Source organism: Vitiosangium sp. GDMCC 1.1324 (genome assembly GCF_003044305.1).
Classification (GTDB): domain Bacteria; phylum Myxococcota; class Myxococcia; order Myxococcales; family Myxococcaceae; genus Archangium.
In genome coordinates, this window is sequence record NZ_PZOX01000010.1 from 286,534 (window position 1) to 344,204 (window position 57,671).

Annotated in this window: 44 protein-coding genes (2 of these 44 only partly in view); 22 read left to right on the forward strand and 22 right to left on the reverse strand. The window is 69.1% G+C overall.

Annotated elements, in window-relative coordinates; all coding sequences use genetic code 11:
• The 7 genes from DAT35_RS28525 to DAT35_RS28555 all read right to left on the reverse strand — a co-directional run.
• On the reverse strand, window positions 1-2,724 hold the 5' portion of the coding sequence (locus tag DAT35_RS28525) for a tubulin-like doman-containing protein (RefSeq protein WP_108070763.1). 501 nt of this gene lie to the left of the window's left edge; only the first 2,724 of its 3,225 coding nucleotides appear in the window; its start codon is at window positions 2,722-2,724; its stop codon lies beyond the left edge, outside the window.
• Between the two features lie 328 nt (window positions 2,725-3,052).
• A complete protein-coding gene (locus DAT35_RS28530; protein WP_108070765.1) occupies window positions 3,053-3,442 on the reverse strand; it encodes a hypothetical protein in 390 nt (129 codons plus the stop codon).
• Between the two features lie 12 nt (window positions 3,443-3,454).
• The gene (locus tag DAT35_RS28535; protein ID WP_108070767.1) at window positions 3,455-3,901 is read right to left on the reverse strand and encodes a hypothetical protein; all 447 of its coding nucleotides are present in this window, start codon (window positions 3,899-3,901) and stop codon (window positions 3,455-3,457) included.
• A gap of 164 nt (window positions 3,902-4,065) precedes the next feature.
• Window positions 4,066-6,144, reverse strand: a complete 2,079-nt coding sequence (locus tag DAT35_RS28540) for a vWA domain-containing protein (RefSeq protein ID WP_108070769.1) — start codon at window positions 6,142-6,144, stop codon at window positions 4,066-4,068.
• An 82-nt stretch (window positions 6,145-6,226) separates the two neighbouring features.
• A complete protein-coding gene (locus tag DAT35_RS28545) occupies window positions 6,227-7,450 on the reverse strand; it encodes a PP2C family serine/threonine-protein phosphatase (RefSeq protein WP_108070771.1) in 1,224 nt (407 codons plus the stop codon).
• Complete coding sequence (locus DAT35_RS28550; protein WP_158501909.1) at window positions 7,447-9,483, reverse strand: FHA domain-containing protein; 2,037 nt, start codon at window positions 9,481-9,483, stop codon at window positions 7,447-7,449. The genes DAT35_RS28545 and DAT35_RS28550 overlap by 4 nt, the downstream gene beginning before the upstream one ends.
• A gap of 23 nt (window positions 9,484-9,506) precedes the next feature.
• Entirely contained in the window at window positions 9,507-10,262 is a 756-nt protein-coding gene (locus DAT35_RS28555; RefSeq protein WP_146209913.1) for an FHA domain-containing protein, read from the reverse strand.
• Window positions 10,263-10,468: 206 nt separating this feature from the next.
• Here DAT35_RS28555 and DAT35_RS28560 point away from each other — a divergent pair, with 206 nt between their 5' ends.
• On the forward strand, window positions 10,469-11,164 hold the full coding sequence (locus DAT35_RS28560; protein WP_108070777.1) for a pirin family protein: 696 nt from the start codon (window positions 10,469-10,471) through the stop codon (window positions 11,162-11,164).
• 126 nt (window positions 11,165-11,290) lie between these two features.
• Window positions 11,291-12,043 carry a M17 family peptidase N-terminal domain-containing protein gene (locus DAT35_RS28565; RefSeq protein WP_108070779.1) on the forward strand — a complete coding sequence of 251 codons (753 nt, stop codon included), beginning with the start codon at window positions 11,291-11,293 and terminating at the stop codon, window positions 12,041-12,043.
• Window positions 12,044-12,094: 51 nt separating this feature from the next.
• Here the strand turns inward: DAT35_RS28565 and uvrA are convergent, their stop codons facing one another.
• The gene (uvrA, locus tag DAT35_RS28570; protein ID WP_108070781.1) at window positions 12,095-17,398 is read right to left on the reverse strand and encodes an excinuclease ABC subunit UvrA; all 5,304 of its coding nucleotides are present in this window, start codon (window positions 17,396-17,398) and stop codon (window positions 12,095-12,097) included.
• Between the two features lie 197 nt (window positions 17,399-17,595).
• On the opposite strand from uvrA, the gene DAT35_RS28575 reads away from it, so the two are divergent.
• The 6 genes from DAT35_RS28575 (at window position 17,596) to DAT35_RS28600 (ending at window position 25,185) form a co-directional block, all read left to right on the forward strand.
• Window positions 17,596-18,777, forward strand: a complete 1,182-nt coding sequence (locus DAT35_RS28575) for a cytochrome P450 (RefSeq protein WP_233261761.1) — start codon at window positions 17,596-17,598, stop codon at window positions 18,775-18,777.
• Between the two features lie 40 nt (window positions 18,778-18,817).
• The gene (locus DAT35_RS28580) at window positions 18,818-20,011 is read left to right on the forward strand and encodes a cytochrome P450 (protein WP_108070785.1); all 1,194 of its coding nucleotides are present in this window, start codon (window positions 18,818-18,820) and stop codon (window positions 20,009-20,011) included.
• A 94-nt stretch (window positions 20,012-20,105) separates the two neighbouring features.
• Window positions 20,106-21,299: a cytochrome P450 gene (locus DAT35_RS28585; protein WP_108070787.1), complete on the forward strand. Its 1,194-nt coding sequence runs from the start codon at window positions 20,106-20,108 to the stop codon at window positions 21,297-21,299.
• A 111-nt stretch (window positions 21,300-21,410) separates the two neighbouring features.
• On the forward strand, window positions 21,411-22,403 hold the full coding sequence (locus DAT35_RS28590; protein ID WP_108070789.1) for a serine protease: 993 nt from the start codon (window positions 21,411-21,413) through the stop codon (window positions 22,401-22,403).
• Window positions 22,404-22,583: 180 nt separating this feature from the next.
• On the forward strand, window positions 22,584-24,506 hold the full coding sequence (locus tag DAT35_RS28595; protein ID WP_108070791.1) for an ATP-binding protein: 1,923 nt from the start codon (window positions 22,584-22,586) through the stop codon (window positions 24,504-24,506).
• A gap of 187 nt (window positions 24,507-24,693) precedes the next feature.
• A complete protein-coding gene (locus DAT35_RS28600; protein WP_146209914.1) occupies window positions 24,694-25,185 on the forward strand; it encodes a hypothetical protein in 492 nt (163 codons plus the stop codon).
• Window positions 25,186-25,190: 5 nt separating this feature from the next.
• Here the strand turns inward: DAT35_RS28600 and DAT35_RS28605 are convergent, their stop codons facing one another.
• Both DAT35_RS28605 and DAT35_RS28610 read right to left on the reverse strand, forming a co-directional pair.
• Complete coding sequence (locus DAT35_RS28605) at window positions 25,191-26,420, reverse strand: cyclic nucleotide-binding domain-containing protein (protein WP_108070796.1); 1,230 nt, start codon at window positions 26,418-26,420, stop codon at window positions 25,191-25,193.
• A 137-nt stretch (window positions 26,421-26,557) separates the two neighbouring features.
• Window positions 26,558-28,183: an adenylate/guanylate cyclase domain-containing protein gene (locus tag DAT35_RS28610; protein WP_369946126.1), complete on the reverse strand. Its 1,626-nt coding sequence runs from the start codon at window positions 28,181-28,183 to the stop codon at window positions 26,558-26,560.
• Window positions 28,184-28,303: 120 nt separating this feature from the next.
• Here DAT35_RS28610 and DAT35_RS28615 point away from each other — a divergent pair, with 120 nt between their 5' ends.
• The gene (locus DAT35_RS28615) at window positions 28,304-28,984 is read left to right on the forward strand and encodes a Crp/Fnr family transcriptional regulator (protein WP_108070800.1); all 681 of its coding nucleotides are present in this window, start codon (window positions 28,304-28,306) and stop codon (window positions 28,982-28,984) included.
• 39 nt (window positions 28,985-29,023) lie between these two features.
• Here DAT35_RS28615 and DAT35_RS28620 read toward each other — a convergent pair whose 3' ends face one another.
• The 6 genes from DAT35_RS28620 to DAT35_RS28650 form a co-directional block, all read right to left on the reverse strand.
• Window positions 29,024-30,337, reverse strand: coding sequence for a M18 family aminopeptidase (locus DAT35_RS28620; protein ID WP_108070802.1), 1,314 nt, complete (start codon window positions 30,335-30,337; stop codon window positions 29,024-29,026).
• 66 nt (window positions 30,338-30,403) lie between these two features.
• Window positions 30,404-31,813 carry a hypothetical protein gene (locus DAT35_RS28625; RefSeq protein ID WP_108070804.1) on the reverse strand — a complete coding sequence of 470 codons (1,410 nt, stop codon included), beginning with the start codon at window positions 31,811-31,813 and terminating at the stop codon, window positions 30,404-30,406.
• Window positions 31,814-31,873: 60 nt separating this feature from the next.
• Window positions 31,874-33,337 carry a hypothetical protein gene (locus DAT35_RS28630; RefSeq protein WP_108070807.1) on the reverse strand — a complete coding sequence of 488 codons (1,464 nt, stop codon included), beginning with the start codon at window positions 33,335-33,337 and terminating at the stop codon, window positions 31,874-31,876.
• Window positions 33,338-33,434: 97 nt separating this feature from the next.
• Window positions 33,435-35,495, reverse strand: a complete 2,061-nt coding sequence (locus DAT35_RS28635) for a S46 family peptidase (protein ID WP_108070809.1) — start codon at window positions 35,493-35,495, stop codon at window positions 33,435-33,437.
• An 885-nt stretch (window positions 35,496-36,380) separates the two neighbouring features.
• Window positions 36,381-37,481, reverse strand: coding sequence for a citrate synthase (locus DAT35_RS28645; RefSeq protein WP_108070813.1), 1,101 nt, complete (start codon window positions 37,479-37,481; stop codon window positions 36,381-36,383).
• Window positions 37,482-37,587: 106 nt separating this feature from the next.
• Complete coding sequence (locus DAT35_RS28650; RefSeq protein WP_108070815.1) at window positions 37,588-38,844, reverse strand: hypothetical protein; 1,257 nt, start codon at window positions 38,842-38,844, stop codon at window positions 37,588-37,590.
• Between the two features lie 194 nt (window positions 38,845-39,038).
• Between DAT35_RS28650 and DAT35_RS28655 the strand changes: the two genes are divergently transcribed.
• Both DAT35_RS28655 and DAT35_RS28660 read left to right on the forward strand, forming a co-directional pair.
• Window positions 39,039-39,587 carry a TlpA disulfide reductase family protein gene (locus tag DAT35_RS28655; RefSeq protein WP_108070817.1) on the forward strand — a complete coding sequence of 183 codons (549 nt, stop codon included), beginning with the start codon at window positions 39,039-39,041 and terminating at the stop codon, window positions 39,585-39,587.
• A 154-nt stretch (window positions 39,588-39,741) separates the two neighbouring features.
• Complete coding sequence (locus DAT35_RS28660) at window positions 39,742-40,305, forward strand: bacterioferritin (RefSeq protein WP_108070818.1); 564 nt, start codon at window positions 39,742-39,744, stop codon at window positions 40,303-40,305.
• Between the two features lie 15 nt (window positions 40,306-40,320).
• On the opposite strand, the gene DAT35_RS28665 is transcribed toward DAT35_RS28660, so the two are convergent.
• Genes DAT35_RS28665 through DAT35_RS28675 form a run of 3 tightly spaced genes read right to left on the reverse strand, consistent with a single transcriptional unit; the run spans window position 40,321 to window position 41,867 of the window.
• Window positions 40,321-40,617, reverse strand: a complete 297-nt coding sequence (locus tag DAT35_RS28665; RefSeq protein ID WP_108070820.1) for a hypothetical protein — start codon at window positions 40,615-40,617, stop codon at window positions 40,321-40,323.
• Window positions 40,614-41,165 carry an RNA polymerase sigma factor gene (locus tag DAT35_RS28670; RefSeq protein ID WP_108070822.1) on the reverse strand — a complete coding sequence of 184 codons (552 nt, stop codon included), beginning with the start codon at window positions 41,163-41,165 and terminating at the stop codon, window positions 40,614-40,616. Before DAT35_RS28670 ends, DAT35_RS28665 begins: the two co-directional genes overlap by 4 nt.
• A gap of 12 nt (window positions 41,166-41,177) precedes the next feature.
• Entirely contained in the window at window positions 41,178-41,867 is a 690-nt protein-coding gene (locus DAT35_RS28675) for a DUF6249 domain-containing protein (RefSeq protein ID WP_108070824.1), read from the reverse strand.
• Between the two features lie 206 nt (window positions 41,868-42,073).
• Between DAT35_RS28675 and DAT35_RS28680 the strand changes: the two genes are divergently transcribed.
• The 6 genes from DAT35_RS28680 (at window position 42,074) to cysK (ending at window position 48,638) form a co-directional block, all read left to right on the forward strand.
• Window positions 42,074-43,351, forward strand: a complete 1,278-nt coding sequence (locus DAT35_RS28680; protein WP_158501910.1) for a hypothetical protein — start codon at window positions 42,074-42,076, stop codon at window positions 43,349-43,351.
• Window positions 43,352-43,430: 79 nt separating this feature from the next.
• The gene (locus DAT35_RS28685; RefSeq protein ID WP_108070827.1) at window positions 43,431-43,973 is read left to right on the forward strand and encodes a hypothetical protein; all 543 of its coding nucleotides are present in this window, start codon (window positions 43,431-43,433) and stop codon (window positions 43,971-43,973) included.
• A 277-nt stretch (window positions 43,974-44,250) separates the two neighbouring features.
• A complete protein-coding gene (locus DAT35_RS28690) occupies window positions 44,251-46,005 on the forward strand; it encodes a M4 family metallopeptidase (protein WP_108070829.1) in 1,755 nt (584 codons plus the stop codon).
• Between the two features lie 82 nt (window positions 46,006-46,087).
• A complete protein-coding gene (locus DAT35_RS28695; protein ID WP_108070831.1) occupies window positions 46,088-46,795 on the forward strand; it encodes a hypothetical protein in 708 nt (235 codons plus the stop codon).
• Window positions 46,796-46,814: 19 nt separating this feature from the next.
• Window positions 46,815-47,660, forward strand: coding sequence for a serine O-acetyltransferase EpsC (gene epsC / locus DAT35_RS28700; RefSeq protein ID WP_108070833.1), 846 nt, complete (start codon window positions 46,815-46,817; stop codon window positions 47,658-47,660).
• Window positions 47,661-47,717: 57 nt separating this feature from the next.
• Window positions 47,718-48,638 (forward strand): cysteine synthase A, encoded by a 921-nt coding sequence (cysK, locus tag DAT35_RS28705; RefSeq protein ID WP_108070835.1) that lies wholly within the window; start codon window positions 47,718-47,720, stop codon window positions 48,636-48,638.
• Window positions 48,639-48,695: 57 nt separating this feature from the next.
• On the opposite strand, the gene DAT35_RS28710 is transcribed toward cysK, so the two are convergent.
• The 3 genes from DAT35_RS28710 to DAT35_RS28720 all read right to left on the reverse strand — a co-directional run bounded on the left by DAT35_RS28710 (window position 48,696) and on the right by DAT35_RS28720 (window position 52,858).
• Window positions 48,696-49,841, reverse strand: coding sequence for an aminotransferase class V-fold PLP-dependent enzyme (locus tag DAT35_RS28710; protein WP_108070837.1), 1,146 nt, complete (start codon window positions 49,839-49,841; stop codon window positions 48,696-48,698).
• Between the two features lie 66 nt (window positions 49,842-49,907).
• Window positions 49,908-51,989, reverse strand: coding sequence for a S9 family peptidase (locus DAT35_RS28715; RefSeq protein WP_108070839.1), 2,082 nt, complete (start codon window positions 51,987-51,989; stop codon window positions 49,908-49,910).
• A gap of 182 nt (window positions 51,990-52,171) precedes the next feature.
• On the reverse strand, window positions 52,172-52,858 hold the full coding sequence (locus DAT35_RS28720; protein WP_108070842.1) for an SET domain-containing protein: 687 nt from the start codon (window positions 52,856-52,858) through the stop codon (window positions 52,172-52,174).
• A 77-nt stretch (window positions 52,859-52,935) separates the two neighbouring features.
• Between DAT35_RS28720 and DAT35_RS28725 the strand changes: the two genes are divergently transcribed.
• From DAT35_RS28725 to DAT35_RS28745, 5 genes are all read left to right on the forward strand, one after another.
• The gene (locus tag DAT35_RS28725) at window positions 52,936-53,307 is read left to right on the forward strand and encodes a DUF423 domain-containing protein (RefSeq protein WP_108070844.1); all 372 of its coding nucleotides are present in this window, start codon (window positions 52,936-52,938) and stop codon (window positions 53,305-53,307) included.
• A 159-nt stretch (window positions 53,308-53,466) separates the two neighbouring features.
• Window positions 53,467-53,931 (forward strand): DUF2267 domain-containing protein, encoded by a 465-nt coding sequence (locus tag DAT35_RS28730; protein ID WP_108070846.1) that lies wholly within the window; start codon window positions 53,467-53,469, stop codon window positions 53,929-53,931.
• Between the two features lie 87 nt (window positions 53,932-54,018).
• The gene (locus DAT35_RS28735) at window positions 54,019-54,402 is read left to right on the forward strand and encodes a helix-turn-helix transcriptional regulator (RefSeq protein ID WP_108070848.1); all 384 of its coding nucleotides are present in this window, start codon (window positions 54,019-54,021) and stop codon (window positions 54,400-54,402) included.
• 181 nt (window positions 54,403-54,583) lie between these two features.
• Window positions 54,584-56,824 (forward strand): response regulator, encoded by a 2,241-nt coding sequence (locus tag DAT35_RS28740; protein ID WP_146209915.1) that lies wholly within the window; start codon window positions 54,584-54,586, stop codon window positions 56,822-56,824.
• Window positions 56,825-56,911: 87 nt separating this feature from the next.
• A protein-coding gene (locus DAT35_RS28745) for a HAMP domain-containing protein (RefSeq protein ID WP_199243019.1) crosses the window boundary here: on the forward strand, window positions 56,912-57,671 show its 5' end (the start). Its footprint extends 6,203 nt past the window's final position; 760 of the gene's 6,963 nt are visible here — the first part of the coding sequence; the start codon lies at window positions 56,912-56,914; its stop codon lies beyond the right edge, outside the window.

Below are 57,671 nucleotides of genomic sequence, written 5' to 3' on the forward strand. Positions count from 1 at the left end.
GGTGCGGTTCTTGTCGTCGCGCACGCGCTTGTAGCCGGAGTACAGGTCCGACTGGACGTTCTTGAACCAGTACACGGGGACGCCGAGCAGCGCGCGGTAGAGCACCAGCGAGTCGCGCTCCTCCCAGCCCGCCACGCGGTTCGTGCCGGACACCACGCCCTTGAGGACGCTCCAGAGCGAGCCCTCCTCGTCGCTGGCGTACTTGTCGTGCAGGCCGGCGTAGAAGACATCGGCGGGCGTCACCGTGGGATCATCACGGCGCGTGGCATCGACATGGGCCAGCAGCACGCACTCGTCGGACAGGCGCTTGAGCCGGTCCTCGATGCCCCGGCGCACCTCGGTGGCGGACACGGCGCGCAGCTCGTCCTCCAACTTGCCCTTGCGTCGCAACTCCTCCAGGTCCTTCCCGGCCTTCTGCAGGGCGATGTAGCGCTGCTCGAGGTCCAGGCCCGTGCCCAGATCGAGCCCCATCTCCTCCATCACCCGGCTGTAGACCTGGAGCGCCTGGGCCTCCAACCTGCCGCGCACGTGCGTGACGATCTCATTGGCGTCGCGGGCGCGGAGCTGACCGCTGGGGTCTCGCACTGGCGTGAAGGCCTCGGTGACGGCGTCGAAGATGTCGGCCACGCGGAAGTTCGCGTCGCTGTCGAGCTTGTGGGCGTAGAACTCCTTCCACAACCGCTCGCGGCGCCGGTCGTCGCGGAGCACCTCGGCGTCCAGGTAGAACTGCGCCACGTCGGACGCGGGGTCCACCGCGGCCGGATCCTTGCGGAAACGCTCGGCCTGGGACTCGGCGTCACGGGCGCGCTCGTCGGCCACCTGGGCCACCTTGCGGAAGGACTCCAGCCGCGCCTCCGCGTCCTTGCGCAGCTCGCTCTCGAAGGACTTCCAGAAGAAGCGCTTGATCTCGTCGCGGAACTCGTTGGCCCAGCCCTCCACCTTGGCCACGGCACGCAGCTTCGCGGTGGCGAAGGCCTTGTTGTCCCGGTCCGTGAGGCTCTGGAAGAAGCCGGGCTGCGCCTGCTTCGTCATCTCCGAGTCGAGCCGCGCAACCTCCTGCCGCAGCTCCGGGCTGTCCAGGTCGGGCGGAGTGCCATCGGCCTTGAGGTAGGCGCCCTCCTCCGGGTCCTTGAACGGGACGATGAAGGACTGCTCCAGCAGGCGCACGAGGAAGAGCCGCTGGGCGATGGGGTTGACCTCGTACTCCTTGAAGAAGGACTCGAAGAAGCGGCCGGTGCGCACGTCACCGCGCTGGGCCTCGAGGTACTCGCCACACACGCGGGCGCGCGACTCGTCCTTGGCACGCCGCAGCACCGCGATGGCGCGGCTCAGCGAGGGGTTGCCCGGGTTGATGGACTGCTTCTCCACGTCTGGAATGTCGATCTGCTCGTCCAGCCTCCCGAAGATGGCCTCGAGCTTCTCGCGGAAGGCCTCGGCCAGGTTCTTCCCACCCTTCCCGATCTGCTGCTGGATTCCGTAGAACTGGCCCTTCTCATCGCGGCGCTCCTCCTCGGAGGCGCGGAAGGCGACGTAGCCCTTGAACTTCTCGTCGATGCGGCGGTTCTTCTCGTTGGGCTCCAGCCGCTGGAAGGCCGGGTCGCCATAGGGCACCTGGAAGTCCGGATGGTCCGCGCCGAAGCAGAGGAACTGCCGGAAGGCGCTCGCCACGTAGCGCAGGCCCGCGTACTTGAGGATGTCCCGCCGAGGGAGCTGCAACAGCGCGGTGCCGAACGAGCCGTAGTGCACGGAGAAGTGGCCCAGGGCGAGCTTCTTCTGGTGCTTCTCGTAGTTGTCGTACTCACCGACCTGCGCGCCGAGCAGCGGCGAGAAGATCTGCAGGTAGCAGGCGTCGGCCACCGCGTTCTCGTACTTCTCGATGGAGAGCTGGTCCGGCCGGTCGATGAGGTAGGTGAGCGTGAAGGGGCGCTCGGCGACGACCTGGCGGTCGCGGTCCTGGCTGCCGGGGTCGTAGTGGAACTCGAGCTCCCCCGAGCCGCCCGCGTAATCGAGCTGCCGGTTGAGGTACTCCAGCTCCTTCAGGGCGGAGTAGCCGTTGGCGAGGATGTCCGGGTGGAGCTGGGGCTTCACCTTGTCGAGGAAGGCGGTGGGCAGGGTGAGCACGCCCGTGACGTTGGGCCGGCCCCAGCCCGCGTCGAGCACCATGCGGCGCAGCAGGTACGCCATGGGCAAGAAGCCGCCCGAGCCGGTGCCACCGGCCACGGAGCCGTAGAGCATGACGCGGACGACGCGGTTCTCGTTGTCGCGCCAGGGGTTCTCGCGGCGGGTGGACTCGTCGAGCAACTTCTGGAGGGCCTTGCGGATGCCGCGCCGGTCCTCCTCGAGGTTGTAGTAGAGGCGCAGGCGGCTCTCCATGCGGATCTGCCCGGCGCCGGCGCCCTGGGTGGAGCGGAACTGGTAGGTGGAGGGGACCCACTGGGTGACGAGCTTGTCCTCCTGGAGCTCGCGCTGACCGCGCTTGCGCTCGATGTAGGCGCGAGCGTCGAAGGCGGAGATGAGGAAGCGGTTCTCGACCGGGACGTCCTTGAGCTTGTCGAGGTCGTCCTTGTTGGTGTCGATGGCCACGAAGTGGGTCATCGACTTGATGCGCTCCCAGTTGGGATGGCGGCGCAACCGGCCGGCGAGCAACTGGACGATCTTCCCGCCGTTACCGCCGAGACCCACGAACAAGGTCGGGTTGAACTTCTCCGTCGTGAGCAGCCCCAAGGCTTCCCCCTTCGATCAGCTCCACTGCAGGTAGAGAGTACCTGGGTGGTATACCATGTGCCGCCCGAGCCCGAGGGCCCTTGCTTGCTGGCCGAGGAGGCTGCACCGGGAGTCACATTCCGAGCCAATACGAAGAGGGCCGGTTCCGATTGCATGAACCGGAACCGGGGGTCGGTACCGCGAATGCAGGCCCCGCCCTATTCACTTCGGAGGCGACAGCAGCCCCGCCAGCTCGTCGAGAACGCCCCATTCGTCGTACAGTCGGGAAAGCCCCAGGGGGCAGGGGCTCTTCCATGGCGACGCACGGGGCTTCGTGGCATCAGAGCACCTACTTCGGATCTGCCTTCGTTTCCGGGGGTTGAAGTTCGTGCGGCAGGGGCGCCGGAGCGAACTTTAGAACCTTTGGCAGACCATAAACGACAAAACCCTGGCCAGCGATTTCAACAAGATCAAATTCCTTGGCATTTCCACTGGCGAGCCACTTGTCCGCATCCTCTCTCGTCGCGAACGATTGAGAAACAATGATGGGCTTACCGGTGACGAACTCCTGGAAATATTTGCGGTACTCCTCCAGCTTCTGGATGTCACGGACATAGAGCAACGACACCGCAGCAATCCGGAGTGCCTCGTCTTCTGGCGAGCCCTCCGAGTATTTATCGCTGATGGTACCGAGCACCTTCATCACCGCATCAACATCAAAGTCTGGATTATAGATCATTGGCACACCGGATCAGAGGGCGAGAGGGGCCAGAATCAGCGCGCCAGAACCGCCTGTCGTGATGACAAAGGCAACGCCAGCGATAACGACGACCGTGCCAAGAGCCACCTGGGCCTTGTGGCTTCTGATCCACTCAATCGCCTCGTCAACACGCGAGAATTTCAATTCCTTCACTTTCTTTTCATTTGCCTTTTCGCATTCCATATACACCTTGAGACACTCACTGGTGCAGTATTGGTAGAACGCTCCGTCACGCTTTTCATGAGGGTATGGCAGAGGCTCGGTCTTCCAACAATCATCAAAACACTCATTCTGCTCCTTATCGCAATTACGGAAGCCAGAGCCCCCCGTTCCGAGAGCAGTGCCAACCCCCTGCGCATCGTCGGAAATGACGTAGATACGTCGCTCTGGCTGTTGCGCGTGAGCGCACCCGGTGATGGCCACCGCGACGGACATCATGAGAGCGATCCATCTCACAGCTCCTCCCTGGACTCGAGGGCCCCATTGCGCTGGCGCGCTTCGCCCCCACGTTTCCACCACCGCGCAAGAGGGAGCAAGCACAGCGGGGACGCAGCAGTCGGGCAACAAACACCCGGACGCCGAGGCGCATGACCGAGCCGGGATCAACTCCATTTCATGTGGAGATTGCCAATCCGATACACCGTGTTGGGCGTGTATCCGAGGGCCAGTTCCTCGGCTGGTACGGGCTCCCATTTTCCGGTGCGCTGCACCTTGCGCTCCAGGCCCGCGGCGGTGACGAAGCGTGTGGAGCCCCCAGGCCCCGCTTCGAGCACCAGCACGGCCGCTCGTGGAGAGCGCACGAAGTCTCCACCTGCGTTCAAACACATACGGGCGTTGCGGTAGAAGCCTCGCGTCCCTCCGGGAGTCTCTCGCAGCGTGAGCGCCGAGGCGCGCTTGAGTCCCATCTCCGAGCCCGCCCCGTAGACACACGCGGATGGATCGAAGTCGCTCGGCCGGACGAATCCCGCGACAACCCAGCCAAAGCCAAGCATCCCTCCCAGCAATGCCAGCCATGGCCACCAGCAACGCAGCCACCCCGTCTCGGATACCTGCACGAGTGTCGGGACCGTCACAGCGGCGGCCTCGTAGTGCGGGTGGGTCGCGGCGAAATGGACTCCGATGCCCGGTGGTTTGATGTTTCCGCAGCACCCCTGGGCGGTGAAGCAGACCTCATACTTGAGCGGCTGTCCCTTGCGGCCTCCCCCCAGGTCCGCCTCCGAGCCCGCCACGGGAGCACAGCTCAACACGCCTCCCTCCACGGTCCCCTGAGCCGTGCACTGGATGGGAATGCGATCCGCGTTCGTGGAGCGCGACAGGTCCACCACCGAGCACCGGCGCGTCTCGTTTCGCTCACCCCGCCACGCGCCGAAGTCGAGCGAGGCCGGGTTCGGCACCAGGGCGAAGTCGAGGAAGCCCTCCACCTGCATGGACCGGCGAGCGCTCTGCTCCATCCACGCGTTGCGGAAGGTCACCTGCACGGGCATGGATGCGCCATCCCGCGACGGCTCCGTGGGTGTCCAGTCCGCCACGAAGCGCCCTCCTCCCTCGTGACGCAGGGGCACCTCCGTCCCGTCAACCGTGGCCACCGCCGTGAAGCCGTCCGCCTGGAAGAAGGTCTCGTCGTCGAACGTCTTCCCTCGGAAGAGCAGCCGCGCGTCGAGCCGCACCGACTCCCCCACTCGCGCGGTGGCTGGCACGGCCAGCGAGGCCTCGAGGTCGTAACGGAGGATGAGGCCGTAATCGATGGCACCCGCCCCCTTCGGCAGTGACAGCGTCCAGCGGCTGCGCTGGTCCGGTGAGTTCGGCGCCCGGAAGACCTGGTAGTGGCGGTGCGGCGGCCGGCACAGCTTCGGTGCTCCCGCGTAACGGATACCCGGCGGGCACCCGTTGTCTCCCGATGCCTGGGACGGAACATCCCCCTCGGGGCCCTCCAGCTTCGCCGTGTACTCGGGCCCGGGCGACGCCGACGCGGTCGCCACCAGCACCTCCACCACGTACTTGCCCACCTCGAAGGTCTTCGCCTCCCCCGGCGACAGCGAGCCCGTCTCCGGCCTCGAGCCGAGCACGTGCGCATAGCCTCTCGTGAAGGCGCCAATCACCTCGCGCGGCGTCTGCACGAAGATGAGATCCTTCTGCGGGTCTCTCGCCAGCGGCCGGAGGAACTGCTCGCCCGTCTGGCGGACCTCGTCGCTCCCGAAGAGGCCGATGACCAGTGTCTCGAACTCGGCGGACTCGGAGAGCCCCAGCGCTCTGGGCCCCTCGGCGGGGTCTCTCAGGTCCTCGGGGATACCGTCGGTGAAGAAGAGGAACAGCCGCTTCTGGAGCGCCGAGCCTCGCAGCCGGTTGCCCGCCTCCTCCAGCGGGCGGCGGAAGAAGGTGCCGTTGGAGTAGGGCAGCGCGCGGATGTCGTCCGCGCTCCGGGCCGGCCGTGGCGGAGCCTCCTTGCCATCACCGAAGGCCAGCACGTTGACCCGGTCGGCCGAGCCTCGCGCCAGTCCCTCGACGACGAGCGTGCCGAGCACCGCGGCGCGCTCGGGATCATTGGGCGGAACGCGGCGGCCCCTGTCATCCCGGGCCTCCACGCCCATGGAGCACGAGTTGTCGAGGATGAGGACGATCTCATTGCCCCCACCGGCCGCGCCGGACAGGAGCAGGGGCAGGACGAGCTGCGCGAGCGTCATCTAGAGTTCCACCTTGAAGAAGAAACGTGTCCCCGGGCCAGGGGCCACACGGCGGTGAGCAGCGCCGGAAGCGCGCGGGCCATCACTTCCCTCCGGCTTCCGAGACGCGCGAGCCACCCGAGCGAACCGGTGCGGGAGTGTGTGGCGTCTCCATTCCGGCGGGAGGTCCGGCTCGCACGACGCCCGCGTCCTGCGGCCCCGGGTTGCCCTGGGACCCGGGAGGCGAGGGCCTCGGTGCCGGTGAGGGAGCCGGCGCATCCGCCGAGGAGGAAGTGCCATGGCTCGCGGCCCGCAGTCCCAGGGCGAGGCCCAGTCCCAGGGCCACGATGCCCGTCGCGAGCAGCCACCACAGGGGAACATTGCGTCCGGCGATCTCCGTGGGCACGGGCGCGTCCTTCATCCGAGGCTCGGGAGCAGGAGGAGTCCGCATCACCGGCGCGCTTGGAGTCACGGGGGTGGCCTGCTCCGAGGACACGGGCACGAGCGAGAGCATCGGCATGCCATCCGGGAGCGTCTCCCTCCGGGCCTGCGCGGTACCCTTCGCCGTCCGCGGCACCTCGGGCTGCCCCGCCACGAGCAGGATGACCGTGATGTTGTCCGCTCCGCCCCGCTCGTTGGCCGTCTGGATGAGCCGCGTCACCGCATCCTGGTAGTCCTGGCCCTCGATGAGCGGATACAGCTCGTGGTCCTCGATGAAGTCGTAGAGCCCGTCGCTGCACAGCAGCACCACGTCGCCGGACCGCAACTCCAGGGGCTCCGTCCACACCTCGGGCTTGAAGCTCTTCTGGACGCCCGGGCTCCCTCCCAGCGCCTGCACGAGCACGTGCGCATCGGGGTGGTTCCGCGCCTCCTCGGGCTTGAGGATGCCGTGGCTCACCATCTGGGCGACGCGCGTGTGGTCTCGCGTACGGTCGATGGGGGCGCCCGCCCGGAACTGGTAGAGGCGGCTGTCACCCACCCAGCCCACATAGCAGCGCGAGCCGCTCACCCAGGCGACGACGCCCGTGGTCCCCATGCCCTCGGCGCCTCGAGTGCGTGAGGCATCGAGCACGGCCTGGTTGGCCTCGATGAACGCCTGGTAGATGGCGCGGGGCGCGTTGTCGGGCGAGCTCGCGGCGAGCATCTCCACGATGCGATCGCTGGCCACCTGGCTGGCCACCTCACCGGCCTCGTGACCGCCCATGCCGTCGCACACGATGAGCAACCGGGAGCCGTCCGGCTGGGCGGCGATGCGGTAGGAGTCCTCGTTCTGAGCGCGCTGACGGCCGACGTCGGTACTCCCGTGGATGTAGAGCGGGAGGCTCATTCGTCATCTCCCCTCGCGGGTGCATACAGGGTCCGGGCCTTCGCTCGAGGTGCCTCGGAGGGCGGCTGGGCAGCGGCGGGGGCCACGGGAGGCGCCGCGACGAGGGGCACATCGGCCGAGGGAGACTCGGCAGCGGGCTGGAGCCCGGGCTGCACCAGGGTGAGCTCCAGCTGCTGTGACAGGCGGATGCTCTGACCTGGCTTCACCTGGACGCGCTCGCCCGGGTTCAGTCGGCGCCCGTCCACGAACGTGCCGTTGGTGGAGTGCTCGTCCTTGACGAAGACGTTGCCCATCTTGAAGAGCTGCACGGTCACATGGTGGCCGCTGAGCTGCGGCAGTTCCACGGTGAGATCCATCTCGCCCGGCCGAGCCCCGATGGTGAACGTGGACTTCGTCACCCGGTAGAACGGCTCGAGCCCGGCGGGCCCCTTGGTCACCACCAGCCGCGTCTCCGGCAGGGTGGCGAAGGGATCCTTCCACACCGCGGGAGCGGCCGGAGGGGGCTCGGGCTGCGCGGGAGGAGGCTCGGCGGCGGGCGGCGGCACCACGGGCGTCGATACCTGGGGAGCCGGAGCGGGCTCCGAGCGGCGCCGGGAGAGCAGCACGATGAGCACCAGCAGCAGGAGCAGCCCCAGGCCAGCGAGCAGGGCGAGCAGCCACCAGGGAAGCCCTCGCGAAACCGACTCGGAGACAGGACTCCCCATCGAGCCACCGGGTTGCATCGCCGACCCGGGAGTCCCCGAGGGAGCTGAGGTGCCAGGGCTTCCCGCTGGAGAGCCCGACTGCGCGGACGAACCGGAAGTGCCCGCGGTGCTCCCGCTCGAGCCCGCCCCGGGAGTCCCCTTCGCGGCCCCGGGCTGCGAGGAGCCCGTGTTGCCCGTCGCCTTCCCGGGCCGGGTCGCGGAGCCGGCGCTTCCCGGGGTGGAGCCGGGCTGTGTAGAGGTTCCGGAGTTGGCCGTCCCCTTCCCCGGTGGAGTGACCGTTCCGGAGGCGCCCGTCTTCGAGCCCGTCCCCGTCCGAGCCGGAGAAGGGCCCAGTGCGACGGTGCCGGGGCATGCGGCCGTCGCCCCGCCCTCGGCCCTCTGCCGGAAGGAGATGGAGTCGCTCCACGCGGTGGCGGCACGGCCCGAGAGTCCCTCGACGGAGAGCCGATCCGCGGTCTGCCCGGGCTTCACGCCACAGAAGGCCACGTCCAGCCAGTAGATGTTCTCCAACGCGCCCACGAGCCCCGTGAGTGCCTGCTGCGCATCGACGTCCCCCACCTGGATGTAGCGGCCGCCGGAGCCCTCGGCGAGCTGGGACATGTCATCGAGCCGCTGGGCGATGCCCCTGCCCGCGCCCTGTCCACTGAAGGCGACCACGTGGATGCGCACACCCTTGTCTCGCGCCTCGCGGGCAACGTCCTTCACATTGAGCGCCTTCGACTCCTCACCGGCGTCGGTGAAGACGATGACCTCGCGCGAGCCGCCTCGCGACAGCGGCTGCTTGCCAGCGGCGTCACGCACTGCCTGCTGGATGTAGAACTTGAGCCGGGTGACGAGCTGCCGCGTGCCGGACTGCTCGACCTTGTCCAGACACGTCTCGAGCCCGGCGGCGGTGGTCTCCTCGCAGGGCGTGTCCTTGCTCTTCCCGAAGGTCATCACCGCCACGGTGTGGTTCCGGGACCTGGCGCCGAGCTCGTCCGCGTAAGCCCTCGCGAGCCCGAATGCCTCGGACCAGTACGGAGAGAACGAGCCGGACTGATCGAAGGCGAGCACCGTGTAGCGGCCCTCCGAGGAGTCAGCCATCCGGCGCACCGTGGACACCTGCGCGCCAGCCTGTTCCACGGCGACCCGGAAGCGGTCCTTCAAGGCGCCTCCCGACCGGAGCTCCTTCTGGAGCGTGGGGTCGGTGACCTCAACCTGAAGCCGCGTCTGCCCGTTGGCCGCGGGCGGCACCGCGAGCACGGTGAGCCCATTGTCCGCGGCGGTGGCGGGAGCTCCCCCGAGAAGCGCGGCGAGCAGGCCCGCCAGCGTGATGACAGCGCGAGTCATGTGCATCCCCCCTCGGGAGCTGCTCATTGGGAGCGGCGGGACAGCAGCTGCTCGGGGACGATGACGAGCACCAGCGTCGTCCCGCCCAGGGTAATCACCGCCTGGTTCTGCAGGACGACCTGCTCGCCATGGACGACGGAGCCATTGACGACGGAGCCGTTGCTGGAGACATCGATGAACGAGGCGTCCTCGGCGCGGATGAACAGGAAGGCGTGCTGGCCGCTCACGCGCCCGTCATCGACCACCACGTCGCACCCGGAATCGCGGCCGAGCACGTTGCGCCCGGCACGCAGCGGGTGGACGCGGCCGGGATCGGTGGGACCGCGGTACTCGAAGAGGGCGCCGCGAACGAGCCCCGCGGCTGAGCCCTCGTTGGCGGTCTCCACGATGGTGCGGGCCTTGGGGCGCGGAGCGGCGGCGGGCGGAGGGGCGGGGGCGGGAGCCGGCGGCGGGACAGCGGGAGGCGGAGCCGGTGCAGCCGGACGGGAAGGGGGAAGGGACGCGGCGGCGAAGGGATCGCGCGGGTCGAAGGTAGGCCGGGGTGGAGGCGGATTGGCGAAGAAGTCCGCGCCCCGCTGAGGAGGCGGAGGAGGCGCAGCCGGATCCGGCTCGAAGATGGTGTGACGCTTCTGATGCGGGTTGGCCGGCTGCTGGGGAGGCCGGGGGGCGGGAGCGCTCCCGGCGGCCGGAGCCGGGCTGGGAGACGCCAGATCCATGCCGCACATGTCGCACCAGGCGGCGCCCGCATCATTCTCGTTCTGACAGGAAGGACAGCGCATGAGGAGCGTGTGGGACTCTAGGGCACACCCTGGAGGAAACTCCAGCCAGACGGGTTGTCCCAAGCCGTACGCACGAGGGCGGCGGAGATTGCAGGCGTCGGGGGCTTTGTCCCATGGATGGAACAGTCCTTCCAGGATTCACGTCTGGCGGAGCACCAATCTCACGGTCATCTTGGAGGGGTCCAAATCGAGAAAAGGAGCACACCATGATGATCGTTCGACCCTCTGAAGCACGCGGACATGCGAACCACGGCTGGCTGGACTCCCACCATACGTTCTCGTTCGCGAGCTACTACGACCCGGAGTTCATGGGCTTCCGAGCCCTGCGCGTCATCAACGAGGACCGCGTCACGGCGGGCGAGGGCTTCGACACGCACCCGCACCGGGACATGGAAATCATCACCTATCCGCTCAGCGGCGCCATCGCGCACCGGGACAGCACCGGCGGCCAGGGACTGCTGCGCACAGGCGAGGTGCAGCGCATGACGGCGGGAACCGGCGTCCTGCACAGCGAGATGAACGGCGCCAACGAGGATCTGCACTTCCTGCAGATCTGGATCCTCCCCAACCAGCGCGCACTGAAGCCCGGCTATGAGCAGAAGGCCTTCCCCGAATCCGAGCGCAAGGGCCACTGGCGCGTCATCGTGAGCCCGGACGCCCGCGACGGCAGCCTCACCGTGCACCAGGACGTGGTGCTGCACAGCACGCTGCTGGGCAAGGGCGAGCAGGCCGAGTACACGCTGGCTCCGGATCGCCACGCCTGGGTTCAGCTGGCACGGGGCAAGGGCACGCTCAACGGCGTGGAGCTGAAGGCCGGAGACGGCGTGGCCGTGTCCCAGGAGTCGCGGCTGGTGCTCACGGCCTCCGAGCCGGTCGAGGCGCTGCTCTTCGACCTCGCCTGAGCGACCTGGAAGGGGCGAGCATCTCCTCCCTCATGTGAGGGATGACAGTGCCGCCTTTCTCCAACATCGTGATTGGGAATTCGGCGGGGCGCCACATCGCGCCCCGCCGACCTTCAGGAGAAAGACATGCGCCTCACACTGAAGCACGAGCTGCTCGCCCTGGGTCTTGTCCTCACACTCGGCGCGTCGTGGCCAGCACTCGCCGAGAACGCGAAGCCGCCGCCCGAGAAGAAATTCGAGACGCCGGTAGGGATTGCATTGAGCATCAAGCAAATCGGCCCGGTCACCCAGACCACCGACCTGCAGATCATCTGCGTATTGAAGCACGACCCCGCCGGGGACCAGTACATCGAGGCGATGCAGGACTTCAATGACAAGCAGGGGGGACTGCTCTCGGCGCTGCGCGAGCGGGGCGAGTTCGTAGGCGAGCTGGGGGAGACGCTGCTCTACACGCCGCCGCCGCACTCCATCACGCCGAAGCGGGTGCTATTGATTGGCATTGGGGATGCCAAGGAGTTGTCGCTGGACAGGCTGCGGTTGACGGGACGGATTGCCGTGCGCGAGGCCGTGCGCCTGGGAGTGAAGCACGTGTCGTTCGCGCCCACGCTGCGCGATCAGGGAAGCTCGGTCATCGATGTGGGCGAGGGAGACGCGGCCGTGGTGGAGCAGCTGCTGCTGGCCTTCGACACGGAGAAGCGGCTGCAGCAACAGGGCCTGGCGCCCAGAATCCAGCTCGCGTCGTGGGTCATCGAGGCGGGTCCGAAGTACTTCGATGGCGTCGTCACCCACGTGGGCGAGACGCTCCAGACCGTCGGCAAGACGCTCGAGCAGCGCGAGAAGAAGCCGTACGTGAACGCGGCCCCGGCCCCCGCGAAGTAGCCGAAAGGGCCTCCGTCCTGGTTGCACACCTCCAGGCCGGAGGCCCCGCTCTCACCGCCCCCGCGCCACCTTCCGGGCCGGCTCCTCCGCGGCGAACACCGACTTGAGCACCCGGCCCGTGGCCGTCTTCAGCCGAGCCACCTCCTGCGGCGTCCCCACCGCCACGATGCTCCCGCCGGCCTCGCCGCCCTCGGGCCCCAGCTCCACCACGTGGTCCGCCGAGGCGATGACGCTCGGGTGGTGCTCGATGACCACCAGCGTGTCCCCCCGGTCCACCAGCCGGCGCAGGAAGGCGATCAGCTTCGATACGTCTCCCAGGTGCAGGCCCGTGGTGGGCTCGTCGAGCACGTACAGCGTGGGCTCGTGGCGCGTGGAGGCGGTGAGCTCCGCGGCCAGCTTCAACCGCTGCGCCTCGCCGCCGGACAGCGTGTTCGAGCCCTGACCCAGTTGCAGGTAGCCCACGCCCAGGTCCGACAGGCACGACAGCGGCGCGGCCACCTTGGGCAGCGCATGGAAGACGTCCTTGGCCTCGTCCGCGGACAGGCGCAGCACATCTCCAATCGTCAGCCCGTGGTAGCGAACCTCGAGCGTGGCCGCGTCGAAGCGGGCCCCGCCGCAGACCTCGCAGGGGGTGACCACATCCGGAAGGAAGGACATCTCGTGCGAGATGGCCCCCTGCCCTTCGCATGCCGTGCACCGGCCACCGGACGCGGTGTTGAACGAGAACCGCGCGGGGCTGAAGCCTCGCAGCTTCGCCTCGGGAGTGGCGGCGAACGCGCGGCGCAGCTCGTCCCAGAGGCCCAGGAAGGTGGCCGGCACCGAGCGCGGCGTGCGTCCGATGGGCGACTGGTCCACGGCCAGCACGCGGCGGATGGCCTCCACGCCCGACAGGGACTTGAAGGGCCCCGGGCGCGTCGTCACCAGCCCGAGCTTCTCGCGCAGGGCCGGGTACAGCACCTGGCGCACCAGGGTGCTCTTCCCCGAGCCCGATACCCCCGACACCACCGTGAGCCGGCCCACGGGGATACGCAGGTCCGCACTCTTGAGGTTGTTGGCGCGGGCGCCCTTCAGCTCAATCCACTTCTCCGGCTCGCCCCGGTTCGTGGCGGCCAGCACCGCGGGCTCGCGGAGTGCCCGCGCCGTGGGAGCGTCCTCGCTCTGCAGCACCTGCTCGGGAGGGCCCTCGGCGAGGATGCGTCCGCCTCCCCGGCCTCCCGTGGGGCCCAGCTCGATGAGGTGGTCCGCCGCGCGGATGGTGTCCGTGTCGTGCTCCACCACCAGCACGGTGGAGCCGGTGTGCACCAGCGCGCGCAGGTTGGACAGCAGCCGGTGCGTGTCGCGCGGGTGCAGGCCGATGGTGGGCTCATCCAGCACGTACATCGCGCCGGTGAGGCCCGCACCGAGCTGCGCGGACAGCCGCAACCGCTGCATCTCCCCGCCCGACAGCGTGGACGCGTTCCGGTCCAGCGACAGGTAGCCCAGCCCCACCCGGTCCAGGAACTCCATGCGCCGCAGCAGCTCCTGGCGCGAGGGCTCGCCGAGCAGCTCCCGGTCTCCACGGAACTTCCACCCGCGCACCTGCTCCAGCGCGGCGGTGACGGACTGCTGCACCACCTCGTGGTAGCGCAGACCCTCGAGCTTCACGGCGCGCGGCACCGGCTCCAGGCGCGAGCCCTCGCAGGTGGGGCACGGCTCGGAATGGCCCTCGGCCAGCGCCTCGGCGCCGCCCTCCACGCCCGTGCCCTCGCAGTCCACGCACCGGCCCTGCTTCGTGTTGAAGGAGAACCAGCGCGGATCCAACTCCGGCACCGAGAAACCGCAGACGGGGCAGGTGCGCTCGCTGGACAGGAGCGTCTCCTTGTTGCCACCGCTGCGCACCTTCAGCGCGCCCTTGCCCCACGTGAGGGCCTTGTCGAACACCTCGCGCGGCAGCTTCGCCAGCTTGCCCTGGTACATGACGAGGTCGATGTCGTGCTCGCGCGACTTCACGAGCTGCGGCGGCTGATCCGTGGAGACCACTTTCCCGTCAGCGATGGCCGTCTCGATGCCCGCGCGAGCGGCGGCGGTGAAGACGTCCAGATACGTGCCCTTGCGAGCGCGCACCGCGGGAGCCAGCACCGTCCCATCCCCCTTCATCGCGGTGAGCTGGGCGTACAGGGCCTCGGCGGTGGTGGCGGCGATGGGCTCACCGTCGTTCGGGCAGTGGGGCTGGCCCAGCTTGGCGAAGAGCAGGCGCAGGTAGTGGGCCACCTCGGTGACGGTGGCCACGGTGCTGGTGGCGCCCGCTCGCGAGGTGCGCTGCTCCAGCGCCACGGAGGGCGGAATGCTGCTGATGCGCTCCACGTCCGGGCGCGGCATGGTGGGGAGGAACTGGCGCGCGTACGGCGTCAGCGTCTCCAGGAAGCGCCGCTGGCCCTCGGCGAACACCACGTCGAAGACGAGCGAGCTCTTCCCCGAGCCGCTCGGCCCCGTCACCACCGTCATCTTCCCGAGCGGAATCCGGCAGGACACCTCCTGCAGGTTGTGCTCGCGCGCATGCTCCACCTCGATGGCCGGAGGCACCTCCGCCCCGCCCTTCCCGCGCCTGCCCGGCACCACCGGCTCGCCCAACGTCCCGCGCAGCGCCGCCGCCGTGAGTCCCTCGCCCCGGGTGACGAGCTGCTCCGGCGTGCCCTCGGCCACCAGGCGTCCACCGTTGCGGCCACCTCCGGGCCCGAGGTCGATGATCCAATCCGCGCCCCGCATCACGACGAGGTCATGGTCCACCACGACGACGCTCGCGCCGTGCTCCACCAGCTCGTGCAGCGCGGCGAGCACCTGCCGCACATCCGCGTCGTGCAGACCGGCGCTCGGCTCGTCGATGAGGAAGAGCGAGCCCTTCGCCTCACTGGCCAGCGCACGCGCCAGCTTGAGGCGCTGGGCCTCGCCACCGGACAGGGTGGACAGGGGCTGGCCGAGCGGCAGGTACCCCAGGCCCAGCCGGGACACGGGCCCCAGCGCGCGCGCCAGCGGCTTGTCGCCAGCGAAGCGCTCCAGCACCTCGTCCACGGTCAGCTCCAGCACGTCCGCCACGGAGAGGCCATGGTGCCGGACGGCGAGCACCTCCTCCTTGAAGCGCCGGCCCCGGCACACCGGGCACAGCAGGGAGACGTCCGCGAGGAACTGCATCTCCACCGTCTCGTAGCCCTCGCCCGAGCAGGCCTCGCAGCGGCCCTTGTCCACGTTGAAGGAGAAGTGCGCCGAGGTCAGCCCTCGCACCTCGGCCTCAGGCTCGGAGGCGAAACGCTCGCGCAGCCGGTCCCACGCCTTGGTGTACGTGGCCGCGTTGCCCCGCGAGGTGCGCCCCAGCGGCGACTGGTCCACGAAGGTGACGCGCTCCACGGCCTCGAGCCCGTCCACCCCATCCGCCTCGCCAGGCACCTCGACGTCCTTCTCGCCCAGGGCGCGCCCGAGGTGGCGATACAGCACCTCGTCCATCAACGTGCTCTTGCCCGAGCCGCTCGGCCCGGTGATGGCGCACAACACGCCCAGCGGCACGCTCACGGAGACGCCCTCAAGGTTGTGGGCCCGGGCGTTGCGAATCACCAGCTCCCCGGTGCGCGTGCGGGGCGTGCGCTTCACGTCCTCGGTGCCCGACAGGAGCCGGCCGGTGGGCAGCTCCAGGCGCTTCGCCAGCGCCTGCGGAGTGCCGTCGAAGCACAGCTTCCCTCCGTGCTTGCCAGCTCCGGGTCCCAGCTCCAGCACGCGGTGCGCGGAGCGGATGACGAGCGGATCATGCTCGATGACCAGGGCGATGTTGCCCCGGGTGGCCAGCTCGGCCATGGCGCCGGTGAGGGGCCCCACGTCGGAGGGGTGCAGGCCCACGGTGGGCTCGTCCAGGACGAAGAGCGCTCCCGTCAGCGACGTGCCGAGCGCCGCGGTGAGGGACACGCGCTGCGCCTCACCGCCGGACAGCGTGCGCGCGGGCCGATCCAACGTGAGGTAGCCCAGGCCCACGCGCTCCAGGTAGCCGAGGCGACTCGCCAGCTCGCGGCGCACCAGCTCACCCTGGCCTGTGTGGGTGCGCAGGGCCTCCAGGCGAGCACGGGCATCGGACAGCTCCAGCCCGTGCCACGCGGCCAGGTCCAGCCCGCCCACGCGCCAGGCCCGCGCGGACTCGTTGAGGCGCGCACCCCCGCAGCTCTCGCACAGCGTATAGGCCCGGTAGCGCGAGAGCAGCACGCGCACGTGCATCTTGTACGTGCGGCTCTCCATCCAGCGGAACCACGCGCGCACACCCGGGTAGACGCGGCCGCCGTCGTAGTCCCCCTCGCCCTCCAGCACCTGCTCGCGCTGCGCCGGGGTGAGCTCCCCCCACGGCTTGTCCAGGGGAATGCCTTGCTCCCGCGCGTAGCGGAACAGCATCTTCCGCTCCCACTCGGACGTCTTGCCCGACCACGGGCGGATGGCGCCCTTCTCCAGGCTGAGCGCCGGGTTGGGCACCACCTTCGCCCAGTCGATGCCGATGGTGCGCCCGAAGCCCCGGCACGTGGGGCAGGCGCCGGTGGGCGACTGGTAGCTGAAGAGTCCGGGCCGGGCCTGCTCGAACTCGCGCGAGCACTTCGGACACACGAGGCCGCGGCGGATGCGCCGGGTACCCGCGGGGGTGAAGGCCACCGCCTCGCCGTTGCCCATCGCCCACGCCGACTCCAGCGCCGCCGTCACCCGGCCGAGCTGTCCCTGAGCCAGCTTCAGCCGATCCACCACCACGTGCGCCACACCCGCCGAGTCGGTGGCCTCGCTCGGCCGCAGCGACTCCAACTCCCGCACCTCGCCCTGCACCACCAGCCGGTGGAAGCCCTCCTTCAACAGCCGGGCGCGCACGTCGAGGAACTCGGCGGTGTCCGCGATGCGCAGCGGGAAGGCCAGCACGGCGAGCGCGTCGGGCTCCGCGGCGATCGTCGCCGAGGCCGCCACGCGAGCATCCGTGCGCACCGCCTCCACTCCGCACGCCGGGCACACCGGCATCGCCTCGCGCGTGAAGAGCGCGGACAGGTACGCCTCCACGTCGGCCAGGGTGGCGACCGTGGAGCGCGAGCTCTTCACGGGCGCGCGGCGATCCACCGCCACGCCCGCGGCCACGGGCTCCAGCGTGTCCATTGGGGGCCGCTCCAGCCGCTCGAGGAACTGGCGTGCGTACGGGCTGAAACTTTCGACAAAGCGGCGCTGTCCCTCGGCGTAGAGGGTGTCCAGGGCCAGGCTGGACTTGCCGGAGCCGGACACACCGGTGAGGCACACCAGCTCTCCCTCGGCGAGGTCCACGGAGAGGGACTGGAGGTTGTGGGTCCGGGCTCCTACGAGGTGCGTCTTATGCATGGGGGGTTGTGGTTTAACGCTGGAAGTCAGGCGCGCCAACGGAATCTGGGACGTGGGGTGCAACGGGTTGGCTGGCTGCTTCATCTCACCTGTTGACGTTGCTTCGCCCACCAAGCAATTCCCCAACCCGGAGGCGGGATCGAGCTACCCTGGAGGCCCCCGCTTCTCAACGCGCGAGAATCTCTATGAGCTGCAGAGTGAATCTGCTCGCACCTGACGTGCGGGCGAATCCCTACCCCCTCTATGCCGAGCTGCGCCGCCATACCCCGGTGTGCCGGGTGGACCCGGGCGGGCTGTGGGCCGTCTCGCGCTACGACGACGTGGTGACCGTGCTGAAGCATCCCCAGCCCTTCTCCTCGGAGGGCATCCGGCGGACCTACCGCCCGGAGTGGATTCCCGACTACCCCATGGCGGACTCCATGCTGGTGATGGATCCGCCGTGTCACACCCGACTGCGGGCGCTCGTCAACCGCGCCTTCGGAACCTCCGTGCTGCACCGATTGGAGGAGCGCGTGCGCGAGCTGGCCCACCAGGTCGTCACCGCGCTGCCCGCCGGCCGTCCCGTGGACTTCGTGGATGGCTTCTCCAGCCGCGTGCCCATCTGCGTGCTGGGAGAGCTGGTGGGCATCCCGCCTTCACTCCACGCACAGCTCAAGCAGTGGGCGGAGGTGATGACCCGCTTCACCAGCGTGGGTCCGGACGACCTGGAGCTCCAGGAGCAGATCCGCGCCGCGCTGGCCGAGGCCCGGCGACACTTCGAGCAGGTGCTGGAGGAGCGCCGCCATGAGCCGCGGGACGATCTGATCAGCGACCTGCTGCAGGCGCGCGTGGACGGCGAGGCGCTCACGGACACGGAGCTGATGGGCTTCATGTTCCTGCTCCTCATCGGTGGCCTGGAGACGACGGTGCACCTGCTGAGCAGCTGCGTCCTGAAGTTCCAGGAGGACCCGGCCCTGATGACGCGGCTGCGCGAGGAGCCCGCCCTCATTCCCCGCTTCCTCGACGAGATGCTGCGCCACAGCGGGCCGGTGCATGGGATCGTGCGGATGGTGACCGATGACGTGGAGCTCGGGGGCGTGCAGGTGCCCCGAGGCGAGCGGCTGCTGCTGCTGCTGGCTTCGGCCAACCGCGACGAGGCACAGTTCCCCGATCCGGACCGCTTCGACATGGAGCGCCCCGGCCCGCAGAACCTGCCCTTCGGCCATGGCGCCCACTTCTGCCTGGGTGCCCAGCTGGCGCGGATGGAGGCCCGGCTGGCCCTGGAGGCGCTGCTGGCCCGGTTCGCGCGGCTGACGCTCGGAAACGAGCCCGCGCGGTGGAACATCTCGCTGGTGATACGGGGCCCCACCTGGCTGCCACTCGCGGGGCACCTGGACTGAGCGCTAGCATGCGCGGACTCCTTCCCTGAGAGGCAGACCCATGAGCAGCCGCGTCAACCTCCTGGCCCCCGAGGTCCGAGCCAATCCCTACCCTGTCTTCGCCGAGCTGCGCCGACACGCGCCCGTGAGCCAGGTGGATCCGGGTGGGCTGTGGGCCGTATCGCGCTTCGCGGACGTGTCGCACGTGCTGAAGAACCCGCAGCGCTTCGCCTCCGAGGGCTTCAAGCAGGCCTACCGTCAGCCGTGGATCTCCGACTACCCGCTGGCGAGCTCCATGCTGGTGATGGATCCACCGCACCACACCCGGCTGCGGGCGCTCGTCAACCGCGCCTTCGGTCCGGCGGTCCTCTCCCGGCTGGAGCCACGCATCCGCCAGCTCGGCGAGCAGATCGCCGCTGAGCTGCCCGCGGGCCGTCCGGTGGACTTCGTGGAGGCCTTCTCGGTGCGGATGCCCCTGGCAGTCATCGCGGATCTGCTGGGCCTGAGTCCCTCCATCCATCCGAAGCTCAAGCGCTGGGCGGACATCTTCGGCTCGTTCACCGGCATCCTCCCCCACGACACCGAACGGCAGCAGCAGATGCGTGAAACCGTGGCCGAGGCCCGGCAACACTTCGAGCACGTGCTGGAGGAGCGCCGCCGCGAGCCGCGCGAGGACCTGGTGAGCGACCTGCTGCGAGCGCGCGTGGACGGCGAGGCGCTCACGGACACGGAGCTGATGGGCTTCATGTTCCTGCTCCTCGTGGCCGGGCTGGAGACGACGGTGCACCTGCTGAGCCACTCCGCCCACCTGCTCCACCTGCAGCCGGAGCTGATGGAGCGGTTGCGCGCGGCCCCCTCGCTCGTCCCCCGCTTCGTCGAGGAGATGCTGCGCTACGAGCCTCCCGTGCACGGCGTCTTCCGGATGACCACCGAGGAGGTGGAGCTCGGCGGCGTGCACCTGCCCAAGGGGGCTCGGCTGCTGCTGTTGCTGTGCTCGGCCAACCGCGACGAGGCGCAGTTCCCCGACCCGGATCGCTTCGACCTGGAGCGTGGCGGGACGCAGAACCTGCCCTTCGGCCACGGCATCCACTTCTGCCTCGGCGCCCAGCTCGCGCGGCTCGAGGGGCGGCTCGCCCTGGAGGCCCTCGTCTCCCGGTTCTCGCGACTCACACCCGGAGACGCACCGGTGCGGTGGAATGCCTCACTCGTAGTGCGAGGCCCCTCGGCCCTGCCGCTCGTGGCACATCCTGCCTGAGTCATCCGGTGAACCGCCCTGCTCCACCGCGGGCAGGGCCCACCTCGGGCTGCGCTACCATTGGCGTTGCAACCGTCACGCCCGAGGTACGCCCATGAGCAGCCGAGTGAACCTGCTGGCCCCCGAGGTCCGCGCCAACCCCTATCCTGTCTACGCCGAGCTGCGCCGCCACGCGCCCGTGAGCCAGGTGGATCCAATGGGGTTGTGGGCCGTCTCTCGCCACGATGACGTGGTGCACGTGCTGAAGAACCCGCAGCTCTTCACCTCCGAGGGCTTCCGGCAGGCCTACCGCCCGCCGTGGATCTCCAACTACCCGCTGGCGGACTCGGCACTCGTCATGGATCCGCCGCGCCACACGCGGCTGCGCTCGCTCATCAGCCGCGCCTTCGGGGCCTCCGTCATCACGCGCATCGAGCCCTTCGTGCGCCAGCTCGCGGCACGGATCGCCGCCGACATCCCCGAGGGGCGCCCGGTGGACTTCGTGGAGGCCTTCGCCACGCCCATGCCCATGGGCGTCATCGGCGAGCTGCTGGGGCTCTCCCCGGAAGTGCACCCGTTGCTCATGCGCTGGGCGGAGCACCTGGCGCGCTTCACCAGCATCGGCCCCCACGAGACGGAGCGGCAGGAGGAGATGCGCGCCACGGTGAACGAGGCCCGCCAACACTTCGAGCAGGTGCTGGAGGAGCGCCGCCGCGACCCGGGCGACAACCTGGTGAGCGACCTGCTGCGGGCGCGCGTGGACGGCGAGGCGCTCACGGACACGGAGCTGCTGGGCTTCATGTTCCTGCTCCTCATCGGCGGCCTGGAGACGACGCTGCACCTGCTGAGCCACTCGGCCCACCGGCTCCACCTGCAACCGGAGGTGATGACGCTGCTGCGCGAGCAGCCCGCGCTCGTCCCGCGCTTCATCGACGAGGTGCTGCGCCACGAGCCGCCCGTGCACGGCATGATGCGGCAGGCCGCCGAGGAGGTGGAGCTCGGCGGCGTGCGCGTGCCCAAGGGCGCGCGGGTGCTGATCCTCATGGGCTCGGCCAACCGCGACGAGGCCCACTTCCCGAATCCGGACCTCTTCAACCTGGACCGGCCCGGCCCGCAGAACCTGCCCTTCGGCCACGGCATCCACTTCTGCCTGGGCTCCCAGCTCGCGCGCCTGGAGGCACGGCTGGCCGTGGAGGCACTGCTCGGCCGCTTCACCCGGCTCACCGCGGGAGGCGAACCGGTGCGGTGGAACGCCTCGCTGATCGTCCGGGGCCCCGCGAAGCTGCCCCTCGTCGCGCACACGGACTGAGAGGGCGGAGAGTCCGCCCGGCTGCCCTGCCTCCATCGAGCCACTCGGGAGCAGCCATCTGCCCGGCTCCATCGGCATGCCCATGCTGTAGGGGAGGAGGAGTCCTCCCCCATGTTGACCGTCGACACCGATCTCTCCACCGCTCGAGCGGTCGCCGCCCGGGCAGCCCCCGCCCTCGCCATCCTGGAGATGCCGGGCCGGCAGGGGGTGGGCTTCGTGGCCTCGCCTCAGGGCCAGCTCGTCACCAACCTGCACGTGGTGGCGGGCGCCGAGGAGATCCACGTCGTCCTCGCCGACGATCAATTCCTGCGGGTGGAGCAGGTGGTGGCGCTCGACGAGAAGCGGGACCTGGCCGTGCTGCAGCTTCCCACGCAGGGCATGGAGGCACTGCGGCTCGATGACGCGGCGCACCCGGGCGAGGGCGATGCGCTCTACATCCTCCTGCCCGCGGGAGGCGGCATGCTGGGACTGCTGGAGACGCGAGTCCATGCCGTGCAGCGGCTCGACGAGTTCCTCACCTTCCTCGAGCTGGAGGCGTCCCTGCCGGAAGACGCCTCGGGCAGCCCGGTGCTGGATGCCGCGGGCGCGCTGGTGGGCGTGGCCACGTGCGCCTTCGCGGACGGACGTCCCGTCACCATCGTCATCCCCTCGCGCTATGTAGTGCCTCTGCTGGAGCAGCCCGACACGAAGCCGCTCTCCGCGCTCGCGCTCGCGAAGCCCTCGGCCTCCCGGCAGCGCCAGGTGCCCACACACCCGCTCTCACTGCTGGAGGGGTGCGTCACGGATGGCATCGAGGAGGTCGCCCTCGCCATCGTGCAGGCCATCCAACAGGGAGCCCCCGCCTACAATCGCGGAGACCCCGAGGCCTGCTACCGCCTCTATGAACGCACGGCCGAGCGGCTCGTCCAGGAGCGCACGGACTGCCCCGGCGCCCAGCTCGCCCTGCGCGAGGGGCTCCAGCGGTGCGCCCAGCTCGAGGACGCGGACTCGTGCGCGTGGGCCCTGCGCGACACCTTCGACGGCCTGCTCCAGGTCATCGACCGCTGGCTCCAGGCCCAGGCCGCCTTCGCCCGCATGTCGGCCCCCAAGTCCTACCTCCAGTGACGGCCTTTGCGGACCTGACGCCATGGGGTACCAGCCATCCCGGGAATTCGTTCGTTCCCTGACGGCCGAGGCGACCTCGGGACAGCAAAGTATCGGCGGGGACCCCGCCCCGTCGGAGGCCCGGGCCCACCCGTAGTAAAACACGGGATCAACTCGGCAACCCCCCTCGACGAGGAGCACATGCGGGCCCTGCTCGTTCCATCCGGGAACATCGATCTCTCGCCCGTGGAGCCGCTGCTCCGACAGCTCGGAATGACGCTGACGCGAGCCAGGGACGACGAGGCGGCCATCACCGCCTTCCGCCTGTCCCCCTATCCGCTCGTGCTGCTGGGGATGGATGACGCGGGAGACCAGGTCGTGCTCGTGCGCGCACTCCGGGCCAGTCCGCGCGGGCTCGAGACCGCCATTCTCCTGGTGACCCGCCCCGACCAATTGGAGCGGATGAGCCCCCTGCTGGACGCGGGCGTGGATGACTTCCTGTTGCTGCCGCTGGACGAGGCCTCGGCCATGCTGCGGCTGCGGCTCGCCGAGCGCCGGTGGTCCGAGCGGCCGAAGCCACTCCCGGAGGCCTTCGCGCTGGACGGGCTGTACGCGGTGCTGCTGCGCGACAGCCCGGTGCCCACCGCCATCACCACGCGCGAGGGTGGCGCCTTCGTGGAGGTGAACGACGCGTGCGCGCAGCTGTTCGGCTACACCCGCGAGGAGATGCTCTGGCGCACCGCGAGGGACCTGGACCTGTGGGACAACCCCATCGAGCCCGACCGGCTGGCGGCGATCTTCCGGGAGCATGGCGAGGTGCGCGGGGTGGAGTGCCGCGTGCGCACGAAGAGCGGGGAGTGCCGGCACGTGCTCGTCTTCACGGGCATCGCCGAGTACGCGGGCACTCCGCACATCGTGTCCATGTTCCCGGACGTCACCGAGCGCAAGCAGATGGAGGCGCGGCTGTTGCTGGCGGATCGGATGGCCTCGGTGGGCACGCTGGCGGCGGGCGTGGCGCATGAGATCAACAACCCGCTGGCCTACGTCACGGCGAACCTCGGCTACGCGCACGAGGAGCTGCTCCGCCAGTTGGAGCGCTGGCCCGCGGAGGGCCTTCCTTCAGCAGGCCCGCTGAAGTCGGTGTGCGTCGCGCTCGGCGAGGCCCTGCAGGGAGCGGATCGGGTGCGGACGATCGTCGGGGATCTCAAGACATTCTCCCGCGAGACGCAGGAGTCCCTCGGGACGGTGGACGTGAAGAAGGTGCTGGACTCCACGCTGAACCTGGCGGCCGGGGAGATCCGCCACCGTGCGAGGCTGGTGAAGGAGTACGGGAAGGGAGTGCCCCCGGTGCGCGGCAACGACTCGCGCCTGGGCCAGGTGTTCCTCAACCTGGTGGTGAACGCCGCCCAGGCCATCCCGTCCGACGGAGACGCGGACCACCATGAGATTCGCGTCACCACGCGCCTGACGGAGCGCGGGTGGGTGGCGGTGGAGGTATCGGACACGGGGGCGGGCATCGCCCCGGAGCTGTTGGGCCGCATCTTCGATCCCTTCTTCACCACCAAGCCGCCGGGAGTGGGCACCGGGCTGGGACTGTCCATCTGCCACAACCTGATCACCGCGATGGGCGGGGAGCTGCATGTGCAGAGCGACCTGGGGCGGGGCACGACCTTCCAGGTGCTGCTGCCGTCGGCCACCACGTCCCTGGAGCCGTCCGCGCCGGGGTCCGAGGTGACGGTCACCGGAGGGCCGAGGGGCCGCGTGCTGGTCATCGACGACGAGCCGCTGCTGTGCTCGGCGGTGGAGCGGATCCTGCGGCCCCACCATGACGTGGTGTTCACCACGCTGGCGGCCGAGGTGCTCCCGAGGCTGGAGGCGGGAGAGCACTTCGATCTCATCCTGTGCGATCTGATGATGCCGAGGATGAACGGGATGGACTTCCACGCGGCACTGCACCGGCTGAGGCCGGATCTGACGGGCCGGGTCATCTTCCTGACAGGCGGAGCCTTCACACCGCAGGCGAAGACCTTCCTGGAGCGAGTGCCCAACCGCCGGGTGGAGAAGCCGTTCAACGCGCGAGCCCTGCTGGCGGTGACGAGCGAAGTGCTCGCCGCCCGCGGCTGAGACGGGGTTCAAGGGAGGTCGCCACGACCAGTGAAGGCCCCCAGCCAGGCCAGCTCGTTGCGAGCCCGGGAGGATTCCAGGTCCTCCAGGAGAGAGGGCAGAGGCCAGCGCTCGATGCTGGCGCGGGCGTGTGCATACGGCAGAAGGGAAGCAACCCCAACAAGCGCTGGGATGGGAGACCCTGTCAGTGAGGAAATTGTCGAAGGCCTCCGAACGCCGTTCCAAGGAAGTGGCACGGGCTTTCGACCAGCTCATCGTGGCAACCAGCGACGACTCCTTCGAGATCCTCGAAGGTAAGTACAAGGAGCTGGAGCGGCACCTGCTGCGCTCGTTGCTCAAGACAGCCTTCGAACGCAAGGAGGCCCAGCGACGGATCGCAGAGAGGCTCTTCACCGAGGCCTTCGCACACAACTGCCCCTGGCCGGTTTTCGGGCGCTTGCTGCGGCGCATCCAGCGGCTGGGCTACTCGAACGCGGAGCGCCGCTATCATGTCGCCTGCCTCTACGCCATGTGGTGCGAGCGCCACCGAGAGCATGACCCCCGAGAAGCCCGCCGCCTGCTGGACGAGACCGAACGGCACCTGCTCCGGCTCCCCCGCTCCAACCGATTGCGCCAGGGTCTACTGGAGGCGCTCGCAGAGAAGCGCCGGGAGACGGGCCTGCGACCGCTGGACGAGTAATCCCCTCAGACGCGCTGGTCGCCCTCGAGCATCTCCTGCCCGGAGAGCAGCCGGGCCGTGCGCTGGAGGCGCTCGGAGCTCAGCCGGGAGAGCGCCTCGCGCACCCCAGGCTGCACGAGGATGTGGCGCTCGACGGACTGGCGATCCAACCGCAGCAGCGTACAGGCCGAGTCCGCGAACACGGAGGCAGTCGCGGGCAGGCCGAGCAACACGGAGAGCTCGCCGAAGACGTCCCCCTCGCTCAGCACGGGATAGTTGCTCTGGTGCCCGTCCGGGTGCTGGTGGACCACCCGGCACTGGCCCCGGAGCAGCAGGTACAGGGCTTCTCCCGGCTGTCCCTGGACGAGCAGGGACTGGCCGGCCGGCACCGTCTGGAGCTGGAAGGCGCGGGCCGCGGCCTCGCGCTGCGCGGGCGTGAGGGCGGAGAGGAGCGGATTGCTGCGCAGCACGTTGGCCAGCAGCCGCTCCTGGTGGAAGGACCGCAGCACCTCACCCACCGAGGGGTGGCGCTGAACGAGCCGCTCCACCTGCTCCCGCGTCAGCACCAGCACCACGGTGCGCTCGGTGGCCACCACTCCCGCCAGCCTGGGCCCCTCGGACAGGAGGGCCATCTCCCCGAAGAAGTCGCCCTCGCCCAGCGAGGCCACCTTGCGCCGCCGGCCTCCCTCCAACTGCCGCACCACGTCCACGCGCCCCTCCACGAGGGCGAACAGGGAGTTGCCCGGCTCGCCCTCGGTGACGATGGTGGCCCCAGGTGCGAAGGCCTTCAGCGCCAGCTCCTCCAGCACCGCCACGAAGGCCTCCCGGCTCAACTGCGAGAAGAGGGGAATCCGCGGCAGGGCCTCGGGCACTGTCCCCTTGGTGGGTGGGGGTGTCACGGGCACCGGCGCGGGAGTCAGCCGGGGCGCGGGCGCCATGCGGCGCGCGTAGAGCTCCGCCAGCATCCGCTGCGTCCGGCCGTGTCCCGAGTCGAGTTGGAGGATGACCTTGCACAAGGCGATGGCGCGCAGCAGCCAGCCCAGCCGGGCCCAGGCCATGGCCGCCGACTCGTACATGCCGATGGCCTCCTGCTTGCGGCCCAGCCGCTGGAGCAGCTCGGCCACCTTCTGGCGGATGGCCAGGTCCTCCGGCGCGGCCTGCGCCAAGAGCTGGTATTCGGCGAGCGCCTCCTCCAGCTGCCCACCAGCGAAGAGTTGAGCAGCAGCGTCCTTGTGCGTGCGAAGCGCCTCACTCATGGCGGACCTCCTCTACGGATTGCGCGGGCCGTCCTCGGGTCTCCCGTCCCGCTTGCATTCCGTTTCTCTCACGGAGTCCCTTCCAGGGATGTGACGCGACTGACGCGTCCCGTGTGAGGTCCGTCACAGGGGCCGGCTCACTTCGAAGCCGGCTCGCGCCACTCCAACCGGTAGAGGTTCAACGCCTCCTGCTTGCCCTTCACCCGGGTCGGCGGCAGCGGACTCGTGTGCCAGGCCCGCTCCCGCCAGAGCGCGAACGTGGTGTCGGTCATGCAGATCTCCCCGTCCCCGGCGACCGAGCACACCCGGCTGGCGACGTTCGTCGCGTCCCCGATGGTGGCGTACTGCAGGTACTGCTCGGAGCCGATGTTCCCGGCCGCCACCCGCCCCGTGTTCAGGCCCACGTGGATCTGCAGCTCGGGCCGGCCCTGGGTCCGCCAGCGCGCGTTCAGCGCCGCCAGCGCCTGCTGCATCTCCACCGCGGCGCGCACGGCCCGGTCGGCATCGTCGGGGTGCGAGAAGGGCGCCCCCCACACCGCCATCAGTGCGTCGCCGATGTACTTCTCCAACGTCCCCTCATACTTGAAGACGATCTCCGCCATGACCGGGAAGTAGTCATTGAGCAGATCCACCACCTGCCGGGGCTCGAGGGCGGAGGAGAGCGCGGTGAAGCCGCTGATGTCCGAGAAGAGGACGGTCACCTCCGTCTCGATGGTCTCCAGGGGGCCGCCCCTGGCCATCTGCAGCTTCTTGAGGGTGGCCGGGGGGAAGAAGCGCAGGTAGGCGTTGCGCAGCACGGCCTCTTCCTCGATCCGCTGCGACAGGAGCGAGTTGTCCAGCGCGATGGCCGCCTGGTTGGCGAAGGCGGTGAGGAACTCCAGGTCCTCCTGCCCGAAGCCATTGGGCCGGGTGAGGTTGTCCACGTACAGCACGCCCAGCACCTCGTCCCGGGGCTTGAGCGGCGCGCACATCGAGGCCCGGATGGACTGCAGCACCACCGAGGCCGCATCGTCCAGCCGGGGATCCACCCGGGCATCGGAGAAGAGCGCGGCCACGCTCTGCGTGCGCACGTAGTCGACGATGTTCTGGCTGTAGAACGAGCCGGAGGGGGACTCGCCACTGGAGAACCGCGCCACTCGGGGGCTCAGCTTCCCCGTGGAGGGGTCCACCAGCAGGATGGCGGCGCGATCCACTTCCATGATCTGGAAGACGAGATCCAGGGTGCGCTCCAGCAGGGACTCGATGGAGCCGGGGGAGGAGAGCAACTCGCTCACCTTGAGCAACACCTGGAGCTTGTCGTTCGCCCGGCTCTCGCTGTTCGCGCTCCGCACCTTGAGGGCGGAGGTCTCCCCTCGCCCGGAGGTGCGCTCGAGCAGCTCATCCATCGAGCTGGGAGAGAACCGGGTCTGCAGCGGTTGCACCTGCGTTGGCGCCACATCCACCGGGAACTCGCGCACGGAGGTGGGCACCAGCTTGAACCGCACCTCACCGCACCGGAAGACCTCGCCCACCCGCAGTTCCTGGCGCTCGACCCGGATCTCGTTGATGAACGTCCCATTCTTGCTGTTCATGTCGAACAGCGTGACGCGCTCACCCTCGCGCTCGAGCCGTGCATGCCGCCGCGACAGGCTCTTGTGGAGGACACAGATGGTGCTCTCCTCCGTACGGCCAATCGTCACAGGCCCCTCGGGGAGCTCGAACGCCTGCTCATCCAGCAGGCCCGGGTTCATGATGAGCTGCATATGGGCCGGGGACGTTAGCATGCGACGAAGCCCTCAACGGGCACGCAAGCAGGCGAGGGCTCACCCCACCCTGGTCCGGTTGCGCGGCTCCGTGCAAGATGAACTCCCCCCAGGCAGCGCCCACCAGGAAGGCCGCACGCCATGTCTCATTCCAATCTCCTCGCCCAGGTGCCTCTGTTCTCGTCCCTCGGGTCCGACGACCAGGAGCGGCTCTCCGCGCGTCTGCAATCCCGGCGCTACCCCCGGGGGGAGGTCATCTTCCATCAGGGCGACACGGGGACGGACCTCTACATCATCCGCGAGGGCGAGGTGACCATCCGCCTCAGTGCACCGGATGGAAGGGAGGTCTCCCTGGCGCTCCTGAGGCGGGGAGACGCCTTCGGAGAGCTGGCGCTGCTGGACGAAGCCCCCCGCTCGACGGACGCGGTGGCGCGCGAGGAGACGCACCTGCTGAGCCTGCACCGCGCGGACCTGCAACGCTTCCTGCAGGAGAGGCCCCAGGTGGTGCCGACCCTGCTGGCCGAGCTGAGCCGGCTGGTGAGGCGGGTCACACGGACGGTGCACGATGCCAGCTTCCTGGATGCACGTGCCCGCCTGGCGCGCGTCCTCCTGGACCTGGCCCAGACCCAGGGCCAGCCCGGTACCGAGGGGGTGGCCCTCACCTCCCGCCTCACCCAGACCGAGCTGGCCAACCTGGCCGGCCTCACCCGCGAGAGCACCAACCGGTGGCTGCGCTTCTACGTCCGTGAGGGGCTGCTGACCTACGAGGAGGGGCGCATCACGCTGCTGGAGCCCGACCACCTCCGCATGAACGCGGATTGAGCCTGGCGCCCCTGAGCTCGCGGGCGGCCGGACAGCCGCTCAGCGGACGAAGAAGCGGCGCAGCACGGAGATCATCGCCGCCACGTCCGCCGCGGCGGCCATCTCGCGGATGGAGTGCATGGAGAGCATGGGGCTGCCCACGTCCACGGTGCGGATGCCGAGCTCCCCGGCGCTGATGGGGCCGATGGTGCTGCCGCACCCGAGGTCCGTCCGCGTGACGAAATTCTGGGGCGTCACGCCCACCTCCCGGCAGCAGAGGGCGAACCACGCCCACGTCTCGCCGTCGGTGGCGTAGGACTGGTTGACGTTGGACTTGATGACCGGGCCCGCGCCCAGCAGCGGCTGGTGCTTGGGCTCGTGCATGGACGCGTAGTTGGGATGCAGCGCATGCGCCATGTCCGCCGACACCATGAAGGAGTGGCGGATGCTCCGGTGGAAGGAGTCCCGCCGCCCGTCCGAGTGCGCCAGGGTGATGCGCTCGAGCAGATCCCTCAGGAAGGGAGAGGCGGCCCCCTGGGCGCTGACGCTGCCACACTCCTCGTGGTCGTAGAGGACGACACCACAGGTGGCCTCGCTCGGCCCGCGCATCGCCAGCAGCGCGGACAGGCCGGCGTGGCTGCTGGCCAGGTTGTCCAGGCGCGGCGCGTTCAGGAACTCGCCGGAGGCGCCGGAGCGGGTGGAGGGCTGCAAATCATAGAGGCACAGGTCGAAGCCGAGGATGTCACCTGACTCCACGCGGGCTCCCCCGCGGGCCAGCTCCTCGACGAGCATCGCCTTGAGGTCCACCGGACCCGAGCGCTCCAGGGCGAGCACCGGCACCAGGTGCTCCTGGGCATTGAGCTTGAGGCCGTCGGTGTTGACGGAGCGGTTGAGATGGATGGCGAGGTTGGGGATGCGCAACAGCGGGCGGCGGTAGTCCACCAGGTGGTGCGTGAGGCGCCCGTCCTTCGCCGTCACCACGCGGCCGGCAACCGACAGGTCTCGGTCCATCCAGGTGGTGTAGAGGACGCCGCCATACACCTCCACGCCGAGCTGATGGAAGCCGGAGCGCAACACCTGGGGGTTGGGCTTGAGGCGGAGGTTGGGCGAGTCCGTATGGGCACCCACCAGGCGGAAGCCGGCGCGGTCCACCGGCGCGGTGCCGAGGTGGAAGGCGGCGATGCTGGTGTCCCCCCGGGTGACGAACACCTTGTCCCCGGGCTTGAGATCCCAGGGCTCGCGCTCGTCGAGGGCGCGGTAGCCCTGGGCGGTCAGGCGGCGGATGCTCTCGCGCACCGCGTGGTAGGGCGTGGGCGAGGCATCGATGAAGGCCAACAAATCATTGGCGGCGGCGTTGGTATCGGAGGGAGTCATCCCCTCCAGGCTAGCGCCGCCGCCGGGCCCCGCCACAGGAAAGGCGGGACCCGTGCCGGGGAGTGTCTACTTGGTGGGTGCGGGCACGGAGGCCTGCGCATCACCCGCAGGCTCCACCCCGTTGTACACGGCCGGCAACGAGGCCGACACCACGCCCACGTAGTAGAAGCCGTTGTAGCCCTGGCCGTTCCTGCCGTCGAACAGCTGCACGAAATAGCGGTCCCCGTTGTCCTGGCCCTTGGCCGGCTTCACGCCGCAGTCCAGCTTCTGATCCTTGTCCACGGCGCAGATCCACGCCGAGCCGCTGTTGTAGGCGATGTCCAGCGAGTACACCTGCGGCAGCTCGCTCGCGAGGCGCTGGCCCATGGGGCGGTAGTCCGGGTTCCAGGGCAGACCCTTCACCTGGCGCGGGTGGAGGTTGCCGCTCACCACCAGCAGCGCGCGCTTCTGGGACTTGAGGGCCACGTCCCGCACCGTCTTCGCCATGGCCTCCTCGCGCGCATCCCCATCGAGCGGCGGGCGATCAAAGGCGAAGACCTGCACGTCCAGCCCCTGGCTGCGCAGCTTGCGCAGGGCATCGATGAGGAACACCACGCCCTCGCTGTTACGGCCATCCGGGTAGGGGCTGCGCCAGAAGGGGCTCTCCATCAGCTTCGCCCAGTCCTCCTGCTTGCCCGGGCTGGCCAGGAAGGCCTCCAGCCGCGCCTGGTTCATGTCCGGCACCTCCAGGCCCACCGTCACGGGGATGCCCTGGGTGGCCACCTGGCACACGCTCTGGGCCACGAAGTGCGGCACCTGCTGCGTGCCGTGCAGCTCGCCCAGCAGCACCACGTTGCCAGCACGCGCCAACTTGCCCAGCCCCAGGATGGGGACGCCGCACTCGATGGAGGCGTCCTTCGTCACCACCACGTCCGGGCTGTCGGCGGACTTCTTCGCGTTCTGCGCGAGCACCGGGGAGATCTTGCGGAAGATCTTCCACTCCATCGCCATGTCGCGAGCGGTGTGCCGGGACTGGCCCACGAGGACGGCGTTGTCGTCCGCCTTCTGCATCTCCAACTGGGCGGCCATGTCGCTGCCGAGACCCGTGGGGTTGTCGGCGGTTCGCCCGTCCACGGTCCACAGCAGATCACTGCCCGGAGCCTGCAGCGCCTTGTTGACGCTGCGGGTATCGCGGGTGATGACCACCTTGCAGCGGTGGGGACCCTCGGGCTTCGCGATGACCAGGTAGCGGTGCCAGTAGGCCGCCACCTTGGAGCCGGCGAACTCCTCGCGCCACTCCGTCTCCAACTGGGCTCCGCCCGGGGTCTCCCGGAAGGCGAAGCCATTCACCGAGAAATAGGCACGTACCTGCGGCCAGACCTCGTCGATCGGCTGGTCGTAGATGGCCTCCTCGTCAGGAGTGAAGTCAACGAAGCGCGACGAACACCCCGACAACGTCGCGAGCAGCAACAGGCAACCGACGGCCATCCTTCTCATGCAGGACTTCCTCCTGGGTTCTAGGCCGGGTACCGCGGAACGAGCCGCGAGCACCGGTTCTTACATCGGGTGGGAGCCAGCGGTGTTCTGGCCAGGACGCACCGCTGGAGGAGAAGCCGACACCGGACCCACGTAGAAGACGCCGTGGAAGCCGGACTCGTTCGGCTGCTCGAAGAAGGAGATGAAGTACCTGTCTCCATTGTTCTTGCCCTTCGTGGACCGCTCGCCGCACTCGAGCGTCTCGCCCACGGAGCAGATCCACGCGGTGCCGCTGTCATAGGCCACGTCCAGCGACACCAGGGAGGACAGCTTGCGGGCGAGCATGTAGCCCATGGGGCGATAGCCCAGGTCCCACGGCACGCCGGGCAGGATGCGCGGGTGGACATTCCCGGTGGCGATGACGAAGAAGCGCTCCGCGCCCGCCTCCACCTGGGAGAGGATGCTCCCGGCCATGGCCGCCTCGCGGGCCTCGCCCTGCAGCTCCGGGTGATCGAAGACGAAGACCTTCACGTCCAGCCCCTGGGCGCGCAGCCAGCGCAGCTGCTCCAGCAACTGGGCCACCGCCTCGCTGCTGCGACCATCCGGGTAGGGGCTGCGCCAGAAGGGGCTCTCCATCAGCAGCGCATGCTCCTGCGCGGAGCCGTCGCTGGCGATGAAGCGCCGCACCCGCTCCTGCTCCTCCACCGGCAGCTCCAGGCCCACCGTCACCGGGATGCCGCGGGCGGACACCTGGCAGGCGCTCAGCGCCACGAAGCGGGGCACCTCGCGCGTGCCATGCAGCTCCCCCAGCAACATCACCGAGCCCCGCTGGGCGCGCCCGGCCAGCCCGATGATGGGCATGCCGCACTCGATGGAGACGTTGCCCGGCTCCTGCCTCGCCGCCGACAGCGCCGCCCCCTGCAGGCCCTGCTTGCGCGCGTCCAACCCCGGGGCGATGGCATCCCTCAGCACCCACTCCATTCCAAAGTCCCTCGCCCCCAGCAGGGACTCGCCCGCGACGCCCGGCACCCGCGTGGCCAGGGTGACGTTCGACACCGACTCGGAGGGGACGAAGCGCAGCCGCGGCTCCATGCTGGGGAGGCGCACATCCATCTCCTCCATGCGCAGGCCCCCACCCGGCAGCCCGTCATTGCCGGGGCCCGGGAAGCGGCTCGCCTCGAAGTCCGGCTGCTTCGCCTCATAGACAGGGGCCCCGTCCGGGCTGCGGCTGGAGCGGATGACCCACACCCGGCAACGAGAGGGGCTCTCCCGCTTGCCGACGACGGTGTAGCGGTGCCAGTAGCCCGCCACCGCCGAGCCGGGGAACTCCTCGCGCCAGTCCGTCTGCAACACGAAGTTGGCCGCGTCCTCCCGGGCCCGGAACCCGCGCTCCTGGAACCAGCTCCGCACCGAGGGCCAGACCTCCTCCAGCGGGTGCTCGTAGGAGGCCTCCTCCTGCTTCTCCAGCAGGAGGTTGCCCTGTCGGGAGGCGCACCCCATCAGCCCCCCCACGAGGAGAACCGAGTAGAAGATGGCCGCTCGCATCCATACCTCCCCAAAGACGTCATGCCCGCAGACGTCTTAACGAATTTGACGGGAGAACATACTGCCCGGAAATGAACGGATTTTCCCAGGCTGTATCCTACCCCCCACCACCCTGCCCCAGTTCATCCAGGAGCCGGCGGGCATTGTAGACCTTGCGCAGGCCTTCGAGGATGCCCTGGCTGTGGACGGAGACGGTGCGGTTGAGGGACTCGTCGAACCCGTACTCGCCGCCCAGGGAGTAGATGTTGCCGTCGAAGACGATGCCGACGATCTCCGCGTCCTTGTTGAAGATGGGCGAGCCCGAGTTGCCACCGATGATGTCGTTGGTGCTCACGAAGTTGAAGGGCGTCTGGAGGTCCAACCGGGGCCTGGCCTGGAGCCAGCTGGGAGGCAGGCGGAAGGGATCCTCCCCGGTGGCGCGCTCGAAGAGACCCGCGATCCGGGTGAGGGGCTCCACCTGCTTCCCGTTGTGCTCGAAGCCCTTCACCTGCCCGAAGGACAGACGGAGCGTGAAGGTGGCATCCGGGTAGATGCTGGTGCCATAGGCCTCGAAGCGGGCCCGGGCGATGAGCTCGCCATTCTTGTCGATGACGGAGTCCACCTGATCCTCATAGCGCTTGCGGATGGCGCGAGCCTCCTCGTCCAGGGAGCGGACGAGCTCCAGCATCGGATCCTTGGAGTCACGAACGGCCGCCGCCCCGCCCTGGTAGAGCTGGCGGCGCACCTGCGGGCTCGCCAGGCGGGTGCCGGCCACCGCCTTGCGCGCGAGCGCCTGGGGGGACTGCTTGCCGAGCACCTTCTTCACCACCGGGTCATCCGGCCCGAGCTGCTCGCGCAGCTTCGTCAGGTAGAAGGTGAGCAGCGCCTCCTCCAGCTTGGGGTAGACGGGAGCCGGGCTGAAGAGCTGCTGCTCCAGCTCCGGCTTGCGAGCCTCGGCGTACTCCTCCAACCGCTGCTCGTTGGGCTTGGCCTGCTCCTCCGCCGCTCGGACGAGCTGACGCGCGTAGCCAAAGAGGTCCGAGCCCGTGCCGGCGCCCTGCTCCAGGATCCGCAGCCGGATGCGCATGTCGCGCAGCGTGTCCGTGGCCCGGGCGATGTTGTCCCAGGCCTGGCCGTAGCGCTTCTGCCGCTCGGGGTCGGCCTTCACCCAATCGCGCAGCTTCTGCTCCTCGGCCACCTTGGTGGCGAAGAACTCCCGGTTCACGAGCGCCTCGCGGCGGCCGACCAGGGCCTTGTAGGAGTTCTCCACGCCGAACTTGAGGTTGTTGGAGATACGGGTGAACTCGGGGCCGCGCTGCTGGAACTCGTCGAGCAGCCCCCGGAGCTGCGCGAGTTGGACGAGACGCTCGGGCAGGGCGTAGTCGCGCTGGTACTGGAGCTGGGCCACCGTCAGCAGGCGAGAGGTGCCCCCCGGGTGCCCGGCCACGAAGGTCAGCTCGCCGGGCTGCGCGCCCTGGGGTGACCATCGGAAGTAGTCGTCCAGCTTCGCCGGCTTGCCGTCCTGGTACACACGCACGAAGGACACGTCGTAGTCGTAGCGGGGGAACTCGAAGTTGTCTGGGTCACCGCCGAAGAAGGCGATGGCCTCCTCGGGAGCGAACACCAGCCGCACGTCCTGGAAGCGCTGGTACTTGTAGAGGTTGTACATGCCGCCCTGGTACAGGGTCACCACGTCACAGCGGATGTCCGGAGCGGTGGCGCACGCCTTCTCCAGCCGGGCGATCTCCGCGCGCTGCGCGTCGCGGAAGGCCGCGCCCTCCTTGCCCTGGACGACCCGCATCACCGCGTCGGTGACATCGGAGATGTCCACCAGCTTGTTGACCTCGAAGGCCGGGCACTGCTTCTCCTGCTGCGCGGTGGCGGCGTAGAAGCCCTTCACGATGAAGTCGCTCTGCGGGGTGGAGAGCTGCTGCACGCACTCGCGGACGCAGTGGTGATTGGTCATCACCAGACCATTGGGAGAGACGAAGCTGGCCGAGCAACCTCCGGCGATGCGGGCCGCGGAGAGCCGGACCTTCTTCAACCACTCCGGGCTGGGAGCGAACCCGTAGCGCGCCTTCACCAGCTCGGAGGGGAAGTTGTTGAAGGTCCACATCCCCTCGTCGGCGCGGGCAAGCCCGGCGGCGAGCAGGAAGAGGACGGGGAGCAACCGTGTCATGCGGGGTCTCCTTGACGGGCGAATCTCGTGCCGCCGGATTTCGCGCCCACCTGGAGAGTCGGGTCAAAGACTTGTGTGCACGACCCGTCCGCATCGTCCGCCCTCGGACACGCGCGCTCGGGGAAGGTGCCCACCAGCGGACGGACCCGGGGCAAGCCCAGCCGGACAAAAATGGCGAAAGTCGAGTCAGAGCTTTCCGCGCACGAGCACCGTGCGGTGCCCCAGCAACTCTGTCATCTCGCGCACGAAACTTGAGGAAAGAGGCGGCCAGTTCCAGAACGTAAGTCCCAAGTTGCCGAACCCGCAGGGGGACTCACCGCTCCATTCGGCAACTCGCTCTGGCCGCCCGCACTTGGGGCAGTCGAAGGTGGCCGAATCGTCGCCCTGGTGCCATACACCGACTGCATCAACCCAGGGGTCGCTGTAGGGATCGAAGCGAGCCCCGCACATGCGGCACGTCAAGTCCGTGTAAGGCGTCCAGAAGAACGTCCGACCCACCGTTATTTCGAGGCCATTCGTCAAATAGCGGAAGGCATCCGACGAGGGATTCTCCAATACGGTGGTGTGAGCGGCCCCTGGTGGATGCCCTGACTCACCCAACGTGCAATCCGAGAGCACGGGCTCGATGATGCGTCGAGAAACGAGCCACCCTCGAACGTTCTCCGCGAGGCGGGGTGCCTCCTCCGCAGATACGTCACTGTCGACAAGGACCTGGAACCTGTCACCCATACCGGAGAACGTACCGAGCCATCCTGCGGCAAGCTACCTCTCACGTTGACGAAGCACCAATCACGGGCTGGTCACCCGTGATGTTGTACAAGCCGCACGCCTCCCGAGAGGACCTGCACCTCCCAGACTATCGGCCCGCCTGACACGCCTCCGCGCTCAGCCTGGCATCGGCCCCACGTAGCGCGACGCAGGACGGATGAGCCGGCCGGTGGCCCGCTGCTCGGAGATATGACCCAGCCACCCGGCCACACGCCCACAGGCGAACGCGGCCGAGAACAGCTCGCGATCGAGCCCCACCGCGTCGAGCAACACCGCCGTGTAGAACTCCACGTTCGCGCGCAGCGGCCGGTCCGGGTAGCGCTGGCGGAGGAGCTCGTCGGCCGCGCGCTCCACCGCTCGTGCCAGCGCGAGCCGATCCGTCCGCAGTCCCCCCTTCTCGAGCCGCTCGATGGCGCGCTCCAGAACCGCCGCTCGAGGGTCTCTCACCCGGTAGATGCGATGGCCCATACCCATGATGCGGCGCCCGGCTCGCAGCTCCGCCTCGAGCCACGCGGCGGCCCGTTCCGGACGGCCAATGGCATCCAGCATGTCCAGCACCGGCCCAGGTGCGCCACCGTGTAGCGGCCCCTTCAACGCCCCGATGGCGCCCACCACCGCCGACACCGCATCCGAGCCCGTCGAGGCAATCACCCGCGCCGTGAACGTGGACGCATTCAGCCCATGGTCGGAGACGGTGACCAGATAGGCATCGAGCCCGGCGGCCCGCTCGGGCTGGGACTCACCGCCCACCATGCGCAACACGTCCGCCGCGTGGGACAGGGCCGGATCCGGCCGCACGGGCGCCAGTCCGCGCCGCCGCCTCGCCCATGCCCCCGTGAACACCGCCAGGGCTCCCGTCATCAGGATGAACGTGTCCAGCTCACGTCCCGGGAGCACCGGAACATGGGCCGCCGCGGCCCGAAGCGCGTCCATCGCATCCGGTGCCTCGAGCGCATCCCCTACCCGCTCGAGCAACCCGAAGGCTCGCACCCGCGCCTCGCCCAGGGCCCTCTGGAGCGACGGAGGCAAGGCCTCCTTCGCATACGGTGCCCAGAGCTTCGCGCATACATCCTCGAAGGAGATCGTCCCGGCGAGTGACTCGACATCACCGCCAGCAATCACCAACCGTCCCCGCTCGCCGTCCACCTCGCTCAACCGGGTCTCCGCTACCACCACACCCTCGAGACCCGCCTGCACCGCTGCCTGCGTCGCGTCCATATTCGTGGTCCTCCGACGCAAGCTTTAATTTCCACCCTCCGGGCTCGAAACTCGATTCGACAATCGACATGTCGCGCTCGAGCCTCCCAACCAGGCGTCCCTCCCCTCAGAGAGGAATGAAGCGCACGAACAGCACCGCCGCCAACAGCAACACACCGGCCCCCACCGCGAGGACTCCATCCCGGCCCTGTGTCGCGCTGCCGGCATAGGTCGCGGGACGAAGGTGGGCCTCCACCACATGGGCCAGCCCCAGCCCGAGGCTGAACACCAGCAACACCAGCCAGGAGCGCAGCAGCCCGGAATGACTCCCGCGCCGCAAGTCATTGCAAAGAATCTGGTGGCGCGGGCTCAGCTCGCTCCACCGCACCACCCGCAGCGGGCCTGGAGTGGCCACGAGCGCCTCGCAGCCCAGCAGCCGAGTCACCCGCAGGCTCCACTCCGGCGCCGGGGCGGCCCGGAGGACGCCACCGGAGCCCCCCGGCGATGGGGTGAGGGGCGCGGGCCCCGAGGCCGTCTCCACGTCGGCCAGCACCTGAGCGGGGAGCCCGGGATGGGTGAGCACCAACGCCGAGACCGGACGCGCCGCACGGGCCAGGAGGCCCACCGGACCAGGGGTGTCGGAGAACCACGAGACCGGCACCGCGCCGAGCAGGGTGAGCACCAGCATGCAGCCCACGCCCACCGGGGGTCCGAGCAGGCTGGGCGAGTCCTCCTCGCGCAAGGCGAAACCGAAGGCTCCTCCCAGCAGACCCCACCAGCCCAAGAGGGCGAGGATGGCACTCCAGTCCACACCCTCCTCCCCTCGCGGGAGCGTCCCGAGCACCAGCCCCATGCCCACCACGGTCGTCGCGGCGCAGAGCCCGGCGAAGACGCCGTGAAAGAGATTGGACGGCAACGAGTGCGAGGAGAAGTCACGCGCATGCAGCATCCAGGCGAAGACGGCACCCACCGGGAAGAAGGTGGCCACGCTGACGAGGAAGGGGCGCCACAGCGAGGCGAGGCGATCGCCCACCAGGTTCTCGCAGGCTCCCGCGAGGAAGACGAGGGAGAAGACCCCGATGGCCTTGAGGACACGGCGGCTCCGGCTCGACACCGTCCCCGCAGGGGGCGAGGACTCGGAGGGCTCGTGCTCGCCACGGGCCTCGCGGGCGGAGGCACGCACGTGCTCGGAGAGGAAGTCCACGACAATGCCCAGCGAGGCCCCCACCGCGGGCGCGCGCACCACGCTCACCCAGTCCTGAAACCAGGCCTGGAGGACGACCCACACCATCCACGCCAGGACGACCCCCGCGCTCCCCAGCAGCCCCCCATACAGCGCCTGCCGCCAGCGAACGTCCTCGGGAACCGAATCCAGCTTCGTCACGGGTGCACCCCCACCCAGACGATCATAGCGGGACCCCGTTGGCCCCGGCATGGCCGGCCCCGGGAACACCCGGCCCGCGCGTGCGTACCGGGGGAGCCGTTGCCTCGAGATTTCCGGGCGGGCCGCCCGCCATGGCCCGCGGCCTCGCCGACGTGCTCCGAGCACGGTGGCGCCCGGCCGGAGACCGGGGGACAATGCCCCTCATGAAACGGGTGCTGGAATCCCTGAGACACGCCTGGAGCCGGGCACGCGAGCGCGAGTGGGTGCGCCATGTGATGGACATCGGCATGGTGGCGCTCATCTTCATGGCGATCGCCACCTGGCAGACCCGTCACCTGCCGACGGGTGCTCCCGCGCCGGACTTCACCCTGCGCACCCTCTCCGGCGAGCAGGTGCGGCTGTCGGAGCTCCGGGGCAAACCGGTGGTGCTCTCCTTCTGGGCTCCCTGGTGCGGGGTGTGCAAGGCCGAGTCCTCCACCCTCTCCGGGCTCCAGGGCACGGTGGGCGGCTCGGCGCACGTGCTGTCCGTGGCGGTGGCCTACGAGCACGAGGAGGACGTGCGCCGTTTCGCGAAGGAGCACGAGGTGGACTACCCCGTGCTGCTCGGTGGCCCGGAGCTCATGCGGGCCTACGCCGTGGAGCAGTTCCCCACCACCTTCTTCGTGTCCTCCGAGGGCCGCATCGAGCGGGCCGCTGTCGGGTACACCACCCGGCTCGGGCTGCTCTGGCGGATGTGGCTGTAGGGGCACCGGGCGGCCTGGCGGAGCACGGTTGTCCGGGGAGCGGGCAACTTCGGATGCCCGGCTGTCCGCCCGCCGAGCACGTCCGGACAGACCCCCGGGGACCGTGGCCAATCCGGCTCCGCACTCCCTAGCTTGGCGCAAGGGAGAACACCGTATGGCCGACCCACAACAGCCTTTCATCACCGACATCAATGAGATCCGCCGCCGGGCTCGCGAGCACCTCGAAGAGGGCGCGCTCACCTCGGACTACGAGGGCGACGTCAAAGTCACCGTCAAGCTGCTCAACGACGCGCTGGCCACGGAGATCGTCTGCGTGCTGCGCTACACCTCGCACTACATCAGCGCGGTGGGCATCCACAGCGAGGCCGTGAAGGAGGAGTTCGGCCAGCACGCCCGCGAGGAACAGCAACACGCCCTGATGATCGCCGAGCGCATCAACCAGCTCGGGGGTCAGGCGAACTTCAACCCCGAGGGGATCACCACGCGCAGCGCGAGCCAGTTCGTCGAGGGACAGAACCTCGTGGACATGATCCGCGAGAACCTCGTGGCCGAGCGGATCGCCATCCAGACGTACCAGGAGATGATCCGCTACTTCGCCAACCACGATCCGGCCACCCGGCGGATGCTCGAGGAGATCCTCGCCAAGGAGGAGGAGCACGCCAACGACATGCACGACCTGCTCGTCGCGCACCAGGGCCGCCCGATGCTCGACAGCTGAGCGGCCCGGGCCCGCTCACGCCGTCAGGCGGTCGACGAAGTACCACAACAGGGCGGTCCCGAGGCTGCACGGGACAAAGAGGCTGCCCGCGCCCGTGGAGGAGAGCACCACGTCCCCTCCGCCCGTGGGCAGCAGCAGCGTCGCGGCCGCCACCAACCACGTGACGCCGAGGCCGAATGCGCGGCGTGCCGGCCGCTCGCGGGGGGGCAGACTTAGCAGGATCTGCTCCCGGAAGCCGTCATCGGAGAGCCCGGAGGGCAGTTGCCGCTGGAGCAGCGTGTCGAGCCAGGCCTCGTCATCGCGGCCGTTCATGGGACCTCCTCGAGTTGCCGGCGCAGCTTCTCCTTCGCGCGCGCGACGTGGGTCTTGAGCGTTCCCAGGGGGCAGTCGAGGACGACCGCCGCCTCCTCGTGGGTCAGCTCGTTGGCGTAGGTGAGGACGAGCGCGGCCCGCTCGCGGGGCTTGAGGGAAGCGAGCGCCCGCTCCAGGTCATAGCGCTCCAGGAGCGCGTCCGGAAGGGAGACACCCTCGGGACTTCCGGCCTCCAGGGCGGGAAGCTCCACGGGGGCCTCGCGGCTACCGCGGTCGCGGCTGAAGAACACGTTGCAGGCGATGCGGTAGAGCCAGGACGAGAACTTCGCCCCTCCCCGGTAGCCACGCAGCCCCCGGTAGGCGCGGAGGAAGGTCTCCTGCGCCAGATCATCCGCCTGCGCCAGGTCTCCCCCGGTCAGACGGCGCGCCAGACCGCGCACCGCGGACTGGTGCCGTGCCACCAGCTCGCCAAAGGCGCTGCGGTCGTCACGCACGAGCACCCGTGCGATGAGCTCGCTGTCCGAGGGGACTTCAGGAGGGGAGGCCATGGGGCGGGAGGGCTACAGCTGAGGCTCCGGCGAGAGAGCGGACGACAGCGGCCCCTTCCCCTGCTGCAGGCGCCAGACGATCAGGTGCCCCAGGCCGATGAGCAGGAGCGTCACCCCGACACCCCAGGCCCCCTCCGCGTTCGGGAGCGCGCCCAGGAAGATCGCCAGCCCCAGCCCCGCCGTGGACAGGATGATGCCCCGCCGCAGATCCGACGGCTTGCGCTTGGGAGGTGGCGCGAGCAACCCCTGGGGAATCTCCGCGCCCTTCTCCACCATCATGCGCACTGTCTCGTGGATCTGACGCGCCCTGCGGTAGCTGGCGTACAGCCACGCCAGGAAGGCCGTCAGCGTGCAGCCGAAGAAGGACATGCTGATGATGGCGGGCACGGGATCGAAGTGATCCCTGTCCAGCCGCCGCTCGCGCGTCTGGAGCAGCTCGAAGAGCTGGTCGGAGGTGAGCCGCCCCTCGGGATCCATCTCCTTCGCCTGGGCCGCCATCTCGGTCTCCAGTTCCTGGAACTCGGCCTCCAGTTCGCCCCGGCGGGCCTCCAGGGCCTGGCGCCGCGCTTCGAGTTCCGGCTGCCGCACCTTGGAAGGCGGAGAGGGGGGAACAGGAGGGGTTTCAGCGATGGGTGCGGCTTCGGCCCGCCCCGCTCCCGCCAGGGAGGCCAGGAGGCACACCGTGAGAATCTGACGCTTCATGCGAAAGCTCCTTACCGTCGGTTTCTTTCGGCGTTGAGACTCCCGGACCCGATTTCTTGGATTCACCCCCCTGATTTTTCCATGTCGTCCCCTCACCGTGTCGAGGAGTCCACGTGCATCACCCCCCCAGTGCTGGCATGGTGCGACCCTGGAATCCACCGGTGGGCCGCTTCGGCCGGAGAGCGGCCCCCGAACAGGACGCGAACATGCGCGACCGCCTGCTGCTGCTGGCGCTGGGGACTCTCTGGCTCGGACTTCCGGGCTGCTCCTCCACCTCCGAAGAGGACCCCCCCGAGGAAGGCCCCCACTATGACGGAGGCCCGGTCTCCTGGCACCGGGACGTGCTGCCCATCCTCCAGAACCGCTGCCAGGGCTGCCATACCGACAACGGTGTCGCCCCCTTCTCGCTGGAGACCTACGACCAGGCGTCCGGCATGCACGCGGCGCTGGCCAGCTCGATCCAGGCGCGCCGGATGCCTCCGTGGATGCCCGCGGAAGGCCCCCACCGCTTCCGGGATTCGCGGCGGCTGACGCAGGGTGAGGTGGACATCCTCTCCGCCTGGTCCGAGCAGGGTGCCCCCGAGGGAAACCCCCAGGACACGCCTCCTCCCCGGGAGCCCGCGCCGCCCCTCGAGTGGACCGACCTGACCGTCGGGCCCGCTGTGCCCTACACGCCCAAGGACACGGCCGCGGACGACTACCACTGCTTCCTGTTGGATCCCCACCTCGAGCGGGGGCGGGATCTGATCGGCTTCGAGGTGATGCCAGGAGTGAAGCAGCAGGTACACCACGTGCTCCTCTTCGCCGCGCCCCGCAAGGCGGCGCTCGCCCGGGATGCGCGCGAGGCCGAGCCTGGGTGGACGTGCTTCGGTGACTCGGGGGTGGACAACGAGTCGCTGCTCGGGGCGTGGGCGCCGGGCTCTCCGCCCACCCGCTACCCGGAAGGCACGGGCGTGAGCGTGGCGGCCGACTCGGTGCTCGTCATGCAGGTGCACTACAACATCTCCCAGCGCTCCACCGAGCCGCCCCAGGGCATCACCGCCTCGGATGTCAGCGCGATGCACGGAGAGGCCAGGCCGGACCTCACACGCATGGCCTTGCAGTTCTCGCGCGAGCCCGTGGCGAAACCGGCCTCCCTGTATGCCCTGGTCGATGGAGACTTCGCCATTCCCGCGGGGGCGACGGGCTACACCCACCACGCGAAGCAGTACGTGCCCGCTGGCACCCTCTGGGGCGTGCTGCCGCACATGCACACCAAGGGCAGGCGCATCACAGTGGAGAAGGGAGGAGACTCCCTCATCGAGATTCCGGCGTGGGACTTCCACTGGCAGCAGATGTACTTCTACAAGAAGCCCCTCGAGGTGCCGCTCTTCAGCCAGCTGAAGCTCACCTGCACCTGGGACAATCCCACGTCCCGCACGGTGAGGTGGGGCGAGGGCACCGATGACGAGATGTGTCTGGCCTACCTGTACATGACGGAGTGACTCGCTCCCGCGAGCACGGCGAGGAACACCGATGAGACAGCAAGGAACATGGAGAGGCGGACTGCATCTTGGAGCACTCGTGGGAGCACTGCTCTGCGCGGGCAGCCTGGAGGCCCGGGCCGACGAGCCGGGCGCTATCACCCAGGAGGAACGCGCCCCCCAGCGGCGTGGCATCGCCACCGTCCGGGCGAGCTGGCGGACGGGCGTACCGGACTACGTCGGGGCGTCGCTGACGGTGCACGCCCTCCCGGTGGTGGACGTGGAGGTGGGCGCCACGCTCGTCAACCCCGTCATTGGCTCCCTGTACCTCCGGGCCGGCCCGCGCTTCAGCCTGTATGAGGGCCGGAACAACGCGGGACGGGGCCTGTCGCTGCGGCTGTCGGCGCTCGCGGGCGCGCGCAACACCGCCGCCTACGCGGTGAGCCAGGGAAACTGGACCGGGCAGTGGGGGCTCAACGTCGTGGGAACACTCGAGGGGACGTACTGGGTGCTGCGCTATCTCGGCGTGAGCGCGCAGCTCGTCGCCGGTGGCACCACCTACCTCCCCTGGCAAGGCCCCGTGCGGACCCTGCGGGGTCCTCTGACGCCCGACGCACGGTTCTCGCTCGGCCTGTCCTTCTGAGCGCTCACTGGGAATCGTACGAGCGTTCGTCAAGATGAAGGGGCGAGAACGGGTGCACGCCCCCACCCAACCGGAGACACGGGCCAGGAGGCGCTCCCGCTCCGGCCCGGTAACACACGGGCCAGACAAAGGCCGGAGCGCCCGCGCTGGCTCCGGCCAGCCCTGGCCCTCGTCGGCTCCCTCCCCTGTCACAAATCCCATCCCGCCCACTCCACTTTTCAGCCAGCGGTGTGGCCATGTCGGCCCTCCATCGCTGGCAACCAAGCGAGGAGATGCGATGAGTGCCAGCGGACTTCAGAGCTTCGCCTTCCATCGTCACGAGCAATCCGATGTCGTGGATGCCATCCGGCCCATTGTCGGTTTCGACAGACCCCTGCCCGATGGCCGTCCCGCCATCGCCGGGCTCGACCCGGAGACAGCGGCCAGGCGCTACCTCACGGAGGCCTTCGCCAGCCCGGCCCTCCCCACCTTCAACACGCCGGAAATCGACGGCAAGGCCTCCGAATTCCGCACCCTGGGCACGGAGAACGTTCCGCTCACCGGAACCCAGGTGGTGAAGTTCCGGCAGGTCTACAGGCGCATCCCCATCTACGGCTCGCTGATCACCGTCGAGCTGGACGAGAACAACGAGCTGCTCGCCCTCAACTCCACCCTGGGGACCCCGCCCGCGGACCTGAACGTGATGGCGACCCTCTCGCCCGCGCAGGCCATGGACGTCGTCCGCCAGCGCGCCGGCCAGGACGCCGAGTCGATCAACGCCCTGCCCCGCCTCGTCTTCTACTTCCACGAGCCCGAGCAGCACTGGCACCTGGCCTACCTCGTCGAGAACGTCACCCGGCGCCAGCCGGACACCCCGAAGGGCGCCATGCGGCGCGCGCCAGAGCTGATGGATTACATCGTCGACGCCCACTCCGGGAACCTCATCGCCGAGCTGCCGAGAACCCAGAGCATCCACCCCCAGGGCATGCAGCCCACCCAGGAGCTCCTCTTCCGCAGGCGGCGCATGGAGCCCGAGTTCGAAGAGGCCGCCGACGGCCTGGGCGTGCGCCGGAAGTTCGCGGCGAAGAAGATGGGCGAGGTGTGGAAGCTCATCGACAGCGAGCTCAACGTGCACACCTACGACTTCAGCTTCCACGACCTGGAGCGGGACGAGAGGCTGCTGCCAGGCGCGTACGTGGGCCGCCCGCCGGAGCCGTGGGATCCCGCCGCGGTGAGCGCGCACGCCAACGCCGTGGCGGTGGCGCTCTTCCTGCGCAAGGTGCTCAAGCGCGAGGGGCTCGACAACCGTGGAGGCCCCGTCATCTCCAGCATCAACTGCTGCTACGGCGGCGGCGGCGGCAAGGAGTGGCACAACGCCGCGTGGATCGGCACGCAGATGGTGTACGGACAGCGCGCCGCCCAGGGTGGTGGCATCCGCTCGTACGCGGTGGCCCTGGACGTGGTGGCTCATGAAATCCTCCACGGCCTCACGGACCACACCGCCCGGCTCGAGTACGCCGGCATGTCCGGGGCGCTCAACGAGTCCTACTCGGACATCTTCGGCGTCATCGTGTCCAACCTGAACAACCCGGACGTGGGGACCTGGAACTGGGAGATGGGCGAGGAGCTGGAGACCTCGGGCATCCCCATCCGCGACCTGAGCCAGCCGGAGAAGTACAACCAGCCGGCGCACATGAAGGACTACGAGTTCCTGGCCGTGGGCCCGCTCACGGACTGGGGCGGGGTGCACACCAACAGCGGCATCCACAACAAGGCGGCCTACCACCTGCTCACCTCCAAGGACGCCCAGGGCAACTTCCTCTTCGACCCGCGCGAGGTGGCGGCGATCTTCTACCTGGCGCTCACCCAGCACCTGTCGCGCACGTCCAAGTTCATCGACAGCCGGCGCGGGGTGGAGCTGGCCGCGCGCACCTTCCTCCGCAACGACCCGCGCCAGAAGGAGAAGCTCGCCGCCATTGGCGCCGCCTTCGACGCGGTGGGCATCACCTCCAACCTCGGCGCCAACTTCGAGCCCAACAAGCTGTCGAGTTGAGGGACACGCAACCTTTCCAGGGCTCCTGCGATAATACCTCCGGACCGAGGCTCCCCTCCGAGCCGGGCTCCGGAGGTATTCCATGGATCCGATCAGCCGCCGCCCCCTTGCCGTCAGGACCCCCACCGCGTCCGCGCCCCAGGCGGCCCCGTCCGCCCCAACCACCGCCCAGACGGTGAACACCGCCCAGACGGTGGGGCACACGCAGAAGAGCGGCTTCGAGGCCCCGGGCGTGAAGGCCGCCGCCCCTGCCCCCATCGCCACCTGGCGGGCTCCGGCGGACTCGGAGCTGGGACGGGCCCTCAGCGGCATGCTCGAAAAGCTGAAGCAGTGCTCCATCACCATCAAGGGTGACACGCCGGAGAGCCTCTTCCGGCGGGCCATCCTCGACAACAAGCACGTGACGAACGAGCAACTGCTCGCCATGTCCAAGGTGACGCTGGAGCAGCTCGACTCCGGCCCGGAGACGCGCCAGAAGGTCCTGGAGAAGATTCCCAACGCCCGCGAGCTGCCCGTCCACAAGTTCACCGTGGCCATGATGTCGGCGGTGACGGGGATTGATCCCCAGAAGCTGTCCGAGGCCTGTCCGGACCTGGGGATGACCGGAGCGCCGAACACCCCCCTGCTCTACGCGGCGAAGACGGAGCGCATGCAGCGCTCCACGGCCCTGCACGACTTCACGGACTACTTCCGGGGGGCGGGCATCCAGGGGCTCAACAAGGCCGTGTGGGGTGTTGAGAACCGGGTGTTGTCGGCCATCGTCAGCGCACTGGGCGGAGGCCGCTACTAGCGGTTAACTTCTCCGGCCCATGGACGAACCCAACGGCCGGCTCATCCAGACCCTCATCGACGCGCGCAGGCACCACTGCTTCCCCCCGGACATCCGTGCCGGGGCGCCGGAGCTCATCGACAAGGTGCTGGCGCTGCTCTTCCCCCACTTCGCCGAGCGGCTGGACTGTAGCGCCGTCGGCGTCCGCTCCGAGGTGGCGGTGGTGGAGGCCATCCTCACGCGTGCCCTGGACACGCTCGCCCCGCGCTATCCGGGCATGGCTCCGGACCTGCCCCGGCGCTTCATGGAGCAGCTCCCGGACATCTACGCCTGGCTGCGCCAGGACGCCGACGCCATCTTCGAGGCCGACCCCGCCGCCCGGAGCGTGGACGAGGTCATCCTCACCTACCCGGGCTTCCAGGCCATCGCCATCTACCGGATCGCCCACACCCTGCATGTGCTGGGCTTCCCGCTGCTGCCCCGCCTGCTCACGGAGCTGGGCCACCAGCGCACCGGCGTGGACATCCACCCGGGGGCCACCATCGGGCGGCGCTTCGTCATCGACCACGGCACCGGCGTGGTGATTGGCGAGACCACCCTCATCGGCAACGGGGTGAAGATCTACCAGGGCGTGACGCTGGGCGCGCTCCAGGTGCAGAAGGCCCTGGCGGACAAGAAGCGCCACCCGACCATCGAGGACGACGTGGTCGTCTACGCCAACGCCACCATCCTCGGCGGCGGCACCGTGGTGGGCCGCGGCAGCATCATCGCGGGCAACGCCTTCATCACCCAGAGCATTCCCCCCGAGTCCGTGGTCTCCCGCCGCAGCGAGGTGCGCCACCGACACGGAGGTGCGGAATTCGATGAGCTGGAGTATCACATCTGATATAGCAGACGTCCATCTGCCACGGCAGACACCTTCACCCTACGAGGCTCCAGACCCATGACGGTGAACAACATCCTCGAGACGATCGGCAACACGCCCCACGTCCGCATCAACCGGCTCTTTCCCTCGCGCGTCGAGGTGTACATCAAGCTGGAACGGGCCAATCCGGGCGGGAGCATCAAGGACCGCATTGGCCTGTCGATGATCGAGGACGCCGAGAAGCGGGGCATCCTCAAGAAGGACAGCGTCATCATCGAGCCCACGTCGGGCAACACGGGCATCGGCCTGGCGATGGTGGCGGCGGTGAAGGGCTACAAGCTCATCCTGGTGATGCCCGAGTCGATGAGCATCGAGCGGCGCCGGCTGATGGCGGCGTACGGGGCCACCTTCGAGCTGACGCCGAGGGCACAGGGCATGAAGGGCGCGATCGCTCGGGCGCAGGAGATGGTGGCGCAGACGCCGAACGCGTGGATGCCGCAGCAGTTCGAGAACGAGGCGAACATCGAGGTCCACAAGCGCACCACGGCGCAGGAGATCCTCAAGGACTTCCCCCAGGGCCTGGACTACATCATCACGGGCGTGGGAACGGGCGGTCACATCACGGCATGCGCCGAGGTGCTCAAGCCCAAGTGGCCGAAGCTGAAGGTGTTCGCGGTGGAGCCGGTGAAGTCGCCCGTCATCAGCGGCGGACAGCCGGGGCCGCACCCCATCCAGGGAATCGGCGCGGGCTTCATCCCGAAGAACCTGCACAAGGACGCGCTGGACGGCGTCATCCAGGTGGCCGAGGAGGAGGCCTTCGAGTTCACCAAGCGGTCGGCGCGCGAGGAGGGCATCTTCGTGGGCATCTCCTCGGGAGCGGCGCTGGCGGCGGTGAACAAGAAGCTGGCGGAGATCCCCGACGGGAGCCGCGTGCTGACCTTCTGCTACGACACGGGCGAGCGCTACCTCTCCATCGAGAACCTCTTCCCCGCGCAGTAGCACCCCTCTCCCCCAGACGGTTGGGGTGAGGGTCCATGGGCCCTCCCCCTCGAGGACTCACTTCCCCGAGAACGCCCGCACCATCTCCACGAGCCGGTCGATCTCCCCGGGCTGGTTGTAGAAGTGGGGCGAGATGCGGATGCGCCCGCGGCGGAGCGAGAAGCTGACGTTGCGCTCGGAGAGGTACGAGCCGAGCGCTCTCACCTCGCCCCGGGGAGGCAGGAAGGTGAGGATGCCGGCGCGGTGCTCGGGAGAGGGCCCGGTCTCGCACCCGATGGCGCGCAGCCCGGCATCGAGCTGGGAGAGCAGCTCCCGGATGCGCGCCTCGACGTTCTCCATCCCCACTTCCAGGAGCAGGCCCAGGGCGGCCCCGAGCGCATAGATGCCGGCGTAGTTGTGGCTCCCCTCCTCGAACTTCGTGGCGTCCGGGCGCAGCTCGAAGTGGGAGCGGTTGAAGTTCCAGGCATCCGTGGTGGAGCGCCAGCCGACGAGCACGGGCCGCACGCGCGGCAGCACGTTCCGGTCCACGTAGAGGAAGCCGATGCCCGAGATGCCGAGCATCCACTTGTGGCTGTCGGCGCTGAGGAAGTGGACGCGGCTCTTCTTCACGTCCACTGGAATGCAGCCCACGCTCTGGATGCCATCCACGCAGAAGAGGACGCCCGAGCGCTCGCAGAGCGCGCCAATGGCCTCCAGGTCGGTGCGGTAGCCGGAGGCGAACTGGACGGAGCTCAGGGCGACGAGCCGGGTGCGTGGGGTGAGCGCGGCGGCCACGGCCTCGGGGGTGACACCGCCGTCCCGAGACTCTATCTCGCGGACAACGACGCCACGGTCGCGCAGGTGGAGCCAGGGGTAGACGTTGGAGGGGTACTCGACGGACGCCGCGACGGCGACCTCGTCTCCGGGCCGCCAGTCGAGTCCCTCGGCGACGAGCCCGAGCCCATGGCTGGTGTTGCGCACGAGGGCGATCTCCTCGGGCGCTGCGCCAATCATCCGGGCGGCGAGCGTGCGGGTGTTCTCGGTCCGAGCCTCCCAGCCACGCTCGAAGCGGACGCCGTGGTGGAGCACGTCCTCCATCCACTCGCGCACGGCGGTGGCGACACGCTGGCTGGTAGGCGAGACGCCCGCGTGGTTGAAGTAGAGCTGCTCCTGCACGACGGGGAACTCGGAGCGGTACGCGTCGAGATCGGGGGGCGGAGTCATGGCGGGAGCATCATGCCAAGGACGGCGCGCTCGGGTGAGGAAACGCGCCGTCCGGCCCTCGGGAGGCTACTGCGCGGCCTTCGCCGTGGGCGCCACCGACGGGCCCGCCGGCTTCTTCGCACCCTTCGTCCACTGATCCAACCAGTCCAGCACCGCGTCATGCCACTGGATGCTGTTGGCCGGCTTCACCACCCAGTGGTTCTCGTCCGGGAAGTAGATGAGCTTGGACGGAATGCCCCGGCGCTGGAGCACCGTGAAGGTGGCCAGGCCCTGCGTGTCCACCACGCGGAAGTCCTGCCCGCCGTGGATGACCAGCATCGGCGTCTTCCACTTCGCCACGTGGTCGATCGGGTTGTGCTTGGTGTAGCCCTCCGGCTTCTCCCACGGCGTGCCACCGTGCTCCCACTCGGGGAACCACAGCTCCTCCGTGTTGAAGTACGCCAGCTTCTCGTCGAGGTTGCCGTCGTGGGTCACCAGGCACCGGAAGCGGTCCGGCATCTGGCCGGCGATCCAGTTGATCATGTACCCGCCGTAGCTCGCGCCCAGCGCGCACACCTTGTCGCCATCCAGGAAGCCGTAGCGCTTGATGGCGGCCTCCAGGCCCTTCTGCAGATCCTCCAGCGGCTTGCCACCCCAGTCCCCGCTGATGGCATCCGTGAAGGCCTGGCCGTAGCCCGTCGAGCCGTGGAAGTCGATCATCACCGCCGCGTAGCCCCGGCCCGCGTACGTCTGCGGGTTCCACCGGTAGTGGAAGTGGTTGCCGAAGCTGCCCTGCGGACCACCGTGGATGAGGAAGGCCACCGGGTACTTCTTCTTCGGGTCGAAGTCGGCCGGCTTCACCACGTAGCCGCGCACCGTCTCGCCATTCCAGCCCGGGAACTCGAACTGCTCATAGTCACCGAAGCGGATGCGGGCCACGGCCTCCTCGTTCACGCGCGTGAGCTGGCGCAGCTCACTCCCGTCCGCGTGCACCGAGTACAGGTCCGCGGGCGACTTCAAGTCATCCCGCAGGAAGACGACGCGACCGTCCGGCAGGGGCTGCGGCTCGCCGGCACTGCCCGGCCCGCTGAGCGCGCGCACCTGGCCGCTCGCCACGTCGATGGAGAAGACGGGGTGCTGACCGATGTCATCGGCGGTGACGAGCACCGACTTGCCATCCGCGGTCCAGGCGAGCGAGCCAGCCGAGCGATCCCACGGCTCGGCGAGGACGCGCTCCTTGCCCTCGGGCCACGAGCGCAGCACCACGCGCAGGCGGTCCGACTCGAAGCCCGGACGCGACATGGCCAGGTACGCGAGCGTCTTGCCATCCGGGCTGAACACGGGCTGCGTGTCCGTGGCGCGGTTCTTCTCGGTGAGCTTCTTCGGCGCACCGGGCTTGTCCAGCGGGGCGAGGAAGAGATCCAGATCAGTGGACCAGGACTCGCTGGCGCCCACGTCGCGCGCGGTGAAGACGAGCCCCTTGCCATCCGGGGTGAAGGTGAACTCCTCCGGGCCGCCGAAGGGCTTGCTGGGGCCGTCGGCATCCATGCCCACCATCACGTCGCGAGGGGCGGCGCTGCCATCCACCGGCAGGACGAAAAGGTGGTTGCGCCGGCCATCCGACCACGCGTCCCAGTGACGGGCGAAGAGCTTGTCGTAGACGCGGCCGGTGGTCTTCTTCTGCGCCTGCTCCTTCTGGCGCTGGGTGGTGCACTCCAGCGTGGGGCAGTCGGGGTAGACCTCCAGGGCGACGGCGAGCGTCTTGCCATCGCGCGACAGGGCGAAGGCGCCCACGTCCAGGGGCAGCTTCGTGACGGCCCGCGACTCCCCTCCATCCAGCGGGAGGCGGAACACCTGACTGGAGCCGCCGCGCGAGGAGAGGAAGTAGAGGCTCTGGCCGTCCGGGCCCCAGACGGGCTGGCCTTCACTCTCGGGGGACTGCGTGAGCTGGCGCAGGCCGCTGCCGTCGGCGTTGACGAGCCACAGGTCGGTGCGGCCCTTGTTGGCCTCCAGGTCGGTGGTGCGCAGCACGAAGGCGATGCGCTTGCCATCCGGGGACACGCTCGGATTGCTGATCCGGCGCATCGTGACCTGGTCCTGGATGGTGTAGGGCTGGGATTTGGCGGGAGCGGCGGAAAGGGCGAGCGCCGCGACGAGGGAGAGCGTCAAAGGGTCCTCCGTGCGAGTCAACCGCTCACGTCCCGCGGCACTGCCGGGGCGCGAGGCGGGTGGACGGTGCCCGTTTCAACCGTCGCTGTCCACCGTTCATCCCGACGGCCAGAAGGGCAACCGACGCCCCGGTCTCCGACCCGCACGCGGAGTCACGCCCCCTCCCTGGACGACCGGGTGCGTCAACCGCGGGCCGCGCGGGTCCGCGCACGGCGCTTCGAACCAGCCCCGGAAGCCGAGCGCCCGGATTTCGCCGTGGACTTCCGCTTCCGGCTCGCGGGCGGCTTGCGGGTGGACGTGGAAGACGACGACTTCTTCTTCGACTTCTTCGACGCCTTCACCGGGGCCTTCTTCCGAGGCTCCTTCTTCTGCTCCTCCGTGGTCGCGAGGATGGTGCCCCGGCAGGTGGCCGCACCACAGCGGCAGACGTAGAGCCGCTCCTCCTCCTCGCCCATGTCCTCGGTGCGGTCGTAGGCGTAGTCGTAGCAGAGCTCATCGCCCACGGAGATGTCGCGCCGGGCATAGATGTAGATGCGGTCTCCCTCGAGGAAGGCCTGGCAGTTGGGATCGCACGAGTGGTTGATGAACCGTGCGTCGTTGCCCTCGTGGGCCGCGTCGATGACCGTGTCCTCGTCCACGTTGAAGAGGAAGGTGTGGTGGCGCGACATGGCGGTGTCGTCGTAGCGCTCATCCGCCGCGGATTGGGAGATGCGCTGGCCGACGTACTCGATGATGCGCGCGCCCTTGCGGATGGGCCGCGTGGCGAACGCCCCCTGGCCCTGGATGGACGAGGACCTCAGCTCGAAGGGCTGGGGCGTGAGGGTGGGCATCTTGCGGGAGGTGGGCTTCTTGGTGGTGGGAGCTGGCATCGGTAGGTAGAGACGCGCCGGGTCAGGCGCGGTAGGGTGCCTCAGTCGGACCTCTGAGGAAAGAAAGGCGCTCGGCGATGCGGCTGTGGCTCATTCTCGGCGCGGCAAACGCGTTCCTGTCCGTGGCGGCGGGAGCATTCGGTGCGCATGGGCTCCGGGCAAGACTCACCCCGGACATGTTGACCATCTTCGAAACCGGCGCGCGATACCACATGTATCACTCGCTCGGGTTGATCGCGATCGGACTGCTGGCGCAGCTGCGTCCCAGCCCACTGTTGAACGGGGCGGGCTGGGCGATGCTGGCCGGCATCCTCCTGTTCTCCGGCAGCCTGTACGCGCTGGCGCTCACCGGCGTGCGCGCCCTGGGCGCCATCACCCCGCTTGGCGGGACGGGCTTCCTCGTGGGCTGGGTGCTGTTCGCCCTCGCCGCCTGGCGCCAGACGAGCTGAGCCGGTCCACATCATTCCCTCCGCGGAAGTCCCTGGTGGCGCCCGGGCCGAGCCCCAGCGGCATGGCGGGTCCCCGCTCCCCCGCCCCCTTGGTGGAGGCCTCCGGCGGGTGCATCCGCCCCACGGGATACCCACCGTACTCCCTGGAGGTGAAGCACCATGGCGGACGAGCCCGAAGGCATGGGAGAGCAACAGCTGGATCTGCGTGCTCGACGGCGCGAGGCCCGGAGGACCCAGACGTACGCGCTCTTCCTGAAGGACTTCTGCGCGGCGAGTGGACTTCCCAGGGATCGGGCGGAGAAGGCACTCGTGTCGGTGTTGTGCGCGCTGGAGCAGCGGCTCATCAAGGGCGAGGCGGATGACCTGCGGGCCCAACTCCCGATGAAACTCCAGGAAGCGCTCCAGGCCTGCAATCCGCAGCGCGAGCGGCCCGTGTGGAAGTTCGGCCTGGACGAGTTCCTCCAGATGGTGGCGGAGGACATCGGTGGCGACAGGGCCCAGGCCGAGAGCGTGACCCGGGCGGCCTTCGCCACGGTGCGGGCCCACATCACCGAGGGTGAAGCCGAGCAGGTGGGGCACGAGCTGCCCGCGGATCTCCGGGCGCTGTGGGCGCGGCCCATCTGACCGCGCGGAGCACGAATCAGGTTTTCTTTCGCGTGCCTGGCCCCTCAAGTAGGGTCGCCCGCGACCTTTTGCGCGTGGGTGCACCCGATGGAAGAGACGCCGCAACCCAGGCTTGGCTCACGGCTCCGGATGGCCCGGGTGCGCATGGATCTCACCCAGGAGCAGGTGGCCAGATCGGTGGGGTTCGTCCCTGCCGTCTACGGGCGCATCGAGCGCGGGGACATGGTGCCCAGCGTCCCCAAGCTGCGTGAGCTGTGCCTCCTGCTGGGCGTTTCGGCCGATGTGCTCCTCTCCCTGGGCCCTCCGGAGAACGCGCCTTCGGCCCCGCCTCCCCTGGACGCCCCCGAGGCGTCCCCGGAGCTGCGGCGCCTCACCCTGCTCGTGCGCGAGCTGCCTCCTGATAGACTCCGGCTGTTCCAGGTGGCGCTCGAGACGATCGCTGCCCCCGACGATGAGCCAGATGTTGGCTAACCGGCAGTTTCCAGTCCCCCGCCCTCGGGACGTCCCCTGGCCAACACTTGCTTGTCCGGTTGGCTGCCTGGACGTCAATCAGCCGACAGCCCGTTCAGGGTTCGCCCTGGGTTGAGGTGTCCGGAGGCAGTAAAGAAGCCCGGTGTCTGATCCGGCTCGCGCTTCCCCCGCCCCGCTCACCATGTCCTCGCCCCCCGCTCCCCCCCGCGTCGATGTGTTGGCCGTTGATGATACGCCCGCCAACCTCCGTTCCCTGGAGGTGCTGATGGCGGACCTGGGGGCCAACATCGTCCCCGCCTCCTCGGGTGACGAGGCGCTGCGCCTGCTGCTGGAGCGCGACTTCGCCCTCATCCTCCTGGACGTGCAGATGCCTGGGATGGATGGCTATGAGACCGCGAGCCTCATCCGCATGCGCGAGCGCACGCGGCACATCCCCATCATCTTCATCACCGCCTTCAACCGCAGCGAGGTGAACGTCACGCGCGGCTACGAGCTGGGCGCGGTGGACTACCTCTTCAAGCCCATCGTCCCGGAGATCCTCCGGACAAAGGTGGGCGTCTTCCTGGAGCTGCACCGCAAGAAGGAGGAGGTGCGCCGCCAGGCGGAGCTGCTGCGGCAGGCGGAGAACCGCGAGCACGAGCAGCAACTGGCTGAGGCGCGTGCGCACTACGAGCGCTCCCTGCTGGAGCAGGAAGTGGAGCGCGAGCGCAAGGTGTCCGAGGCCCGCGAGCAGCGAGCCCTGGAGCTCGCGCGGCTGGTGAAGGAGAAGGAGCAGGCCCAGGCGGCACTGCACGAGAGCAACGCGCGGCTGCGGCTGCTGGCGGATACCGCCAGTCAGCTGTTGAAGGGCGCCGACGGAAACACCCTCCTGGACAGCGTCCACCATCAGATCGCCGAGCACCTGGGACTCGAGGTCTGCCTGGGCTACTTCCTCCGGGAGCACAACGGCCCGCTGGAGCTCACGGCCCACGCGGGCATCCCGGCCAGCATGATTCCCAGACTGGAGCACCTGGAGCACGGACAGGGTGTCGCGGGCCGGGTGGCCGCCGAGCAGAAGCGGTGGATGCTCGACGCCGGCGCCGCCGCCAACGGCCCCTCGCCAGATGCCGCTCCGGAGCTGGGCCTGGCCGCGCTCGCGTGCTACCCGCTGCTCAGCCAGGGACGCGTGCTGGGGACGCTCGCCTTCGGCACCCGCACCATGCGCGTCTTCTCCCAGGACGAGCTCTCCCTCATGCAGGGCGTGTGCGATCAGGTGGCCGTGGCACTGGAGCGCGAGCGCCTCATCGATGCGCTGCGCGAGGCGGACCGCCGCAAGGACGAGTTCCTCGCCATGCTGGCCCACGAGCTGCGCAATCCCCTGGCCCCCGTGCGCTCGGCGCTCGAGGTCTTCCGGATGCGCATGTGGCAGGACAACGTCATCCAGCGCGCCATCGCCAGCGCGGACCGCCAGGTGGCGCACATGACGCGGCTGGTGGATGACCTGCTGGACGTCAGCCGCATCACCCGCGGCAAGGTGGAGATCAAACCCATCCTCCTGTCGCTGACGGACCTGGTGGAAGGGGCCGTCCAGGCCTGCGAGCCCATCATCAGCCAGCGCCGCCACGAGCTCACCGTCTCGCTGCCCTCCGAGCAGCTCATGCTCAACGTGGACCCCACCCGCATGACGCAGGTGGTGGCCAACCTGCTGCACAACGCGGCCAAGTACACGCCCTCGGGCGGCCGCATCCAGTTGCACGCCGAGCGCCAGGGGGACGAGCTGCTCCTCTCCGTGCGTGACAACGGCATCGGCCTGCGGCCGGAAATGCTCCACCGTGTCTTCGAGCTCTTCGTCCAGGTAGACCCGGGCAGCGACCGGGCGCAGGGCGGGCTCGGCCTGGGCCTCACCCTGGTGCGCAGCCTGGTGGAGATGCACGGCGGCGCCGTGTCCGCGCGCAGCGAGGGCATCTCCAAGGGCAGCGAGTTCACCGTCCGCCTGCCTCTGCCCCAAGAGACCCCCGCGGCGCTCTCGCTCCCCAGCATGGCGAAGGCCTCCACCACCGCCAACAAGCTGCAGCCGCTCCACATCCTCCTCGTGGAGGACAACCCGGACATCCGCGAGACACTGCGCGACCTGCTCGAGCTCCACGGCCACCGCGTGGAGGAGGCCAGTGATGGGCGCTCGGCGGTGGAGCTGGTGCTCTCCCAGCACCCCCAGGTGGCGCTGGTGGACATCGGGCTGCCGGAGCTGGACGGCTACAAGGTGGCCGAACTGGTCCGCGCCTCCGCCAACGGCGCCGACACCCGGCTGGTGGCCCTCACGGGCTACGGCCACCCCGAGGACCGCAAACGCGCGCTCGAGGCCGGCTTCGATGCCCACCTCGTCAAGCCGGTGTCCTCGGATGACCTGTCACAAGTCCTGAAGAAACTCTGCACGGCGGCCTAGACCGCTCGCATTCCGCCTCATTGGACGGGACGCCTCCCCCAAGCGGCCCCTTCCACCGAGTCCGTAGCACAGGAGATGCCCCCCACCATGGCAACGCAGTCCACGAAAGCGCAGCCCGACAACGCGCTCGATCCCAAGCTTCTCCTCAAGACGATTCAATCCATCCGCAAGGGTGACTTCAGCGTTCGCATGCCCGAGGACCGGACCGGGACCACGGGAAAAATCTACGACACGCTCAACGAGATCATCACCCTCAACGAGGCGATGACGCACGAGTTCGAGCGCATCAGCCAGGTGGTGGGCCGAGAGGGCCGCATCTCCCAGCGCATCACGCTCAGCGGCGCCACGGGCGGCTGGCAGGCGAGCGTGGAGGCGGTGAACACGCTCATCACCGACCTGGTCCAGCCCACCACCGAGGTGGCCCGTGTCATTGGCGCGGTGGCCAAGGGTGACCTCACGCAGACCATGGCGCTCGACTTCGAGGGCCGCGAGCTCAAGGGCGAGTTCCTGCGCACCGCCAAGGTCGTCAACAGCACCGTGGCCCAGCTCGCCTCGTTCGCCAGCGAAGTGACGCGCGTGGCTCGCGAGGTGGGTACGGAAGGCAAGCTGGGCGGCCAGGCCGTGCTGCGCGGCGTGTCCGGCACCTGGAAGGAGCTCACCGACAGCGTGAACATGATGGCGAGCAAGCTCACCGATCAGGTGCGCGACATCGCCAAGGTGACGACCGCCGTCGCCAACGGAGACCTGAGCAAGAAGATCACCGTGGACGCGAAGGGTGAAATCCTCGAGCTCAAGAACACCATCAACACGATGGTGGACCAGCTCTCCTCCTTCGCTTCCGAAGTGA

Coding starts and splice junctions, on each gene's coding strand:
- DAT35_RS28530 (WP_108070765.1), bottom strand. CDS start 3,442: ATGATCTATAATCCAGACTTTGATGTTGATGCGGTGATGAAGGTGCTC.
- DAT35_RS28535 (WP_108070767.1), bottom strand. CDS start 3,901: ATGATGTCCGTCGCGGTGGCCATCACCGGGTGCGCTCACGCGCAACAG.
- DAT35_RS28540 (WP_108070769.1), bottom strand. CDS start 6,144: ATGACGCTCGCGCAGCTCGTCCTGCCCCTGCTCCTGTCCGGCGCGGCC.
- DAT35_RS28545 (WP_108070771.1), bottom strand. CDS start 7,450: ATGAGCCTCCCGCTCTACATCCACGGGAGTACCGACGTCGGCCGTCAG.
- DAT35_RS28550 (WP_158501909.1), bottom strand. CDS start 9,483: ATGACTCGCGCTGTCATCACGCTGGCGGGCCTGCTCGCCGCGCTTCTC.
- DAT35_RS28555 (WP_146209913.1), bottom strand. CDS start 10,262: ATGCGCTGTCCTTCCTGTCAGAACGAGAATGATGCGGGCGCCGCCTGG.
- DAT35_RS28560 (WP_108070777.1), top strand. CDS start 10,469: ATGATGATCGTTCGACCCTCTGAAGCACGCGGACATGCGAACCACGGC.
- DAT35_RS28565 (WP_108070779.1), top strand. CDS start 11,291: ATGCGCCTCACACTGAAGCACGAGCTGCTCGCCCTGGGTCTTGTCCTC.
- uvrA (WP_108070781.1), bottom strand. CDS start 17,398: ATGCATAAGACGCACCTCGTAGGAGCCCGGACCCACAACCTCCAGTCC.
- DAT35_RS28580 (WP_108070785.1), top strand. CDS start 18,818: ATGAGCAGCCGCGTCAACCTCCTGGCCCCCGAGGTCCGAGCCAATCCC.
- DAT35_RS28585 (WP_108070787.1), top strand. CDS start 20,106: ATGAGCAGCCGAGTGAACCTGCTGGCCCCCGAGGTCCGCGCCAACCCC.
- DAT35_RS28590 (WP_108070789.1), top strand. CDS start 21,411: ATGTTGACCGTCGACACCGATCTCTCCACCGCTCGAGCGGTCGCCGCC.
- DAT35_RS28595 (WP_108070791.1), top strand. CDS start 22,584: ATGCGGGCCCTGCTCGTTCCATCCGGGAACATCGATCTCTCGCCCGTG.
- DAT35_RS28605 (WP_108070796.1), bottom strand. CDS start 26,420: ATGAGTGAGGCGCTTCGCACGCACAAGGACGCTGCTGCTCAACTCTTC.
- DAT35_RS28610 (WP_369946126.1), bottom strand. CDS start 28,183: ATGCTAACGTCCCCGGCCCATATGCAGCTCATCATGAACCCGGGCCTG.
- DAT35_RS28615 (WP_108070800.1), top strand. CDS start 28,304: ATGTCTCATTCCAATCTCCTCGCCCAGGTGCCTCTGTTCTCGTCCCTC.
- DAT35_RS28620 (WP_108070802.1), bottom strand. CDS start 30,337: ATGACTCCCTCCGATACCAACGCCGCCGCCAATGATTTGTTGGCCTTC.
- DAT35_RS28625 (WP_108070804.1), bottom strand. CDS start 31,813: ATGAGAAGGATGGCCGTCGGTTGCCTGTTGCTGCTCGCGACGTTGTCG.
- DAT35_RS28630 (WP_108070807.1), bottom strand. CDS start 33,337: ATGCGAGCGGCCATCTTCTACTCGGTTCTCCTCGTGGGGGGGCTGATG.
- DAT35_RS28635 (WP_108070809.1), bottom strand. CDS start 35,495: ATGACACGGTTGCTCCCCGTCCTCTTCCTGCTCGCCGCCGGGCTTGCC.
- DAT35_RS28645 (WP_108070813.1), bottom strand. CDS start 37,481: ATGGACGCGACGCAGGCAGCGGTGCAGGCGGGTCTCGAGGGTGTGGTG.
- DAT35_RS28655 (WP_108070817.1), top strand. CDS start 39,039: ATGCCCCTCATGAAACGGGTGCTGGAATCCCTGAGACACGCCTGGAGC.
- DAT35_RS28660 (WP_108070818.1), top strand. CDS start 39,742: ATGGCCGACCCACAACAGCCTTTCATCACCGACATCAATGAGATCCGC.
- DAT35_RS28665 (WP_108070820.1), bottom strand. CDS start 40,617: ATGAACGGCCGCGATGACGAGGCCTGGCTCGACACGCTGCTCCAGCGG.
- DAT35_RS28670 (WP_108070822.1), bottom strand. CDS start 41,165: ATGGCCTCCCCTCCTGAAGTCCCCTCGGACAGCGAGCTCATCGCACGG.
- DAT35_RS28675 (WP_108070824.1), bottom strand. CDS start 41,867: ATGAAGCGTCAGATTCTCACGGTGTGCCTCCTGGCCTCCCTGGCGGGA.
- DAT35_RS28680 (WP_158501910.1), top strand. CDS start 42,074: ATGCGCGACCGCCTGCTGCTGCTGGCGCTGGGGACTCTCTGGCTCGGA.
- DAT35_RS28690 (WP_108070829.1), top strand. CDS start 44,251: ATGAGTGCCAGCGGACTTCAGAGCTTCGCCTTCCATCGTCACGAGCAA.
- DAT35_RS28695 (WP_108070831.1), top strand. CDS start 46,088: ATGGATCCGATCAGCCGCCGCCCCCTTGCCGTCAGGACCCCCACCGCG.
- epsC (WP_108070833.1), top strand. CDS start 46,815: ATGGACGAACCCAACGGCCGGCTCATCCAGACCCTCATCGACGCGCGC.
- cysK (WP_108070835.1), top strand. CDS start 47,718: ATGACGGTGAACAACATCCTCGAGACGATCGGCAACACGCCCCACGTC.
- DAT35_RS28710 (WP_108070837.1), bottom strand. CDS start 49,841: ATGACTCCGCCCCCCGATCTCGACGCGTACCGCTCCGAGTTCCCCGTC.
- DAT35_RS28720 (WP_108070842.1), bottom strand. CDS start 52,858: ATGCCAGCTCCCACCACCAAGAAGCCCACCTCCCGCAAGATGCCCACC.
- DAT35_RS28725 (WP_108070844.1), top strand. CDS start 52,936: ATGCGGCTGTGGCTCATTCTCGGCGCGGCAAACGCGTTCCTGTCCGTG.
- DAT35_RS28730 (WP_108070846.1), top strand. CDS start 53,467: ATGGCGGACGAGCCCGAAGGCATGGGAGAGCAACAGCTGGATCTGCGT.
- DAT35_RS28735 (WP_108070848.1), top strand. CDS start 54,019: ATGGAAGAGACGCCGCAACCCAGGCTTGGCTCACGGCTCCGGATGGCC.
- DAT35_RS28740 (WP_146209915.1), top strand. CDS start 54,584: ATGTCCTCGCCCCCCGCTCCCCCCCGCGTCGATGTGTTGGCCGTTGAT.